Consider the following 57,671-nt stretch of genomic DNA (forward strand, 5'->3'; position numbering starts at 1 on the left):
CCCCATGGACATCGCCGGCCGCAAGCCGGACAAGGCCTGGCTCGACCGCGTCGTGGAGACCGTAGGCCTCGCGGGCCGCCTCAAGCACCGGCCGAACCAGCTCTCCGGCGGCCAGCAGCAGCGCGTCGCCGTGGCCCGCGCCCTCGCCGCCCGCCCCGAGATCATCTTCGGTGACGAGCCGACCGGAAACCTCGACTCGCGCGCCGGCGCCGAGGTGCTGGGCTTCCTGCGCCAGTCCGTGGACGAGCTGGGCCAGACCATCGTCATGGTCACCCACGACCCCGTGGCCGCCTCGTACGCCGACCGCGTGCTCTACCTGGCCGACGGCCGCATCGTGGACGAGATGTACAGCCCGACCGCCGACGCGGTCCTCGAGCGCATGAAGAACTTCGACGCCCGTGGACGGGTGTCGTGACCGTCCTCAAGACCTCGATGCGCAACTTCGTCGCGCACAAGGGCCGCATGGCGCTCTCCGCCGTCGCGGTCCTGCTGTCGGTGGCGTTCGTGTGCGGCACGCTCGTCTTCACCGACACCATGAACGCCACGTTCGACAAGCTCTTCGCGAACACCGCCTCCGATGTCTCCGTCGGTCCCAAGAAGGACGACGACGCCCAGGAGACCGGCAAGCCGCAGGCCCTGCCGGCCGCCCTGCGGGCGAAGCTGGCGAAGGTCGACGGCGTCGCCAAGGTCGAGCCGCACGTCACCAGCATGCAGCTGACCGTCGTGAAGGGTAAGAACAAGAGCCTCAGCCCCACCTCCGGCGCCCCCACCGTGGGCACCAACTGGGACGAGAGCCAGCAGAAGTCCGTCGAGATCACCAGCGGTCACGCCCCGCACGGCGCGGCCGAGGCCGTCCTCGACGCCGACACCGCCGCCAAGCACGGCGTGAAGACGGGCGACGAGCTCCGCGTCCTCGCCGTCCCCGGCGACTTCACCGTGCGCGTCGCCGGCATCGCCACCTTCAAGACCACCAACCCCGGCGCCGCCCTCCTCTACTTCGACACCGCGACCGCGCAGACGAAGCTGCTCGGCAGCGCGGACGCCTTCAGCAGCTACGGGCTGACCGCCGCGTCCGGCGTCAGCGACGAGCAGCTCAAGGAGCGCGTCACCGCCGTCCTCGGCTCCTCAGCCGGCGGCTCCGATGAGTACACAGTGCGCACCGCGGCCGAGTCCAAGGAGGAGAACAAGAAGAACGTCGGCTCCTTCCTCGACGTCATGAAGTACGCGCTGCTGGGCTTCGCCGGCATCGCCGTCCTCGTCGGCATCTTCCTCATCGTCAACACCTTCTCCATGCTGGTCGCCCAGCGCACCCGGGAGATCGGCCTCATGCGGGCCATCGGCTCCAGCCGCCGGCAGATCCTGCGCTCGGTGCTCGTGGAGGCCGTGCTGCTCGGCGTCGTCGGCTCGGTGCTCGGCATCGGCGGCGGCATCGCCCTCGCCGTGGGGCTGATGGAGCTCATGGGCTCCATGGGCATGAAGCTCGACATGGGCGAGCTCACCATCAAGGCCGCGACGCCGGTCGTGGGCCTGACCATCGGCGTGCTCGTCACCGTGCTCGCCGCCGTCCTGCCCGCCGTCAAGGCCACCCGCATCTCCCCGATGTCCGCCCTGCGCGACGCCGGCACCCCGGCGGACGGCAAGGCCGGCAAGGTGCGCGCCACGATCGGCGTGCTGCTCACCGCCCTGGGCGGGCTGGCCCTGGTCGCCGCGGCGAAGGCGGACGACGCCAAGGCGGGCTCCGGCATGCTGGGCCTCGGCGTCTTCCTGTCCCTCGTCGGCTTCATCGTCGTCGGACCGCTGCTGGCCGGCTTCGTCGTCCGCGTGATCAGCGCGGTCGTGCTGCGGGTCTTCGGGCCCGTCGGCCGCCTCGCCGAGCGCAACGCGCTGCGCAACCCGCGGCGCACCGGAGCCACCGCCTCCGCGCTGATGATCGGCCTCGCGCTGGTCGCCGCGCTGTCGGTGGTCGGCTCCTCGATGGTCGCCTCGGCCACGGACCAGCTCGACAAGTCGGTGGGCGCGGACTTCATCATCCAGAACGAGAACGGGCAGCCGCTCAGCCCCGCGCAGAGCAAGGCCGTCCGGTCGGCGGGTGACGTCGCGCACTTCACCCGGATCACGACCGTCAACGCCAAGCTCACCCTCCCCGACGGCAAGACCGTCAAGCAGGGCCTCAACGCCTCCGAGTCCACCTACGGCGAGGACCTGATCACAGAGACGGTGCAGGGCAAGTTCGCGGACGTCTGGGGCAAGGACGCCATGTCCGTGCCGGAGGGCTTCGCCAAGGACCATGGCATCAAGCTCGGGGACGAGCTGACCGTCGCGATGGCCGACGGCCGCACGGCCGGGCTCCGGGTGAAGGCCATCACCTCGGACGACACCAGCATCAACAAGGGCGGGATGTTCCTCGCCCTCGACACCGCCCGGCAGTACCTGCCCGCCGACAAGATGCCGCTGGACATGCTGGTGCTGGCCAAGGCCTCCGACGGCAGGACCAAGGAGGCCGCCGCCGCCCTCAAGGCGTCCGTCGAGCAGTACCCGCAGATCAAGGTCCGCGACCAGTCCGACTACAAGAAGCTCATCCAGGACCAGGTCGGCCAGCTCCTCAACATGATCTACGGCCTGCTCGCCCTCGCGATCATCGTCGCGGTCCTGGGCGTCGTGAACACCCTGGCCCTGTCGGTCGTCGAACGCACCCGGGAGATCGGCCTCCTGCGCGCCATCGGCCTCTCGCGCCGCCAGATGCGCCGCATGATCCGCCTGGAGTCGGTCGTCATCGCCCTCTTCGGCGCCCTGCTCGGCCTCGGCCTGGGCATGGCCTGGGGCACCACGTCCCAGAAGCTCCTGGCCCTCCAGGGCCTGGGCGTCCTGGACATCCCCTGGCCGACGATCACCGCGGTCTTCCTCGGCTCAGCGGTCGTGGGCCTCCTCGCGGCCCTGGTCCCGGCATTCCGGGCAGGCCGGATGAACGTCCTGAACGCGATCGCCACGGACTGACCTCCGGCCGGGGGAAAACCGGCCGGAAAAAACCAGCCCGGCCCGGACGTGCCACGGGGGTGCGCGTCCGGGCCGGGCTCCTTTGCGCCCGGCCCGGGGTGCGTAAAGGCCCGGCCTCCCGGAGAGGCGACGCTCTGCCGCCCGGTTGCCGTACGGTGATCGGGGCATCCTTGGGAGGACTCATGACCACGCAGCCGGTTCACGACGGTGGGGCGCTGATCCCCAGACCCGAGAAGACGTTCCCCGCGTTGCGGGCGGCGCTCGCGCAGGTCGCGCCGTCCCGGCTGGCGGAGATGGCGACGGAGCGGGACACGGTCTTCACGATGGCCACTCAGACCAACAGTCTCGGGCCGATCGCCATGTTCCAGCTCAAGTGGGCCACTGTGATCGAGGTCGAGCGGTTTCCTGAGGTCGCGCGGCGGCTGCACGCGGCCGAGCGCGCCGCGCAGTCCCTCGACAGGGACGATCCGGCGTGGCGGGCCGCGATGGACGGGATCCGGGAGATCATGGACACGGCCAGGGCGCAGGTAGCCGATGGGTGAATGGGGCTGGGAGTACGACCCCGACGCCCGGCACGTCATCGGCGAGACGCCGACCTCGCCTTCGTCGCACGGGTGGAAGAGCGTGCCGACGAGCTGGTCCGGGCAGCGGCGGCTCTCTATCTGGACGGTGCCTCTTACCGGGGCCGGTCACCCGGGGGGCAGGAGGAAATCCTCCCCGGAGGGATGTTCCAGTATCTGACCGTCGTGCGGCAGCAGTGCCTGTACATCGTCCAGGTCATCGCCTGGCCACTCTGACCGGCGCGGGCGGGGGCGTCCCCGGTCCCGGAACCGTCGGGCCGCGGTTGTCGGTGGTGCGTCGTAGGCTGGGCTCACCCGGCCCGTGGACACGTGTCGGGCCGTTCGCGTTGTCACCCCTTGTCACCCGGGACGGAAAAAGCCTCCATGAGCCTGCACGGTCTGCTCGACGCCGTCGTCAATGATCCGGCGCTCGCCGAAGCGGTGAAGGCCGCGGCCGACGGCAACCGCCCGCACGTCGATCTCGTCGGCCCGTCCGCCGCCCGGCCCTTCGCCGTCGCCGCGCTGGCGCGCGACGCGGGGCGCCCGGTGCTGGCCGTGACGGCCACCGGCCGTGAGGCCGAGGACCTGGCGGCGGCGCTGCGCTCGCTGCTGCCGCCGGACGGCGTCGTGGAGTTCCCGGCCTGGGAGACGCTGCCCCACGAGCGCCTCTCGCCCCGCTCGGACACCGTCGGCCGCCGCCTGGCCGTGCTGCGCCGGCTCGCGCACCCGCGCAAGGACGATCCGGCGGCGGGGCCGGTCAGCGTGGTCGTCGCGCCGATCCGGTCCGTGCTGCAACCGCAGGTGAAGGGGCTCGGCGACCTGGAGCCGGTCAGCCTGCGCTCGGGGCGGAGCGCCGACCTCGAAGCGACCGTGGAAGCGCTGGCGGCCGCCGCGTACTCCCGGGTCGAACTGGTGGAGAAGCGCGGCGAGTTCGCCGTCCGCGGCGGCATTCTGGACGTCTTCCCGCCGACCGAGGAGCACCCGCTCCGGGTCGAGTTCTGGGGCGACGACGTCGAGGAGATCCGCTACTTCAAGGTCGCCGACCAGCGTTCCCTGGAGGTCGCCGAGCACGGCCTGTGGGCGCCGCCCTGCCGTGAGCTGCTGCTGACGGAGGACGTGCGGGCCCGGGCGGCGGAGCTCGCGGAGGAGCACCCGGAGCTCGGCGAGCTCCTCTCCAAGATCGCCGAGGGCATCGCGGTCGAGGGCATGGAGTCCCTCGCTCCGGTCCTGGTGAACGAGATGGAACTGCTGCTGGACGTGCTGCCGGCGGGCGCGATGACGGTCGTGTGCGACCCGGAGCGCGTGCGGACCCGTGCCGCGGACCTCGTGGCCACCAGCCAGGAGTTCCTCCAGGCGTCGTGGGCGGCCACCGCCGGCGGCGGCGAGGCCCCCATCGACGTGAACGCGGCCTCCCTGTGGGGCATCGCGGACGTCCGCGACCGCGCTCGCGAGCTCGGCCAGATGTGGTGGTCGGTGAGCCCCTTCGCCGCCGACGAGGACCTGGGCGGCGACACCCTCAAGCTCGGCATGCACGCCCCGGAGACGTACCGCGGCGACACCGCCCGCGCCCTCGCCGACACCAAGGGCTGGCTGGCCGACGGCTGGCGCACCGTCTTCGTCACGGAGGGCCACGGCCCCGCGGCCCGCACCGTCGAGGTCCTCGGCGGCGAGGGCATCGCCGCCCGCCTCGACGCCGACATCGCCGAGCTCGCCCCCTCCGTCGTGCACGTCTCCTGCGGCAGCATCGACAACGGCTTCGTCGACCCCGGCCTGAAGATCGCCGTCCTCACCGAGACGGACCTGTCCGGGCAGAAGTCCGTCAGCAAGGACATGGGCCGGATGCCGGCCCGCCGCCGCAAGACCATCGACCCGCTCACGCTCCAGGCCGGCGACTACATCGTCCACGAGCAGCACGGCGTCGGCCGCTACATCGAAATGGTGCAGCGCACCGTCCAGGGCGCCACCCGCGAGTACCTGCTCGTGGAGTACGCGCCCGCCAAGCGCGGCCAGCCCGGCGACCGTCTCTACATCCCGACCGACCAGCTGGAGCAGGTCACCAAGTACGTCGGCGGCGAGGCCCCCACCCTGCACCGCCTGGGCGGCGCGGACTGGACGAAGACCAAGGCGCGCGCCAAGAAGGCCGTCAAGGAGATCGCCGCCGACCTGATCAAGCTGTACTCGGCGCGGATGGCCGCCCCCGGCCACTCCTTCGGCGCCGACACCCCCTGGCAGCGCGAGCTGGAGGACGCCTTCCCGTACGCGGAGACGCCCGACCAGCTCACGACCATCGCCGAGGTCAAGGAGGACATGGAGAAGTCCGTCCCCATGGACCGCCTGATCTGCGGCGACGTCGGCTACGGCAAGACCGAGATCGCGGTCCGCGCCGCGTTCAAGGCCGTGCAGGACGGCAAGCAGGTCGCGGTGCTGGTGCCCACGACCCTTCTCGTCCAGCAGCACTTCGGCACCTTCTCCGAGCGGTACTCCCAGTTCCCGGTCGTGACGAAGGCGCTGTCCCGCTTCCAGACCGACGCCGAGGCCAAGGCCGTGCTGGAGGGCCTGCGCGACGGCTCGGTCGACATCGTCATCGGCACGCACCGCCTGTTCTCGTCCGAGACGAAGTTCAAGGACCTGGGTCTCGTCATCGTCGACGAGGAGCAGCGCTTCGGCGTCGAGCACAAGGAGCAGCTGAAGAAGCTGCGGGCGAACGTCGACGTCCTGACGATGTCCGCCACCCCGATCCCGCGCACCCTGGAGATGGCGGTCACCGGCATCCGCGAGATGTCGACCATCACCACCCCGCCGGAGGAGCGGCACCCGGTGCTGACCTTCGTGGGCCCGTACGACCAGAAGCAGATCGGCGCCGCGATCCGCCGCGAGCTGCTGCGCGAGGGCCAGGTCTTCTACATCCACAACCGGGTGGAGTCCATCGACCGGGCGGCCGCGCGGCTGCGCGAGATCGTGCCGGAGGCGCGGATCCAGACCGCGCACGGGCAGATGGGCGAGAGCCGGCTGGAGCAGGTCGTCGTCGACTTCTGGGAGAAGAAGTTCGACGTCCTGGTGTCGACCACGATCGTCGAGTCCGGCATCGACATCTCCAACGCCAACACGCTGATCGTGGAGCGGGGCGACAACTTCGGGCTGTCGCAGCTGCACCAGCTGCGCGGGCGCGTGGGCCGTAGCCGCGAGCGCGGCTACGCCTACTTCCTCTACCCGCCGGAGAAGCCCCTGACCGAGACCGCCCACGAGCGGCTCGCCACCATCGCCCAGCACACGGAGATGGGCGCCGGCATGTACGTGGCCATGAAGGACCTGGAGATCCGCGGCGCGGGCAATCTGCTCGGCGGCGAGCAGTCCGGCCACATCGCCGGCGTCGGCTTCGACCTCTACATCCGCATGGTCGGCGAGGCCGTGGCGGACTACCGGGCGTCGGTCGAGGGCGGCGAGGAGCAGCCCGAGGCACCGCTCGAAGTCAAGATCGAACTGCCGGTGGACGCGCACGTCCCGCACGACTACGCGCCCGGCGAGCGCCTGCGCCTCCAGGCCTACCGCGCGATCGCCTCCGCGAACAGCGAGGAGGACATCCGCGCCGTCCGCGAGGAGCTCACCGACCGCTACGGCAAGCTGCCCGAGCCCGTGGAGAACCTGCTGCTCGTCGCGGGCCTGCGGATGCTGGCCCGGGCGTGCGGCGTCGCCGACATCACCCTCCAGGGCTCCAACGTCCGCTTCGGGCCCGTGGAATTGCGCGAGTCCCAGGAGCTGCGCCTCAAGCGGCTCTACCCGCGCACCGTCATGAAGCCGGCCACGCACCAGATCCTGGTGCCCCGCCCGGCGACGCGCCCGATCGGCGGCAAGCCGCTGGTCGGACGGGAACTGCTCGCGTGGACGGGCGAGTTCCTCACGACGATCCTGGGGTCGTAGGGCGCCGGCCCGGCCGACGGGCGCAGGGGGCGGGGGTCAGGAGGCCGCCGCCCCCGACCTCTTCAGCACCACATAGCCCCCCTCGCTGCCGAGGAGCGCGTACCGCGCCCCGGGGTGCATCCGTTCCCCGTCCGCGATCAGGTCCCCCGGGCCCTTGCCGTCCGCCATGCGCATGGCTATGTAGTCGGGGGTGATGCCGCGGGTGTCGCCGATCCAGAAGACCCGGCACCGGCCGGCGAGGCGGCTTATCGGGGCTATGTCGGCCTCGACGCTCGCCCCGTCGGGGATGCGGTCCAGGAGCCGCTCGGTCGCCCGGACGCTCTCGGGGACGCTGTACGTGCCGGACTCGGTCAGGGAGTACAGGGGCAGGGACGCGGTCAGGGCGAGGGACGCGGCGAGCACCGCGCCCGGCAGGTGGTGCGCGTACGAGCGCAGCAGCGGGCGGCGGCTGTCGCGGGCCCGGGCCAGGGCGTCGGTGAGCGCGATGAGGACGACGGGCATCAGGACGGCGTTGTAGTGCCAGTCCGTGCCCCAGTAGTGGTCGTCGTGGGAGGCGAACCGCCACGCGAGCGTCGGCACGGCGGCGATCAGAACCGGGGAGCGCAGGGCCAGCAGGCCGGTGGTGGGCAGCAGGATCCACAGCAGGGTGCGTATCGCGGTGTCGGCGGGGATGGTGGCGGGGGATCCGTCGCCCCCGCCGCCGTCGAGCTTGTTCCAGTAGTCGTAGGCGCCGCCGGTGTTGAAACCGGGGATGATCAGCCCGAACGTGATCGCGGCGGCCGCCAGGCCGAAGGCCACCAGCCCGGTGGCCAGCGGGGCCGCTCCCCGGGGGACGCCCTCGCCGCGGGACTTCGCGCCGCGCAGCCGGATCAGGATGATCGCGCCGATCGCGGCCGCCGTGATGCCCAGGTCCTCCTTCACCAGGACGAGGGGCACGGCCCACCAGACCGCGGCCCGCCAGCGCCCGCGCACCACCGCTTCGAGGGAGAACGCGAGCAGCGGCATCGCGAAGGCGATCTCGTGGAAGTCGAAGTCGACCGCGCGCTGGACGCCCCACGACAGGCCGTAGGCGATGCCGATGGCCAGTCCGCGCTTGCGGCCGAGCAGCCCGGCGGCGAGCCGGGCGACCGGTATCGCGGACAGGGCGAAGAGCGCGGCCTGGGCGACGAGCAGGGTGACCGGGGTGGGGAAGATCCGGTAGAGGGGGGCGAGCAGGGCGGTGACCGGGCTGAAGTGGTCGCCGAGGATGTTGGTGCCCGGGCCCTTGAGGTCGGCTATGGGCGCCTGGAGGTGGGCGTAGCCGCGGACGGCCTGCTCGAAGATACCCAGGTCCCAGGACATGGTGAGCATGCGGCGGTGCCGGCACAGGGACAGCGCGGTGTAGAGGACGAAGAGGGCTCCCGCGAGCCAGTACGGATCCCAGCGCGGGGCGCGCAGGGCCGCGGCGCGGGGCCGGGCGCCGGGTGCCGCCTCGGCCGCGGGCCCGCCCGGTGCCGGAACGGTGGCGGCGGCCGAGTCCATGGGGGAGTCCTTTGTCCGGGAACGGTGGGATGACTGAGCGACGGCTGAGCGACGCCCGAGCAACAGCTGAGGGATGACTGTCGGAAAAGATACGCGGAGCCTCGCCGGAGCCCGGCCTCCTTTCCGAGAGACGAGCGGTCTCCCGGCGCGGTTCGGCCGGAATGTGTCGTCCTTCTCTCAGGCCCCCGCCGTTCAGCCCGTCTTCTTCCAGTCGGAGCAGCCGGTGGTCTTGAAGTAGGCGTCGCCGGGGGCGATGGTCACGACGGCGTTGCCCGTGACGTTGTCGTTGGCGAGGATCGAGTCCGCGCTCTCGTGCAGGGCGTCCTTGGCCCGCTCCCAGTAGCAGCCGTCCTGCTTGTTGCCGGCCGACTTGTAGGTGCCGGGGGCTATGTCGGCCCCCACCTTGTACATGCCGTTGCCGGGCATCTCGGTCTTCGGGCTCCCGGCTGCTTCGCCCTCGGCCACGCGCTCCCAGCTCTTGCAGCCCTGCGTCTTGAAGATCTTGTCCCCGGCCTTGACCGTCACGTACGAGGCGCCGATCACGTTGTCGTTGGCGAGGATCGCGTCGGGGTCGCCGCTGGAGTCCTTGGCGCGCTCCCAGTAGCACCCGAGCTTGTTGCCGAGCGAGCGGTAGGTGCCGGGCTCGAGGTCCGAGCCGACCTGATAGGTGCCGCTTCCCTTCAGGGAGCCCTTCGCGGCCTTCTCCTTTCCTTCGCCGCCCCCCTGGCCCTTCTTCTCCGCCTGCCCCGCGGCGGAGGCCTTGCCGTCGCCGCTGTCGCCGCCACCGCTCAGGGCGCCGCCGATGCCCACGACCACGACGAGGGCGCCCGCGGCCGTGAGGAGCTTGTGCCGCGCGAACCAGTTCCGCTGCTTGGGCTGGGAGTGCTGAGACATGACTGACACCTTTCGGCGGGGAAATCTTCTCGAACCGACGAGTCAATGACAGCAGAGCCTGTGAACCGAGTCAACCACGTTCACGCGATGAGGTGAGTTCACGTCTGTGAAGGGGTGTGTGCGGGTCTCGCGGGTATGCTCGGCACCACAGCGACGAGGCGGGCCGGCTCCGTGCAGGCAGGGTCGGGTAGGAGAGGGGAAGCCGGATGCCGGACAGCGACAGCGCAGCGGAGGTGACCGCGGCCGGGATCGCCCGGCTGGCCGGAGTGGGCCGCGCGGCCGTCAGCAACTGGCGCAGGCGCCACCCCGACTTCCCGCAGCCGATAGGGGGCAGCGAGACCAGCCCCACGTTCGCCCTCGGCGACGTCGAGCAGTGGCTGCGCCACCAGGGCAAGCTCGCCGAGGTCCCGCTGCGCGAGCGGGTCTGGCAGCAGGTCGCCGGCCACCCCGCCGGAGCCGTGACCGCCCTGCGCTACGCGGGCTCCGTCCTCCTCCTCGTCCGGGACCGGCCCGCCGCCTGGCTGGAGCTGGCCGCCCTCGGTGACCTCAAGCTCTCCGAGCAGCTGCCCTCGGCCCTGGAGTCCGCGCTCGCCGCCCGCCTGGGGCGGCACCACCCCGTCGGCGTCCCCACCACCGCCGAGCTGGCCGTCTCCTCCGCCCTGCTGCGCGGCGCCGCCGAGCTCGCCTCCGGGCGCGGCGCCGCCCACGTCTACGAATTCCTCCTGGGCCGCCACCTCGACGCCAACCCCCGGCAGTACACCCTCACCCCGCCCGGCCCCGCCGAGCTCATGGCCGCCCTCGGCGAGGGAAGCCCCGCCGACCGCCACCGGCCGCGCACCGTCCTCGACCCCGCCTGCGGCACCGGCGGCCTCCTCCACGCCGCCGCGGCCGGCACGGGCGCCCCCGCGCCGGCGGTCCTCGGACAGGAGGCCGACCCCGGCCTCGCGGCGCTCACCGCCCTGCGCCTCGCCCTGCACAGCGACGCCCGGGTCCGGGTGCGCGCGGGCGACAGCCTCCGCGCCGACGCCTTCCCGGACACCGCCGCCGACACGGTGCTGTGCCACCCCCCGTTCAACGAGCGCAACTGGGGCCATGAGGAGCTCGCCTACGACCCGCGCTGGGAGTACGGCTTCCCCGCCCGCACCGAGTCCGAGCTCGCCTGGGTCCAGCACGCCCTCGCCCGGCTGCGCGACGGCGGCACCGCCGTCCTGCTGATGCCCCCCGCCGCGGCCTCCCGCCGCTCCGGCCGCCGCATCCGCGCCGACCTCCTGCGCCGCGGCGCCCTGCGCGCCGTGATCGCCCTGCCGGCGGGCGCCGCCCCGCCCTACAACATCCCGCTGCACGTGTGGGTGCTGCGCCGGCCCGGCGCCCAGGCCTCGCCCGTCCCGCACGTCCTCCTGGCCGAGACGGGCGACCTCGCCCCGGCCGGCCGCGACAAGCTGCCCTGGCAGGCCGTGCGCACCGAGGTCCTCGGCGCCTGGGAGGAGTTCGAGCGGCACGGCACCGTCGAGGAGAGGCCCGGCCGGTGCCGCTCCCTCCCCGTCATCGACCTGCTCGACGACGACGTCGACCTCGCCCCCGCCCGCCACCTGCCGCCGCCCGCCGCCGGCAGCGGCGCGGCCGAGCTCACCGACATCCACGACCGGCTCCTGGCCGCCCTGCGGCGCACCGGCGAGCTCACCCCCGCCCCGCCCGCCGCTCCCGGGGACCCGGCCCGCTGGCCCACCACCACCGTCGGCGAGCTCGCCCGGGCCGGGGCGCTGGTGCTGCGCGCGGGCGGCCCGGGGGCGGTGCCCGACCCGGGCGCCGCCGCCCCGCCGGTGCTCACCGACTACGACGTGAAGGGGGGCGGCGGCCCCACGGGCACGCTGCCCGAGGGGCAGGCCGAGGAGCCGGTCCTGGTGCGGGCCGGGGATGTCGTCGTCCCCGTCGTCGGCGATGTCACCGTGGCCCGCGTCATCGGCGAGGAGACGGCCGGCGCCGCCCTCGGCCGGGGCCTGTTCCTGCTGCGGCCCGACCCGGCCGCCCTCGACCCGTGGTTCCTCGCCGGCTTCCTGCGCGGCACCGCCAACCAGCGCCAGGCCAGCAGCTACGCCTCCACCGCCACCCGCCTCGACGTCCGCCGGCTCCAGGTGCCCCGCCTCCCGCTCGCCGACCAGCGGCGCTACGGCGGCCGCTTCCGCGGACTCGCGGAGTTCGAGGAGGCGCTGCGGCGGGCGGAGCGGCTGGGGGAGCGGCTGGTGCAGGGGATGTTCGACGGGCTGACGGACGGGAGCGTCCGGCCGGAAGGCATCCCGGGACGCATCCCGGACTAAATCCCGGAATGAGTGCTTCCGCGAGGTCCGCGTGGTTCGAGTGACCTGTCACACCGTCTGATGTGGGCAACCTGGGGTGAGTTGCCCGTGTCGGTATATAGGCTCAGGACACAAACGCGCACTCCAGGAGCGAGGAATGAACGGCCACGAACCGCCGCAGCCGCCACCCGGCAGAGCAAAGGTCATTGCTGTGCGGGTGGTCGTGGTGGCGATCACCGTGGGCACGATCCTCCTGCTGCCCTGGGTACCGGTCCTTCGTGTGGCGATCATGCAGGAGGAAGCTGGACTGGGCCCTGTTCTGGGGCGTCCTCGTCCTGTCCTTCCTCAACCTGTCCCGCATCAACGGCGCGGAATCGTGGACGGCGAACGCACAGGTGCAGGCGGGCGCCATCAGCCTCGTGGGCACCGGCATCTGGTCCATCTGGTACTACCTCCGCTACGACATCCGCCACCACCGGGAGCTGGAGACCCGCTACGCCGTCGCGCAGGCCCTCGCCGCGGAGCGGGAGGCCGCGGCGCACCGCCGGGCCGTCGCCCACAACGAGACGGCCCTCGCCGAGGCCGTCAAGGCTTCCCTCTTCGGCCCCGAGCCCGTGCCCGCCCCCGAGCCCGCTCCCGCGCCACCGGCCCCTCCCGCCCCTCCGGCCCCGCGGGTGAACGACCCGTTCACCGACACCCGCTCCTACGTCCGTATGCCGCGGCCGGCCCCCGGCCCGCCGGCCCACCCGGCGCCGGCGTCGTTCCACGCCCACCCGACACTGCCGCCGCCGGCACCGGCGCCGGCAGCGTTCCAGGCCCCGCCGCCCCCGCAGCGGGGCGGCCGGCACCGGAGGCCCGAAGGGCACCCCCCGCCCCAGCCCCACCCCCGGCGCATTCACGAAGTGCGGGCCGAGCTGGATGAGCTCAGTGATCTGCTCCGTAAGGAGCCCAAGGACGGGCCGCAGGGCGGCCGTAAGGAGCAGGAGTGGTGAACGGCCGCATCATCGCCGGGCGCTACGAGCTCGCCACCGTCATCGGCCAGGGCGGCATGGGCCAGGTCTGGACCGCCTACGACCGGCGCCTCGACCGGCGCGTGGCCGTGAAGCTGCTGCGCCCCGACCGCATGGCCGGCACCGACAGCGCCGCCGACGAGATGCGCCGCCGCTTCGTGCGCGAGTGCCGGGTGACCGCCCAGGTCGACCACCGCGGCCTCGTCACCGTCCACGACGCCGGCAGCGACGGCGACGACCTCTACCTCGTCATGCAGTACGTGGAGGGCGCCGACCTCGCCGACCACCTCGCCGAGCACGAGCCCTACCCCTGGCCCTGGGCCGTCTCGGTGGCGGCACAGCTGTGCTCGGTGCTCTCCGCGGTGCACGCCGTGCCGATCGTCCACCGCGACCTCAAGCCGCGGAACGTGATGGTCCGCCCCGACGGCTCCGTCATCGTCCTCGACCTCGGCGTCGCCTCCGTCATGGACGCCGACACCACACGCCTCACCCGCACCGGCTCCCCCATCGGCAGCCCCGCCTACATGGCCCCCGAGCAGGCCATGGGCGGCGCGGTCGGCCCGTACACCGACCTCTACGCCCTCGGCGTGCTCCTGCACGAACTGCTCAGCGGCAACGTGCCCTTCGCCGGGTCCACCGCGCTCGGCGTCCTGCACCGCCATCTCTACGAACCCCCCGTGCCGCTGCGGCAGCTGCGCCCCGAGCTGCCCCAGGCCCTCGAAGACCTCGTGCTGCGCCTGCTCGCGAAGGACCCGCTGCACCGGCTCGCCGACGCCCAGGAGGCGTACGAGGCGCTCGCGCCCCTCCTGCCGGCACCGGGCTCCGCCCCGGTGGGGCCCCTGGGGCCCATGAACCCCACGCGCTCCTTCCTGCTGCCGCACGCCCCCTGGCCCGAGCGCTCCGCCACCGTCCCCGGCGCCCGGCAGCAGGCCGAGGCCTTCGCCCCCGCACCGCCCGCGCCCAGCGGCCCCGATGTCGCCGAAGCCGTCGAGGAGGTCAAGCGCCTGCTCGACCAGGGCGGCATCACCCAGGCCGTCGACCTGCTCGGCTCGATCCTGCCCGCCGCCGCGGCCGAGCACGGCGAGCACTCCACCGTCGTCAGGACGCTGCGCAAGCAGTACGCGGCCACCCTCATGGACGACGGCCAGTACCGGCGCGCGCTGCCCGAGCTGCGCCGGCTCGCCGATGACTACGCCGCCGAGAGCACTCCGCGCGCGGCCCGCCAGCGGCTGCGCTGCCAGTACGACGCCGCGCAGTGCCTGGAGCAGCTCGGCGAGGCGGTGGCCGCGCTCGATGAATACCGCGCGCTCCTCCCGCACTTCGAGAGCCACCCCGACGACCCGGCCACCCCGCTCGACATCCGCCGCCGCATAGGCCACCTGCTGCTCTCCCTCGGAGACCGGCAGGCCGCCCACGACACCCTCGTCACGCTCCTGCGCGACGCCGAGCTGCTGCACGGGCCGCACCACCCGCTCCCCGCGGAGATCCGGCACACGTTGCAGTGGCTGGGGCAAGTCAGGGCCTGAGCCCCCGGCCGGGGCCCCGGGCGTCCGCAGCCCGGGCCCGGGCCTTCCGCGGCGTCACCCGCACATCCCCGCGCCCCGCGAATCGTTGGTCGAATCGGTGGCCCGGGCCACCCGGACTCCCTACCATCGATCAACGCAGGTCGATCACCGTCGCACGACCGCCGCCGGGAGGCTTCATGATCCGCCGAAGGACCGCGCTCTCCGTCACCGCCGCCGCGCTGCTCGCCGCGGCCCCCCTCCTCACCGCCTGCGGGCAGACCGCCCATCCGGGGGCCGCGGCCGTCGTGGGCGACGACAAGATCACCGTCTCCCAGCTCCAGAGCCAGGTCGCGGACGTCCGCGACGCGCAGCGCTCCTCCCCGCAGGGGGACCAGCTCACGGCGAACAGCGCCCGCCTCGGCCAGGACACCCTGGTCCGCCTCATCCAGTACCGGATCGTGGAGCAGGCCGGCAAGGACAACGGCATCGAGGTCACGCGGCGCGAGTTGCAGCGGCAGCGGGCCGACGTCGAGGCGGCCAACGGAGGGGCGGCGGCGGTGCGCGCCCGGTTCCTCGCGCTCGGCATCGCGCCCGACCAGATCGACCGGGCCCTGTCCGTGGACCTCGTCCGCGCCAAGCTGGACGGCAAGTTCGGCACGGCCCGCACGAACGAGATCCTGATGCACACCTCCGACTCCCTCCACGTCGACGTGAACCCGCGCTACGGCGTGTGGGACGGCAAGCGCGGCACCGCCCAGACCGCGCTGGAGCCGTGGCTGCGCTCGGCCGCGGCCGCCGCCGCGGCCGAACGCCCGGCGTAAGCCGCCCGCCGCCCGGTCGCCTAGGCTCGGCGGTGTGAACGACTCCGCCGACTCCGCACCTGGCCGCATCGTCCTGCTCACCACCAGCCACCGGGTCGCCCCGGGGCTGCTGTCCTGGCCCGCGTGGCAGGCGCTCCGCGCCGCCGACCGGGTGCTGTGCGCCGACGCCGGCCACCCGCAGCTGCCGTATCTGCGGGAGGCCGGCATCGAGGTCGAGCACGGCTCGGCCACGGCCCGCGAGCTGGTCGACTTCTGCGCGAGCGGGCGGCGCAGCGCCGTCGTCCTCACCTCCGCCGAGGGCGAGTCCGCCCTCACCGACGGGCTCGCCCGGCTCGCCGGCTCCGGCCGCGAGACGATGCCCGCGCTGGAGCTGCTGCCCGGTTCGTACGACCTGCCCGGCGCGCGCCTGCTCGACCTGGTGCAGGTCATGGACCGGATCCGGGCCGCCTGCCCGTGGAGCGGGATCCGTACGCACGAGGACCTCGCGAAGTACGCGCTGGAGGAGACGTACGAGCTCCTCGAAGCGATCGAGACGGGGGACCGGGAGGCGCTGCGGGAGGAGCTGGGCGATGTCCTGCTCCAGGTCGTCTTCCACGCGCGGATCGCGCAGGACGACCCCGACGAGGCGTTCTCCGTCGACGACGTCGCCGGCGCGATCGTCGACAAGCTCATCCACCGGCACCCGCACGTCTTCGGCGAGGAGTCCGCGCAGACGCCGGAGGACGTGCGGGAGCACTGGATGCGGACGAAGGCGGAGGAGAAGGGGCGCGAGTCGGTGACCGAAGGCGTCCCGCTCGGCCAGCCGGCGCTCGCCCTCACGGCGAAGCTGGCCTCCCGGGTGCGGTCGCAGGGCCTCGACGTCGCCGTCCCCGCGGGCGAGGGCGTCGGCTACGAGCTGCTGGCGCTGGCCGTACGGGCCGAGGCGTCGGGCGTCGAACCGGAGACGGCGCTGCGGGCGGCGGCCCGCACGTACCGCGACGCGATTCGCTCCGCGGAGGGTATGTAGGGGTACGTACGGCCGCGGCGGGATCGGCACCGCCGGGTGCCGCCGCCGCGGCTGGGCGCCGTTGCGGCGGGATTTCCTGCCTGCGGCAAGGCGCGTGCGCGGGGTGCGCCCGTCCGGCGGTGCCCAGCGGCCCGCGGCCGGTCCGGCACCGCCGGATTCCGTCGTCGCGGCTCGGCGACCTTGCGGCGGGAGCCGCGTGCGGGGCGCCCGGGCATGGGTGGGCGCCCCGGGGCGTTGTTACGCCGTCTTCGCGGCCGCCGCCGTCAGCTTTTCCGCCGCCTTGGTCAGGGCCTTGGCGAACGCGGCCTTGCCGCGGTCGCCGTGGTCGCTGTAGTTGTTCAGGACCGTCGTGATCGCGCCGTGGCTGCGGACCGTACCGAGGTCGAAGTCCATCTGCATGTCGCCGGTGACGACGGTCACCGCGTAGGAGACGGACTCGTCGCCGTACTTCTGCTGCTGCCCGGCGGCCTTCTTCACCTTCACCGTGGCCTTCTTGCCGCTGTCCTTGGCGTCGAAGGACGCGCACTTCTCGACCGCCGTCCGCAGCCCCGCCATGGCCTTCTCGGCCGCCGCGCGCTCGTAGCCGCTGACGTCCTGGGCGACGGTCGTCTGGTCGCCCTTCTTGGTGAAGACCACCTGCGCGTTCGCCTTGTGGTCCTCCTCCAGCCGGCCCGTGTTGAGAACGGCCACGATCGGCGCGCACTCGGTCCTGGAGCCGTTGACGATCTGCTCGTCCCCGCCGCCCTGCGACTTGTCCAGGCCCGTGTTCGGCTCCAGCTGCCAGCCGGCCGGCAGGTCCGTCACGGCGACGAGCGCCTTCTGGGCCTGGTCGGCGGTGATGGAGGCGGGAACGGTGGGCGCGCCCTTGTCCTTCTTGCCGCCGGAGCCCGAGCCCGCAGCCGGGCCGGAAGCGGAATCAGAGCCGCCGTCGCAGGCGGCGAGCAGCAGCGACGAGGCGGCGACCAGGGCGGCGAGGGCGACCCGGCGGGGGCGAACGTGCACAGGGGTTCCTTTGGGTGAGAGCAGGGAGTGTTCAAAAAGACCAAAATTCGAACGCAAGTATGCACATGTCATGGCCGGCCTCCTGCTCGGGCACCCGTTCGGCCTACGGACCGTCTTGTCCGGGCGGCGGGCGGGTACCCGCATGTCATGCGCATCCAGTACGTACACCTCGCCGACCTCGCCGCCCCGCACTGGGCCGGCGGGATCATCCAGTTCGTCGTCGGCCTCTTCGTCGTCGCCCTGCTGATCATGGCCGTGGTCAAGGGCTTCCGGAAGCGCGACGAGGAACCGCCCCCGCCCTCCCAGCCCCAGCGCAGGCAGGGCGCCTGGCAGACCCGGCAGGAGCACGACACCGGGCCCACCTCGCCCGACCACGGGCCGGGGCACAACGACGACGAGGAGAACAAGGTCGGCTACGTCACCGAGCACCGCGAGGCGGACGAACTGCACCCCGAGGCGAACGGGGAGCGCGTGCTGCCGCACGAGATCCACAACCCCGGCAGCCACCCCGAGGAGCTCTCCGAGGAGAGGAAGAAGTGGAACCCGGGCGGCAGCGGCGGCTTCGGCAGCGGCGGCCCCGGCCACCACTAGGCTCCGCCGCGGCCACCACCAGGCCCCCGCCCCGGCCGCCGCTCAGCCCCGCCGCCGCTCCCCTAGTAGCGTCGAGGGGTGCACGACTCGAACGACACGAACACCCCGCCCGCCCCCTCCCTCTTCACCTGGGAGTTCGCCTCCGACCCCTACCCGGCGTACGCCTGGCTGCGCGAGCACGCCCCCGTGCACCGCACCGCCCTGCCCAGCGGCGTGGAGGCCTGGCTGGTCACCCGGTACGCCGACGCCCGCCAGGCGCTCGCCGACCAGCGGCTGTCGAAGAACCCCGTGCACCACTCCGAGTCGGCCCACGGCAAGGGCAAGGTCGGCATCCCGGGCGAGCGCAGCGCCAACCTCATGACGCACCTGCTCAACATCGACCCCCCGGATCACACCCGGCTGCGCCGCCTGGTCTCCAAGGCGTTCACCCCGCGCCGCGTCGCCGAGTTCACCCCCCGGGTGCAGGAGCTGACCGACCAGCTCATCGACGGGTTCGCGGCCAAGGGGGAAGCGGACCTCATTCACGAGTTCGCGTTCCCGCTCCCCATCTACGCCATCTGCGACATGCTCGGCGTCCCGCCCGAGGACCAGGACGACTTCCGGGACTGGGCCGGAATGATGATCCGCCACGGCGGCGGCCCCCGCGGCGGCGTGGCCCGTTCCGTCAAGAAGATGCGGACGTACCTCGCGGAACTGATCCACCGGAAGCGGGAGGATCTCGGCGAAGACCTGATTTCAGGACTCATCAGGGCGAGTGACCACGGCGAGCACCTCACCGAGAACGAGGCCGCGGCGATGGCCTTCATCCTGCTCTTCGCCGGTTTCGAAACAACTGTGAACCTGATTGGTAACGGAACCTACGCGCTCCTGCGCCATCCCGCGCAGCGCGAGCGCCTCCAGCGCGCCCTCGCCGAGGGGGACGAGAGCCTGCTCGCCACCGGCATCGAGGAACTGCTGCGCTACGACGGCCCGGTGGAGCTCGCGACCTGGCGGTTCGCCACCCAGGACCTGACGATCGGCGGGCAGCGCATCGCCGAGGGCGACCCCGTCCTCGTCGTCCTCGCGGCCGCCGACCGCGACCCCGAGCGGTTCGCCGAACCCGACACCCTCGACCTCTCCCGCAGCGACAACCAGCACCTCGGCTACGGCCACGGCATCCACTACTGCCTCGGCGCGCCCCTCGCGCGCCTGGAGGGCCGGACCGCCCTCGCGACGCTCCTGCGGCGCCTCCCTGACCTGCGGCTGAACGCCGAACCGGAGGACCTGCGGTGGCGCGGCGGGCTCATCATGCGCGGCCTGCGCACCCTGCCGGTGGCGTTCACACCGGAGGGCACGCCAGAGGGCACACCGGAGGGCAATCCGGGCGGCGGTCCGGGCGGCATTCCGGCGGGCAATCCGGGCACAACCACCCGGGAGCAACCGTACGCCTGAGCACCCGTCATCCGGCGTGACCTCGGCGTGACCTCCGCTACACCGGCTTGTGACTGGCGTGGGCCGTCGCTATCTTCAACGACCATTCCGACGCCGCACCGGACGTCGTACCGAATGCCGCACGAGAGGCCCCTGCCCATGAGACCTGGAACCGGCCGACATCGCCGCCCCCGTCAGATACCCGCCATCGTGGTCGCCGCGGGGGTGACCGCCTCCGGAATCGCCCTGCCGCTGCTCGCGGCCACGGGCGCGAACGCCGCCGACGCCGGCACCTGGGACCGCGTGGCCCAGTGCGAGAGCGGAGGCCTGTGGAGCGCCGACTCCGGCAACGGGAGCTACGGGGGACTGCAGCTGACCCAGGACCTCTGGGACCGCAACGGCGGCCGGGAGTACGCCCCCCGGCCCGACCTCGCCAGCCGTGCGCAGCAGATCGCCGTCGCCGAGCACATCCTCGAAACCAGGGGCAATGCCACCTGGTCGAGCTGCGCCGCGCGCTCGGGCCTCACCTCGGGAGGCACCAAGGCCGACGTCAATCCGGGCGGCACGCACGCCCCCGCGAGCGACTCGACGCCATCGCACGACCCGGAGCGCACCACTTCGCCCTCTGCGCCGTCGGAGCCGGACGGGCACTCCAAGCCCTCGGAGCCGTCGGCGTCCCCCTCGCAGTCCGGGAAGCCCTCGACGGAGCCTTCCGCTCAGCCGTCGGCCGGCATGCCCTCGCCGGACAAGTCGTCCGGCGGCCCGTCCGGCAAGCCCTCCGGCAGCGCGTCCCCCGACGGCTCGTCGTCCAAGCCGGGCGACACGAAGCCGGGCGACGGCAAGGCCGGTGACGGCAAGCCGGGTGACGACGCGTCCGGCGAGCCGGGCGAGGGCCGGCACCGCAAGCCCTCGACGTCCCCCGCGGGCGACGATCCGACCTCGATCCCCACGTCCCCCGAGTCTCCCGCGGCGCCGTCCCAGGGCGCGCCGGACGGTTCCGGTTCCGCAGGGGGGCAGGCGTCCGACGGCGTCGAAGGCGGTTCGGGCAAGCACCGTGCCGACCCGTCACGTTCGGACGACACTCGATCGTCGCGCGGCGGCGGCGAAGGCCGTACCGGCAGTCCCACGGCCACCGACTACACCGTGCGCCCCGGTGACAACTTGTCAGTCATTGCCGAACAGCATGCGGTCAACGGTGGTTGGCAGTCGCTCTACCACCGCAATGAGAAAGTGGTCGGAACCGATCCCGACCTGATCCTTCCTGGTCAGAAGCTTGAGATGGGTAAATAGACCGGCAGTTCGCGGCGAATGTCCGTTCCAGTCGAAAGTGAGACATGGGTCTCTTTGCCAGTTGGCGGAATGTCATCTTCCCTAACTCGGCAAACGGCCTCCTACCTGCGGAAACGTGATGTTCCCCTGGGTAACCAGGGGCGACTGTGGCTGGAAAGAGGGGTTTGAACCCTTGCCTCGACTGTGTTTACCGTCGTGACCGCTCGCCACCGCGAGCACCACGGTCGTCACGCCGAATCCTGCCGACGGCCGCTGGAGTCGTCGCGCAAGCGCCGTAGGCAGGAGCGGGGGAACCAAGGTAGGCGCCGGAAACGGCTCCTCGGCCTCAAGCAGGGCCGCGGGACCGGGACCGGCTAGGGGTGAAGCCGAGTGTGCTCGCACAGCGCGCACAGGAGGCCGGGCGAACTCACAGCCCGAACCCGACAGCTCACCTCGTAGGCGTCGGTGAGGAAACGACTCATGTCCAAGGGCAAGCACCGTCGTCCGTCCAAGGCCGTCCGTATCGTCACGCTCGCCGGCGTCGCCGGCGCCGCTGTGGCCGCCCCGCTGATGGTCGCCACCTCCGCCAACGCCGCTTCCGTCTCCACGTGGGACAAGGTCGCCGAGTGCGAGTCCGGCGGCAACTGGTCCACCAACACCGGCAACGGCTACTTCGGCGGTCTGCAGTTCTCGCAGTCGTCCTGGAACGCCGCCGGCGGCCAGCGGTACGCCGACCGCGCCGACCACGCCTCCAAGAGCGCCCAGATCGCCGTGGCCGAGAAGCTGCTCGCCCTCCAGGGCCCGGGTGCCTGGACCTGCGCCGGCGCCGGCAACCTGACGTCCGGCGGCGCGAAGGCGGACGTCGACCCGGGCTCCGGCTCCTCGGGCAAGTCCGCCCGCTCCGGCGGCTCCGTCTCGGGCAAGTCCCACGCGGACCGCAGCGAGCGCCAGGCCGCGCCGAAGAAGGCCGCGCCCAAGCGCACCGCCCCGCAGACCGCCGAGCGCGACGAGGCCCCGGCCCCGAAGCCGGCCCCGAGCCACTCCGCTCCGCAGTCCTACAAGGTCGGTGACGGCGAGTACGAGGTCAAGGAGGGCGACACCCTCTCCAAGATCGCCGACGCCAAGAACGTCAAGGGCGGCTGGCAGAAGCTGTACGACCGCAACAAGGACATCGTCCAGGACGCGGACGTGATCTTCGTCGGCCAGAAGCTGCACCTCAGCTGACCGAGCTGACAGGGGCGGCCCACGCGAGTGGGCCGCCCCTCTTTGGCTTTTCCGGGCAAATTCCTCATCCGTGCGGCATTCTCGTCATTTGTGCTGCTGTGATGATTTTTCTGACTTTTCGGATTCTTCGGCCCGGAAACACCATCCAACGGCGAGGTGAGCCTCCGGCGCCCGTTAGGCTCGTGCAGCAGAACCTCAGACACACACGAAGGAGACCCTCGTGCCGTCCATCGACGTCGTCGTAGCTCGCGAGATCCTCGACTCGCGAGGCAACCCCACGGTCGAGGTCGAGGTCGGCCTCGACGACGGCTCCACGGGCCGTGCCGCCGTGCCGTCCGGCGCCTCCACCGGCGCCTTCGAAGCCATCGAGCTCCGCGACGGTGACAAGAACCGTTACATGGGCAAGGGCGTCGAGAAGGCCGTCCTGGCCGTCATCGAGCAGATCGGCCCGGAGCTCGTCGGCTACGACGCCACCGAGCAGCGCCTGATCGACCAGGCCATGTTCGACCTGGACGCCACCGACAACAAGGGCTCGCTCGGCGCCAACGCCATCCTGGGCGTCTCCCTCGCCGTCGCGCACGCCGCCTCCGAGGCCTCCGACCTGCCGCTCTTCCGCTACCTCGGCGGCCCGAACGCGCACCTGCTGCCCGTTCCGATGATGAACATCCTGAACGGCGGCTCGCACGCCGACTCCAACGTGGACATCCAGGAGTTCATGATCGCGCCGATCGGCGCGGAGTCCTTCTCCGAGGCCCTGCGCTGGGGCACCGAGGTCTACCACACCCTCAAGTCGGTGCTGAAGACCAAGGGCCTGTCCACCGGCCTGGGCGACGAGGGCGGCTTCGCCCCCAACCTCGGCTCCAACCGCGAGGCCCTCGACCTCATCCTCGAGGCCATCAAGCAGGCCGGCTACACCCCCGGCCAGGACATCGCGCTCGCGCTCGACGTCGCCGCCTCCGAGTTCTACAAGGACGGCGCCTACACCTTCGAGGGCAAGTCCCGCACCGCCGCCGAGATGACCGAGTACTACGCGGAGCTCGTCGCCGCGTACCCGCTGGTCTCCATCGAGGACCCGCTGTTCGAGGACGACTGGGACGGCTGGAAGACCCTCACCGACAAGCTCGGCGACAAGGTGCAGATCGTCGGCGACGACCTGTTCGTCACCAACCCGGAGCGCCTCGGCCGCGGCATCGAGGAGGGCGCCGCCAACGCCCTGCTGGTCAAGGTCAACCAGATCGGCTCGCTGACCGAGACCCTCGACGCCGTCGAGCTGGCCCAGCGCAACGGCTTCAAGTGCATGATGTCGCACCGCTCCGGTGAGACCGAGGACGTCACCATCGCCGACCTGGCCGTCGCCACCAACTGCGGCCAGATCAAGACCGGTGCCCCGGCCCGCTCCGAGCGCGTCGCCAAGTACAACCAGCTCCTGCGCATCGAGGAGATCCTGGACGACGCCGCGGTCTACGCCGGCCGCAGCGCCTTCCCGCGCTTCAAGGGCTGACACCCCGGGGGCTGAACACCTCAGGGGCTCGAAGCTCCGGGGCTGACACGGCCTCAGAACCGCAGCCTCACCACGTCCCCGGCCACGGTCCCGTACCGTGGCCGGGGACGTACGTTCGTAGCGGGACTGCGGGCGACCAGGACCTCGGGGAGGCGAAGTGGCGGCGGACCGTTCCACCGCGACCAGGCTCAGGGCGCTCGGCTCGGTGCTCGTCCAGGGCCCCACGGCCCGCGTCTACCGCGCCCGGGGCCCGCGCCGCAGCCGGCTGACCGGCCGCGCGGCGCTGCTGGCGCTCGTCGTCTGCTCGCTGGTCGTCGCCCTCGCCTACCCCATGCGCCAGTGGGTCACCCAGCGTTCCGACATCGCTGACCAGCGCCGCCAGTCCGAGCGCGCCCGCGAGCAGGTGCAGCGGCTGGAGGACGAGAAGGCGCGGCTGGAGGACCCGGCGTACGTCGAGCAGCAGGCGCGCGAGCACCTGCACTACCTGCGCCCCGGTGAGACGGGCTTCAGCGTGGTCGACGGCAGCGGCACCGCCCGCCGCCCCCGGGACCAGGGCGCCGCCGACCGCCCCTGGTACAGCAATCTGTGGGACGGTGTGGACGCCGCGGACACCCCGCGCTGACGCCCCCGGCACCGCCCCCGCACGCGAACGCCGCCCCTTTATACGTACGAGCGCCGGCACCACCGAGCGAAGACGACCCTCAGCGAAGACGACCCAGCGAAGACGACACGAGCGAGCACATGGACACCCCTCCGCCCCAGACCGAGCCCACCGAGCCCACCGCCGCCGACATCGAGGCGTTCAAGGAGCAGCTCGGCCGCCCGCCGCGCGGGCTGCGCGCGATCGCCCACCGCTGCCCCTGCGGTCAGCCGGACGTGGTCGAGACCGCCCCCCGGCTGCCGGACGGCACGCCGTTCCCGACGACGTACTACCTGACCTGCCCGCGCGCCGCCTCCGCGATCGGCACGCTGGAGGGCTCGGGCCTGATGAAGGAGATGCAGGACCGGCTGGCGACCGACCCGGAGCTCGCCGCCGCCTACCGCGCCGCGCACGAGGACTACCTCCGCCGCCGCGACGCGATCGAGGTCCTGGAGGGCTTCCCGAGCGCGGGCGGCATGCCCGACCGCGTCAAGTGCCTGCACGTGCTGGTGGGTCACTCGCTGGTGGCGGGCCCGGGTGTGAACCCGTTCGGCGACGAGGCGCTGGCGCTGCTGCCCGAGTGGTGGGCCAAGGGCCCGTGCGTGACCCCGTGCGCCGCCCCGGACGGCGGTGACGAGAAGTGACCCGCGTCGCCGCCATCGACTGCGGTACGAACTCGATCCGCCTGCTCGTCGCCGATCTCGACGCCGCGACCGGCGCGTTCACCGAGCTCGACCGCCGGATGACGATCGTCCGCCTGGGCCAGGGCGTGGACCGCACGGGCCGGCTGGCGGACGAGGCCCTGGAGCGGACGTTCGCGGCCTGCCGGGAGTTCGCAGAGGTCATCCGCGATCTGAAGGCCGAGCGGGTGCGCTTCGTCGCCACCTCCGCCTCGCGCGACGCCGAGAACCGCGAGGACTTCGTGCGCGGCGTGGTGGGCATCCTGGGCGTGGAGCCCGAGGTGATCAGCGGTGACCAGGAGGCCGAGTTCTCCTTCACCGGCGCCACCAAGGAGCTGGCCGGCCGGGCGGACCTGGCGAAGCCGTTCCTCGTCGTGGACATCGGCGGCGGCTCCACGGAGTTCGTCGTCGGCGAGGAGCATGTCCGGGCCGCCCGCAGCGTCGACGTCGGCTGCGTGCGCATGACGGAGCGCCACCTCGTCGCGGACGGCGTCGTCGTGGACCCGCCGACGCCGGAGCGCATCGCCGCGATACGCGAGGACGTCGAGGCCGCCCTCGACCTGGCCGAGGAGGCCGTGCCGCTCGCCGAGGCCCGTACGCTCGTCGGCCTGGCCGGCTCGGTGACCACGGTCGCGGCGATCGCGCTGGGCCTGACCGACTACGACTGGACGCGCATCCACCACGCGCGGATCTCCCTGGAGCAGGTCCGGGAGATCACCGGGCGGCTGCTCGCCGCGACGCACGAGGAGCGCGCGGCGATCCCCGTGATGCACCCGGGCCGGGTCGACGTGATCTGTGCCGGTGCGCTCGTGCTGCAAGCAATCATGGAGCGCGTGGGCGCCCGTGAGGTCGTCGTCAGCGAACACGACATTCTGGACGGAATCGCCTGGTCCATCGCCTGAGAAGGCACCCCGCGAGGGCCCCTCCGGGGGCCTCCGGGAAAAAGTTCGTGAAATCCTTCACATGAAAAAAGGGAGCGTTGGCGGCGCGAAGGGTCCCGTTGGGCCCTTCCGGGGCCTCCAGGGGTCCCCGCGGCGGATTGCCGTCCGGTTTCGGGCGGCTTAAAGAGATGTTTATGTGAGGGCCGCCGCGGCAGTGGTCTAGTCAACCTGACGCCCACAAGGCCAGTTCAACGGGGGTTCCCAACGCATCCGGAGCCGTAGTGGTTCCCTTACGGCCGTATGGCATGGGTCACGGCGGCGGCGGAGTGTAGCAGATACCCTCAGGCCCCTTGTGAAGGGGCTCACGAGCACCCCCACCAAGAGTGCTGGATACTCGAATCATGAGCACCACGGAGCGTCCACGGATCCTCGTAGTAGGCGGTGGGTACGTCGGCCTGTACGCGGCGCGCCGCATCCTCAAGAAGATGCGGTACGGCGAGGCGACCGTCACGGTCGTCGACCCGCGTTCGTACATGACCTACCAGCCCTTCCTGCCCGAAGCAGCTGCCGGCAGCATCTCCCCCCGCCACGTCGTGGTGCCGCTGCGACGCGTGCTCCCCAAGGCGGAGGTCCTCACCGGCCGCGTCACCACCATCGACCAGGACCGCAAGGTCGCCACCGTCGCGCCGCTCGTCGGCGAGGCGTACGAGCTGCCCTTCGACTACCTGATCGTCACGCTCGGCGCCGTCTCCCGCACCTTCCCGATCCCCGGCCTCGCCGAGAACGGCATCGGCATGAAGGGCGTCGAGGAGGCCATCGGCCTGCGCAACCACGTCCTGGAGCAGCTCGACAAGGCTGACTCCACGACCGACGAGGAGATCCGCCGCAAGGCGCTGACCTTCGTCTTCATCGGCGGCGGCTTCGCGGGTGCGGAGACCATCGGCGAGGTCGAGGACATGGCGCGCGACGCCGCCAAGTACTACCCGAACGTCAAGCGCGAGGACATGCGGTTCGTCCTCGTCGACGCCGCCGACAAGATCCTCCCCGAGGTCGGCCCCAAGCTCGGCGCGTACGGCAAGGCGCACCTGGAGAGCCGCGGCATCGAGATCCACCTCTCGACGTCGATGGACTCCTGCATCGACGGCCACGTCGTGCTGAAGAACGGCCTCGAGGTCGACTCCAACACGATCGTGTGGACCGCGGGCGTCAAGCCCAACCCGGCGCTGGCCCGCTTCGGCCTGCCGCTCGGCCCGCGCGGCCACGTCGACACCCTGCCGACCCTCCAGGTCAACGGCACCGACTACATCTGGGCCGCGGGCGACAACGCCCAGGTGCCGGACCTCGTCGGCCGCGCCGCGGGCAACGAGAACGCCTGGTGCCCGCCGAACGCCCAGCACGCGCTGCGCCAGGCCAAGGTCCTCGGCGACAACGTCATCTCGGCGATGCGCGGCTTCGGCGCCGCCCAGACCGAGTACAAGCACGCCAACAAGGGTGCGGTGGCGGGCCTCGGCCTCCACAAGGGCGTGGCGATGATCGTCATGGGCAAGATGAAGATCAAGCTCAAGGGCCGCCTCGCCTGGTACATGCACCGCGGCTACCACGGTCTGGCCATGCCGACCTGGAACCGGAAGATCCGCGTCTTCGCGGACTGGACCCTCGGCATGTTCCTCAAGCGCGAGGTCGTCTCCCTGCGCGCCATGGAGAACCCCCGCGAGGAGTTCTACGAGGCCGCGAAGCCGGCCCCCCGCCCGCAGGCCGACTCCGTTCCCTCGGAGAAGGCGAAGGCCTCCTAACGGCGGTCGCGGCTCGGCCGCGGTCAATCAGTCGGCAACGGCGTCCACCAATCCGTGGGGTGGACGCCGTTGTCGTATGTCCGGCCACCGACAGTTGATCTAATCTGACTGAACGGGACTACGGTGCCGACTCTTGGTGTTTAGGTGTCAGTTGAACGTTTCTCCTGACCTTGCATCATGGAGGTGTGTGCGACATGGCCGACGCCGCTCGACGGCTCACCGCGCTCGCGGAAGAGGTTCTGGGAGCCCCGCTCCCGCTCCGGATCCGCGCCTGGGACCGCAGCGAGTACGGCCCCCCGGGCACCCCCGCCGCCCCCGTGCTGGTCATCCGGCGCCGCCGCGCCCTGCGCCGGCTGCTGTGGAAGCCGGGCGAGCTGGGCCTCGCCCGCGCGTGGGTCGCGGGCGACATCGACGTCGAAGGCGACCTCTACGAGGCGCTCGACCTGCTGGCCGGCTCCCTGTGGGAGCGCGGCGAGGACACCCCCCGCTCCGGCCTCGCCGCCCTCCTGGCGGCCGTGCGCGACCCGCGCCTGCGCGCCGCGGGCGGCGAGCTGGTGAAGCTGGCCGGCCCCGGGCTGCCGCCCCGCCCGCCCCGCGAGGAGGCCCGCAGGACGAGCGGCCCGCTGCACACCCTGCGCCGCGACAAGCAGTCCATCAGCCACCACTACGACGTCGGCAACACCTTCTACGAGCGGGTCCTGGGCCCCTCGATGGTGTACTCCTGCGCGTACTGGGAGAGTCCGCAGTCCACCCTTGAGGAGGCGCAGCGCGCCAAGCTGGACCTCGTCTGCCGCAAGCTCGACCTCCGGCCCGGGCAGCGGCTCCTCGACGTCGGCTGCGGCTGGGGCTCGATGGTGCTGCACGCCGCCCGCGAGTACGGGGTGAGCGCCGTCGGCATCACCCTCTCCCAGGAGCAGGCCGCCTACGCCCGCAAGCGCATCGCCGAGGCCGGCCTGGCGGACCGCATCGAGATCCGGGTCCAGGACTACCGCGAGATCTCCGACGGCCCCTTCGACGCGATCTCCTCGATCGGCATGGCCGAGCACGTCGGCTCCGCCCGCTATGCCGAGTACGCCGCCGACGTCCACGCCCTCCTCAAGCCGGGCGGCCGGCTGCTCAACCACCAGATCGCCCGCCGCCCCCTGAAGGACGAGGAGGCCTACGAGGTCGACGAGTTCATCGACCGCTACGTCTTCCCCGACGGCGAGCTCGCCCCCGTCGGCCGCACCGTGGCCCAGCTGGAGGAGGCCGGGTTCGAGGTGCGCGACGTGGAGTCGCTGCGCGAGCACTACGCCCTGACGCTCCGCCAGTGGGTCGCCAACCTCCAGAAGCACTGGGCGGAGGCCGTGGACCTCACCTCGGCGGGCCGCGCCCGCGTCTGGCGGCTCTACATGGCCGCGTCGGCCCTGTCCTTCGAGCGGAACAGGATCGGCGTCAACCAGGTGCTGGCCGTCCGCACGCCCGGGACGGGCGCGGCGGGGATGCCGCTGCGGGCGCGGGACTGGCGCTAGAGGCGGAACCGGACGCGAAAGGGGCCCCGCGGCGTGCTGCCGTGGGGCCCCTGTTCCGTCCGTGCGTGCCGGCTACTCCGCCTTGATGGCGGACAGCATGTTCAGCTTGGCCGCCCGGCGGGCCGGCCACAGCGCGGCCAGCACGCCGACCAGCGCGGCGAGCAGCAGGAAGATGCCCATCCGGCCCCACGGGAGCACGAGCTCGTAGGTGTTGAGGGCCTTGCTGATGAGGTCACCGGCCGCCCAGCCGAAGAAGACGCCCAGACCCACGCCCATCACACCGCCGAAGAGCGAGATGACCAGCGACTCCAGACGGACCATCCGCTTGATGCCCTTGCGGTCCAGGCCGATGGCGCGCAGCATGCCGATCTCCTGCTGACGCTCGAAGACGGACATCGCCAGGGTGTTGACGACACCGAGGACGGCGACGATCACGGCCATGGCCAGCAGGCCGTAGAGCATGTTCAGCAGCAGGTTGATGCCCTTGGCGATGCCGTTGGAGATGTCCTGCTTGGTCTGGATCTGGATGGCGGGGTTGTCGCCGAGGGCCTTGCGCAGCGAGTCCTTGGTGGCCTCGCTCGCGCCGGACTTGGTCTTGACCATCACCTGCTTGTCGTCGACCAGGCTCTGGTGCGGGGCCAGGGTCTTGGTGTCGACCCACACGCCGCGCATCAGGTCGTTGCCCTTGTAGATGCCGGAGACGGTCAGGCGGCCCTTCTTGCCGTCCTCGAAGGTGACGTCGAGGGACGAGCCGAGCTTCCAGTGGTTGCTGCGGGAGGTGGCGTCGTCGATGACGACCTTGTCGCCGGAGAGCCCGGCGATACCGCCCGCCGTGAACTCCAGGCGCGTCAGCTCGCCGATGGCCGCGCCGTTGACGCCGGTGAGGCTCTGGTGCTCGCCGCCGATGCGGGCCGGGGAGGTGCGCAGGGGGCTGGTGGCGGTGACGTCCGGGTGCCCGGCGAGCTTCTTCTCCACATCGGTGGACAGCGAGGTCATGCTGGCCATGGAGACGACGTAGTCGGCCTTCAGCGAGCCGGTGGCCATCTCGTCGATGGCCTGCTGGACGCTGCCGGCGATCACGGTCAGGCCGGTGATCAGGGTGAGGCCGATCATCAGCGCGGAGGCGGTGGCGGCGGTGCGGCGCGGGTTGCGCACCGCGTTCTGCCGGGCGAGCTTGCCGGAGATCCCGAAGAGGCGCATGACCGGTGCCGCGGCGGCGATCACCGGGCGGGACAGCAGCGGGGTCAGGACGAAGACGCCGATCATGACGACGGCCGCGCCCAGACCCAGCATGGTGGAGCTGCTCGCCGTCAGCACGACGGCCGCGCCGAGGGCGGTGAGGGCGCCGCCGATGCTGTTGCGGACCACCAGGGACTTGGTGGTGGCCACGGCGTGCACGCTGTTCATCGCGGCGACCGGCGGGATCTTGGCGGCGCGGCGGCCGGGCAGCCAGGCGGCCAGCATGGTGACGACGATGCCGACGCCCAGGGCGGTCAGGATCGTGCTGGGAGCGATCACCAGCGGGCCGTCGGGGATGCTGGAGCCCGTGCTGCCGATCAGCGAGCGCAGTCCGGCGCCGATGCCGATGCCCGCGACGAGACCGGCCACGCCGGCGACGGCGCCGACGACGAACGCCTCGATGAGCACGGAGCGGGTGACCTGGCGGCGGCTCGCGCCGACCGCGCGCATCAGCGCCAGCTCCTTGGTGCGCTGGGCGACCAGCATGGTGAAGGTGTTGGCGATGATGAAGATGCCGACGAAGAGCGAGATGCCCGCGAAGACCAGCAGGCTGGTGCGCATGCCGTCCATGCTCTGGGCGATGATCCTGGCCTCGTCGTCGGCCAGCTCCTTGCCGGTGACCGACTCGGCGTCCTTCGGCAGGACCTTGTCGATGCCGGACTTCAGCGCGGCCTGCGAGGTGCCGGCGGCGGCCTTCACGTCGATCTGGCTGAACTCACCGGGCTTGCCGTAGAGCTTCTGCGCGGTGGGGGTGTCGAAGAGGGCGAGGCTGCCGCCCGCGGAGACGTTGCCGTCCTCGGTGCTGAAGATGCCGGTGACGCGCTGGCTGAGGACCGGGCCGTCGACGGAGATCCGGACGGTGTCGCCGACCTTGTAGCCGGCGCGGTCGGCGGTCTTCGCGTCGAGCGCGATCTCGCCGGCGCCGTGCGGCGCGCGGCCTGACTTCATCGGATAGCGGGCGTCCTTGCCGCCGGGGCCCGGGTAGTAGTTGGCGCCCGAGGAGGAGAAGCCCTCGCCTATGAGCTTGCCGTGTTTGTCGGCGATGGCGGCGAAGCCGCCCACGGAGCCGGTCGCCGAGGCGGCGCCGGGCACCGCGGCGACCTTGTCGAGCAGGCCCTGGGTGAGCTTGGGGGCCGCACCGGGGTTGCCCTCGTCACCGCCGCGGTGGTGGGGCTGGACGGCCACGTCGACGTGGTCGTAGCCCTTCTGGGAGCTCTTCTGGTAGGCGTCGGAGATGGTCGAGGTGAAGACCAGGGTGCCGGAGACGAAGGCCACGCCGAGCATCACGGCGAGTACGGTCATCAGCAGCCGGGCCTTGTGCGCGAGGACGTTGCGCAAGGCGGTACGGAACATGGTCTGTGTGTCCTGGGGGAGGGGGCCCGTGCCGGGCCGTCGTCGGGAGGCTGGGGAGCGGCGGAGCCGTCTCTCAGCTCGTGCGGCCCTTGGCGTCGAAGCGCTTCATGCGGTCGAGGACCGCGTCCGCGGTGGGCTCGCGCATCTCGTCGACGATGCGGCCGTCGGCGAGGAAGACCACGCGGTCCGCGTAGGAGGCGGCCACGGGGTCGTGGGTGACCATGACGACGGTCTGGCCGAGCTCGCGCACCGAATTGCGCAGGAAGCCCAGGACCTCCGCGCCGGAGCGCGAGTCCAGGTTTCCGGTGGGCTCGTCCGCGAACATGATCTCGGGCTTGCCGGCCAGGGCGCGGGCGACCGCCACGCGCTGCTGCTGGCCGCCGGAGAGCTGGTTGGGGCGGTGCTTGAGGCGCCCGGAGAGGCCGACGGTGTCGACGACCATGTCCAGCCACTGCCGGTCGGGCTTCCGGCCGGCGATGTCCATCGGCAGGGTGATGTTCTCCAGGGCGGTCAGCGTCGGCAGGAGGTTGAACGCCTGGAAGATGAAGCCGATCTTGTCGCGCCGCAGCCGCGTGAGCTTCTTGTCGTTCAGCGTGGTCAGCTCGGTGTCGCCGATCGTGGCCGAGCCGCCGGAGACGGAGTCCAGGCCGGCCATGCAGTGCATCAGCGTGGACTTGCCGGAGCCCGAGGGGCCCATGATCGCGGTGAACTCGGACTGGCGGAACTCGACGGAGACCGCGTCCAGCGCGACGACCCGCGTCTCGCCCTGTCCGTAGACCTTGGAGAGGCCCGTGGCGCGGGCTGCCACTGCCGTGGGGCGGGCGGCGGTCTGGACGCCGTAGGGGGAGGTGGTCACGGTGGCGGGCTCCTGTCGGGACGACGGTTTCGGCGGACCACTCCATCGTCGGCGCCGAACGGCCGCCCCGGATCAGACCCAGCTCCCGTTCCCGGGGCAGACCTCGGTCGGACCCGGGCCGCCGCCCCTCCTCCTTGGGTATGACACCGCGGGCGCGGCGGGGGCGGGCCGTGCGGGGCGGCGCGGGCGGCCGGGCACCCGGTCGGAAGGCGGCGAGATTGCGACAATTCCCTACCCCGCCCGGGCCTCCCCGGTGAACGGGGGGTATCGGCCCGTGGCATGTGCCTTTGGCGTCGTTCCTGCACTGATGCACCCTCAGTTGCCAATAAAATAAGACAACCTCGGGTCATCGTTCCGCTGTTTGGGGGGCGCTCCCCGGCTAGGCTCGTCCTGCTCTCCTCTTACCAGGGTGGCTCGCGCGCCTTTCCTGCCTGTACGCCTGTACACCCGAGAGCGCTGCCCGGATGGTGGAATGCAGACACGGCGAGCTTAAACCTCGCTGGCCCTTCGGGCCGTGCCGGTTCAAGTCCGGCTCCGGGCACTCAGCTGCTCGGTGTCCCCCACTCTCCGTAGGGAACCGAGTGCCACCCGTTTGCGTTCTCCCCGTAGGGCGGGGGAGAGCGCCGGAAAAGATCCTTCCCAAGCACGAGCGCATTCTTTTGCCTACCTATTACCCTTGGTCGCAAGGCCGCGCAGGGTGGCCACGGATGGAGTGAGGATGAGGAGCAGCAACCCGGTCTTCTCGCGGCGGTTCCGCGGCAACAACGGCTACGCGGGCTTCAACGCGGCGCCGCAGGCCGGGACCGCGGCCCAGGGCGGGAACCCCTACGCGCAGCCCGCCAACCCGTACGCCACCGATCCCCGTCAAGGAGCTGCCCAGGGCGGCCCGGATCTCCAGCAGGGGTATCCGCAGGCCCCGGCCACCACGGGCCGCATGACCATGGACGACGTCGTCATGCGCACCGGCATGACGCTCGGCACGGTCATCCTGGCCGCCGTCGCCGGCTGGGCGCTGAACGTCCCGGTCGGCATCGGCTACGGCGCGGCCCTCGTGGCCATGCTGCTGGGCCTGGCCCAGTCCATGTTCCTGCGCAAGCCGGTCCCCGCCGTGATCCTGGCGTACGCCGCGTTCGAGGGCCTCTTCCTCGGCGTGGTCAGCAAGGCCTTCAACCACTACGCCCAGGGCGCCCCGGTCCAGGCCGTGCTCGGCACGATGCTCGTCTCGGTCGGCGTGCTCGTCGCGTACAAGACCCGCCTGATCCGCGTCGACCGCCGCTTCGTGCGCTTCGTGACGGCCGCCGTGATCGGCTTCGTCCTGCTGATGATGGCGAACCTGCTGTTCGCCGTGATCGGCGGCGGTGACGGCCTCGGCCTGCGCACCGGCTGGCTGGGCGTCCTCGTCGGCATCGCCGGCGTGCTGATCGGCGCGGCGGTCCTCGCGCTCGACTTCAAGCAGGTCGAGGACGGCATCCAGTACGGGGCGCCGCGCGAGGAGTCGTGGTTCGCGGCCTTCGGCCTCACCGTCTCGCTGGTGTGGATCTACATCCAGATGCTCCAGCTGATCGGCGTCCTCAACGAGGACTAGTCCTCGGACCGCTGATCTGTGAGGAAGTGTGACGAAGGGCCCGGGAAGAGATTCCCGGGCCCTTCGTCGTACGCGTTGTCGTCCGTGCTCGTACGTGTGCGCCGTGGGGAGTTTCCGGTTCCGGGGGGCGCTGCCGGTTACAGCAGCTTCCGAGCAGCCCGTCGGAGGTCGTACTCGTGGACGATCGCCTTGGCGTGGCCATATGCGAGGTCGTGCTCTCCGCGCAGCCAGCTGACCTTCTCCTCGAAGCGGAAGAGGGAAGGGCCTTCTTCGACCGTGCGCAGCCAGTCGGCGACTTCACGGCCGGTGCAGTGGGGGATTCGGGAGAGCAGGTTCCGGTGGGTCTCGTCGGAGAAGACGTGGGACATCGGCGCCTCCGGACGCGTCGAATGATGGTCCTTCATGTCACCGTGCCCGAGTGTGCAGACGTTGGCAACACTCCGGCAACGGCGCATAGGCTCGCGCTGTGGATGATGTGACGTCTCTTCTGGCCGCCGTGGACGCTTTCGCCGACCGGCTGCGGGCCCTGCCGCAGTCCCGCCTGAGCAGGGGGGCGGCCGCGGAAGCGCTGTCCCTGGCCCGGGAACTGGCGGCACGGACGCAGCGGATCGAGGAACCCGGGGCCGCGGCGCCCAGGGAAATGCCCGAGGCCGGAATGTTCGCGGTCGCCGACCAAGTGGCGGTGGCGGGTCACGATTTGGCCGAAGCGCTGGCGTCAGCGTCTGGAGACGCTGACGCCGCCGGCCGGGCGGCGGAGGCGGTGGCGTTGATCGAGGCGGCAGCGAAACGGTGCGGTTTGTAGGGGCACGTACGAGTTCGGGTAGGTTCGGCACCGCCGGGATTCGCCGTTGTGGCTGAGCTCCGCGGCGGCGGATTCAAGGATGCGGGGGCATCCTTGACCGATCCCAGCGGTAGCGGTGCCGGGCCGGTGTCAGGCCGTTGCTCAGCCCCTACAGCGAAGCGATGACGCGGTCCGCGAGGACGTAGATCTTCTCCGGGCCGCAGCCGAAGGTCAGGGCGTACGCGCCGGAGACGCCGGAGCCGCCCAGCAGGACCGGTTCCTCGCCGGCGCGCAGGGCGTCCGCGAGGCGCTCCGCGGTCTCGCGGTGCCCGGGGGTCATGCAGACGGTCGTGCCGTCGGCGAAGACGTAGACGTCGAGCGTGCCGAGCGGGCCGGGCCGCACCTCGGCCAGCGGGACGCGGGCCTGCGCGAGCTCGGTGAGCCGCTCCACGGTGGACTCGTGGTCGCCGGTGCGCGGCGGCACGGGCGAGAAGTCGGGGTGCGAGGGGTGGCGGCGGCGCGCGGCGGCCAGCTCGGGGGAGTCCGCGGCCTCGGCCTCGGCCGCGGCGGCCTCCGAGTACTCGGCGAACTCCGCGAGCGCGGCGAGCTCCGTCAGCTCCGTGAGCCCGGCCGGTTCGGCCGTCGGCTCCAGGCCCGCGAAGTCGGCCTGGCGGGGGAGGTAGAGGCCGCCGTACGGGCCCTCGGCGAGGTCGTCGCCGAGGCCGGGCAGCCCGCCCAGCAGGGAGGGGGAGTCCCCGGCGCCGCCGAGGTCGCGGGCCTCCTGGGCGGCCCAGAACGCGCGGGCCTCGGCGAGCTCCCGCTCGCGCTCCTCGGCGAGGGCGTCGGCGACCGCCGCCCGTATTTCCGCGAGCTCCGCACCGGGGGCGGGGCGCGCGGCGGGCACGGTGGCCTGCGGGGTGCGTTCGGCGGCGGCCCTGGCCTCCGCGAGGTCGGCGCGCAGGTCGGTGATCTGCCGGCGCAGGCCGCGAGTGGCGTGCAGGGCGGCGGCGCCCGCGGCCGTCGCGGTGGCCGCGGCGAGCAGCAGGGCAAGGGACATGGCGCTCACTGACGTACTCCCGGTTGCTATGGATCCCCCAGATTCCTACCTCAGCTTGAGGCCCGCTTTCTGGTGACCCCAGTGCAAAACGTCATGAAGCGGGCGGGACTTCCGTCCCGGACGTTGTCCCTTCAACATCTCTGACCTGCGGAAACGAATCGCCCCCGGGACGTTGGTCACATCCTGGGGGCGATTCGGTCACGGTTGCGCAAGGGGCCCGGGAAGCCGTTCCGGCTCAGCCGGGCTCAGCCCGGTTCGACTCGGCTCAGCTCAGCCGCTCGTACTTTCTGTCGCGCTTCGCTTCGTTTCCGCTGCGGGCAGGTCCCGCCCTCGTTCCTCGGGCGAGCCCTACCCTCCGCTGCATCTCAGCTCAGCCGCTCGATGACCATCGCCATGCCCTGGCCGCCGCCCACGCACATGGTCTCCAGGCCGAACTGCTTGTCGTGCCACTGGAGCGAGTTGATGAGCGTGCCGGTGATGCGGGCGCCCGTCATGCCGAAGGGGTGGCCGACGGCGATGGCGCCGCCGTTGACGTTGAGGCGGTCGATGTCGATGCCCAGGGCCTGGTAGGCCGGGATGACCTGGGCGGCGAACGCCTCGTTGATCTCGACCAGGTCGATGTCGCCGATGCTCATGCCGGCCCGCGCCAGCGCCTGCTTGCTGGCCTCGACCGGGCCGAAGCCCATGATCTCGGGGGAGAGGGCGGAGACGCCGGTGGAGACGATCCGGGCCAGCGGGGTCAGGCCCAGCTCGCGCGCCTTCGTGTCCGACATGATCACCAGGGCGGCGGCACCGTCGTTGAGCGGGCAGCAGTTGCCCGGGGTGACCAGGCCGTCCGCGCGGAACGAGGGCTTCAGGCCCGCCACGCCCTCCATGGTCACGCCCGCGCGCGGGCCGTCGTCCTTGCTGACGACCGTGCCGTCCGGGGTGGTGACCGGCGTGATCTCGCGCTCCCAGAAGCCGGCCTTGATGGCCTCCTCGGCGAGGTTCTGCGAGCGGACGCCGAACTCGTCCATCTCCTCGCGCGAGATGCCCTTCAGGCGGGCCAGGTTCTCGGCGGTCTGGCCCATCGCGATGTACGCGTCGGGCACGAGGCCGTCCTCGCGCGGGTCGTGCCACTCTCCCCCAGCTACCGCTGGGGGGACCCCCATGCCCTGCTCGGCGCGCGCGGCGGTGCGGGCCTCGGCGTCGGCGAAGAACGGGTTGTGGCTGCCGGGCATGCCGTCCGAGGAGCCGTTGACGGTCCGGGAGACCGTCTCCACGCCCGCGGAGATGAAGACGTCGCCCTCGCCGGCCTTGATGGCGTGCATCGCCATCCGGGACGTCTGGAGGGAGGAGGAGCAGTAGCGGGTGATCGTGCAGCCCGGCAGGTGGTCCATGCCCATCTGCACGGCCACGATCCGGCCGAGGTTGTGGCCCTGCTCGCCGCCGGGCAGGCCGCAGCCGAGCATCAGGTCGTCGATGTCGCGCGGGTCGAGCCCGGGCACCTTGTCGAGCGCGGCCTTGATGATCGTCGCGGTCAGGTCGTCGGCGCGCATCTCCTTCAGCGAGCCCTTGAAGGCGCGACCGATGGGGGAGCGGGCGGTTGAGACGATCACGGCTTCGGGCATCACGGCTCCAGGGCGTGAGAAAAGCAGGACTGGGTGGAAGTTACCCGCCCGTAGGCTTCGGGTCACGGCCTGGTCACTGTGACCCCTCGCACTCTTGCCCTTGCGGGCTGTACGGGGCCGCTCGGGCGCGGGCGGCCCTGCCCGTCAGGTCTGTCCGGTTCAAGGGTGCCTCGCGCCTCGCGCCCTTGTATCCGCCGCGACGGCGATCGGCCACGATGCCGGGTCCCGGCGGTGCCGGACCGGCCCGAGCCCGTACGGCACCGCCGGAATCCACCGTGGTGGCCGATCGCCGTCGCGGCGGAATGAAGGGGCGCGGTGGCCCCTTCACCGGCTCGGGCTGCCCGCGCCCTACGGCGCCCCCCGCCCCATCCGCGACCAGACGTGGTGCGGCACCGGCTCCGTGTGGGCCGGGAGGCGGCGCCGCTTGCGGTGCTTGAGGAGGGCCCAGCGGCCCCGCGCCGCGGTGACCTCCGTACCCGCTTCCGCGGCGGCCTCCGCCGCCGCGCGGGCCACCGGCAGGATGCCCTCGCGCCGGGCCGCGTCCGGCCGCTCCTCGTCCGGCCAGAGCCCCAGCGCCGCGCACAGCGTCGGCAGGACGGCCATCGCGGCCGTCGCGTACCCCTCCGCGGAGGGGTGGAAGTTGTCCGGGCCGAACAGCTCCCGCGGGTTCGCCGCGAACTCCGGGCCGAGCAGGTCGCCCAGCGACACCGTGCGCCCGCCGGCCTCGATCACCGCTATCGTCTGCGCCGCGGCGAGCTGCCGGCTCAGCCGCCGGGCCACCCACCGCAGCGGCTGGTAGACGGGCTCGATCGTGCCGAGGTCGGGGCACGTGCCCGCCACGACCTCGCAGCCCGCCTCCCGCAGCCGCCGCACCGCGTCCGACAGCAGCCGTACGGAGCGGGCCGCCGGCATCCCGTGCGTGACGTCGTTCGCGCCGATCATGATCACGGCGACGTCGGGCGGCCGGTCCACGTCGTCGAGCAGCAGCGTGACCTGCCGGTCCAGATCGTGCGAGCGCGCGCCGGACAGGGCGACGTTCCGCAGCTCCACGGGCCGCTCGGCGACCGCCGCGAGCCCGGAGGCGAGCAGCGCCCCCGGCGTCTGGCGGGGCCGGTGCACGCCCTGGCCGGCGGCCGTGGAGTCGCCGAGCAGGCCGAGCAGCAGCGGCTCGCGCCCGAGCCGGTGCACGAACGCCGAGCCGTAGCGGCCGTCCGCGTGGGGCGGGGTGCCGCCCGCGCCGCCGACCACGCGCCTGGCCAGCCGCATCTCGGTGAGCAGGACACCCGCCGCCGTGGCCCCGAGCAGGCCGATCCCGCCGCCTCCGTAGGCCGCGGCCGAGGCGATCCTCCGGGCGACCCTCGCCCTCGACGTGGTGATGGGTGACATGGGCCGGACCTCCTCCGCAGCGCCGGTCACCGGGCTTCGCAGCACGGCCTCCGGGCCGCGTACGCGGTTTTACAAACACTTCATAAAAACACCGCACCCTTGCGAGGGCACGCTATGAGCAGGTTGCCCCGAGCGCCCGCTTCTGCAACGCGCCGTTGGAGCGGCCGGATGCGTTCTAGGCTGGCCGTATGGGTACGCGAGACCGCTAGTGCCCCCGACCGCGGAGATCACCGTGCAGTATCACGATTCGATGATTGAGCTCGTTGGCAACACCCCGCTCGTGAAGCTCAACAGCGTGACCGAAGGCATCAAGGCCACCGTTCTTGCCAAGGTCGAGTACTTCAACCCGGGCGGCTCCGTGAAGGACCGGATCGCCGTGCGCATGATCGAGGCCGCGGAGAAGTCCGGTGAGCTCAAGCCGGGCGGCACCATCGTGGAGCCGACCTCCGGCAACACCGGTGTCGGTCTTGCGATCGTGGCCCAGCAGAAGGGTTACAAGTGCATCTTCGTCTGCCCGGACAAGGTCTCCACTGACAAGATCAACGTGCTGCGGGCGTACGGCGCCGAGGTCGTCGTCTGCCCGACCGCGGTCGACCCGGAGCACCCGGACTCGTACTACAACGTCTCCGACCGCCTCGTGCGCGAGACGCCCAACGCCTGGAAGCCCGACCAGTACAGCAACCCCAACAACCCCCTTTCGCACTACTACTCCACCGGCCCCGAGCTCTGGGAGCAGACGGAGGGGAAGATCACCCACTTCGTGGCGGGCGTCGGCACCGGCGGCACCATCAGCGGCACCGGGCGCTACCTGAAGGAGGTCAGCGACGGCCGCGTCAAGGTCATCGGCTCCGACCCGGAGGGCTCGGTCTACAGCGGCGGCTCCGGCCGTCCGTACCTGATCGAGGGCGTCGGTGAGGACTTCTGGCCCAGCGCCTACGACGGCACCGTCACGGACGAGATCATCGCGGTCTCCGACAAGGACGCCTTCCAGATGACGCGCCGCCTCGCCAAGGAGGAGGGCCTGCTGGTCGGCGGCTCCTGCGGCATGGCGGTCGTCAGCGCCCTGCGCGCCGCCGAGAACCTCGGCCCGGACGACGTCGTGGTCGTCCTGCTGCCGGACAGCGGCCGCGGCTACCTGAGCAAGATCTTCAACGACGAGTGGATGGCGGACTACGGCTTCCTGGAGGAGGCCGGCGACGCCGCCCGCGTGGGCGACGTGCTGCGCCGCAAGGACGGCGGCCTGCCCCACCTGGTGCACATGCACCCGGAGGAGACGGTCGGCGAGGCCATCGAGGTGCTCCGCGAGTACGGCGTCTCGCAGATGCCCATCGTCAAGCCGGGCGCGGGGCACCCCGATGTGATGGCCGCCGAGGTCATCGGCTCGGTCGTGGAGCGCGAGCTGCTGGACGCCCTCTTCACCCAGCGCGCCTCCCTGTCCGACCCGCTGGAGAAGCACATGTGCGCGCCGCTGCCGGTGGTCGGCTCCGGCGAGCCCGTCGCGGACCTGATGGCCGTGCTGGGCGAGGCGGACGCGGCGATCGTGATCGTCGAGGGCAAGCCCACCGGCGTGGTGAGCCGTCAGGACCTGCTGGCCTTCCTCGCGGAGAGCTCCGGCAAGGCCAACGGCACCAAGTAGCGCGGCCGGGGGCGCGGCCTCCGGCCCGCCCCCGTACGGCCGTGTGAACGGTACGCGGACGGACGGACCGTCAAAGGTACGTATGCGTCACGCGCCCGCAGCACCGCCTTAACAACGGTCCTGCATAGTGGAGGTGCCGGCAGGGGCCAGCCCCGGGCCGGCACCGAAGCGGCGGCAGGACTTCCGGAGCGGCTCCCGGACTCCTCGGCCGTCCGGACGCGGCTCACCGGCCCTGACCCGGCCCGTGTCCTCGTGGGGGACCGCCGTCGTCCCGACTCCGGCTCCGGCCGGGGTGCGGCGGTCCTCCGCGCACTTCCCTTCCGGGGCTCCTCCTGAGGTTCCTTCCGGGATTTTCCCCGGCGCTCACTCCCAGGCGGAGCCGTCGTCCCGCTTCTGCGGCTTCTCCCGCGCACGCTGCCAGGGGAACACCCCCGCCGCGTTCACGGCGTTGACGCCCACGATCCCCGCCCAGCTCACGAGCAGCCCGGGCAGGTGCGCGTTCACCACGGCGATCGCGGACAGCGGGACGGCCAGCACCAGGGACACCGCGGCGAAGCCGAAGCGCTCGCCGAAGCTCCCCGTGCCGCCGGGACCGCCGGGGCGCGGCAGCCCCCCGCGGGCGACGGCCATCTGTGTCTCCGCCGCCTGCCGGCGCACCCGCCGCTCGATCTCGGCGTCCAGTTTCCGGTCGACCTTCTCCAGGAAGGCGTCGACCAGCTCGGCCTCGTACTCCGGACCCAGTTCCTTCCGGGTTCCCAGAGTCGCGGCGAGATCCTTCTTCAGCTCATGGTCGCGGGCCATCATGCTCAGGACGATACGGTCGGCAAGGCCCCGCGTCGCTGGGGCCAGCACCCGTATCCGCCGTAGGGGCAGCCCCGCCGCCGTGCCGGGGCGCCGCTGGAAGGAGCAGTCCGTGCCCGGACCGACCGAAGCTCTGCTCACCCGCCTCGACCCCGGGGCGGGCGGGGACCGGCCCGACGCCCTGGCCGTCGCCGGGCGGGCCTGTTCCCGCGAGCAACTGCTGGGCGCCGCCGCCGCGGTGGCGCACCGCATCGCGGGCGCCCCCGCCGTCGCCGTCCACGCCGACGCCTCCCTGGAGACCGTGGCGGCCGTCGTCGGCGGGCTGCTCGCCGGAGTGCCGGTGGTGCCGCTGCCGCCGGACGCGGGCCCCGCCGAGCGCGGCCACATCCTGCGCGACTCCGGCGCCGCCCTGGTGCTCGGCGGCGACGACGGCCTGCCGGTCGGCATAGACGAGCGGGGCGACTTGTCCGGCGCCGAGCCCGCCCCTGACAGCACCGCCCTGATCCTCTACACGTCCGGCACGACCGGCGCCCCCAAGGGCGCGCTGATCCCGCGCAGCGCGGTCGCCGCGGGCCTCGACGGGCTCGCCGAGGCCTGGCAGTGGACCGCCGAGGACACCCTCGTGCACGGCCTGCCGCTGTTCCACGTCCACGGCCTCGTCCTGGGCGTCCTGGGGGCGCTGCGCACCGGCTGCCGGCTCGTGCACACCGGGCGGCCGACGCCGGAGGCGTACGCGGCGGCCGGCGGCAGCCTGTACTTCGGGGTGCCGACGGTGTGGTCCCGGGTGGTGCGCGAGCCGTCCGCGGCCCGGGAGCTGGCCGGCGCCCGGCTGCTGGTGTCGGGCAGCGCGGCCCTGCCCGCGCCCGTCTTCCGCGACCTGGAGGCCCTCACCGGGCAGCGGCCCGTCGAGCGCTACGGCATGACCGAGACGCTGATCACCGTCTCCGCGCGGGCCGGCGGCGAGCGCCGGCCGGGCGCCGTGGGCACCCCGCTGCCGGGCGTTCGCACGCGCCTCGTGGCGGCCGAGGGCGGCATCGGCGAGCTGGAGGTCTCCGGGCCGACGCTCTTCAGCGGCTACCTCGGCCGCCCGGAGGCCACGGAGGCCGCGCACACGGCCGACGGCTGGTTCCGTACGGGCGACATCGCCGCGATCGAGGAGGACGGCACGCACCGCATCGTGGGCCGGGCCTCCACCGACCTGATCAAGTCCGGCGGCTACCGGGTCGGGGCGGGCGAGGTGGAGAACGCCCTCCTCGACCACCCGGCCGTCCGCGAGGCCGCCGTCGTCGGCGTCCCGCACGACGACCTCGGCCAGGAGATCGTGGCCTACGTGGTGGCCGACGGCGCGACCGAGAAACAGCTGATCGACTTCGTGGCGGGGCACCTGTCCGTACACAAGCGGCCGCGCCGGGTCCGCTTCCTTGAGGCCCTGCCGCGCAACGCCATGGGCAAGCCGCAGAAGAAGCTCCTGCCTCCCCTGTAACGGCGAATGTAACGGCGAACGGGCTTCAGCAGGCGGCGCCGCCCTGCATAATTCCATGCAGGGCGGCGCTGAGTGAATGACCACTGCCGCAGCGACCGTCGACGACCATGGAGGGCCCGATGAGCGACACCGGCGGCGAACCGGAAGCCACCGCACGGCTGCAAAAGCTCTTCGAAGGGCACCGGCTGACGCCCACCCAGCGCCGCATCGCCCACTGCATGGTGCGCCGCGCCGCCGACGCGCCCTTCCTCTCCAGCGTCGAGCTCGCCGAGCTCGCCGGCGTCAGCCAGCCCTCCGTCACCCGCTTCGCGGTCGCCCTCGGCTTCGACGGCTACCCGGCGCTCCGCCGGCACCTGCGCGACGTCGTCCCCGCGGCGGACGCGCCGGCCGAGGGCGACAGCGCGTACAACGAGTACCAGCAGGCCGTCCAGGTCGAGATCGACAACCTCCGCCACCTCTCCTCGGTCCTCGCCGACCCCGCCCCCGTCACCCGCGCGGGCCGGCTCCTCGCCACGTCCCGGCCGCTGCTCGTGCTCGGCCTGCGCGCCGCCGGTGCCCAGGCCGCCGGCTTCGCCTACTTCGCCCGCAAGGTCCACCCCGACGTCCGCCTCCTGGACGAGGGCGGCACGCTCCTCGCCGACCGCATAGACGCCGCCGTACGGGCCGGGGCGAGCACCCTCCTGTGCTTCGCCCTGCCCCGCCACCCGCGCGAGGTCGTCGAGGCCCTGGAGTACGCGCAGGGGCAGGGCCTGACCGTCGTCACGGTCGCCGACTCCACCTTCGCCCCGGTGGCCCGGCACAGCGACCTCCTGCTCCCCGCCGCCGTCGGCACGGGCCTGGCCTTCGACACGGCCTGCGCGCCGATGCTGCTGGGGCGCATGCTGCTGGAGGCCATGTGCGACGCCCTGCCGGACGCGCAGGCGCGCCTGGAGGAGTTCGACGCGAAGGCGGCCGCGCGGGGCCTGTTCGTGGAGTAGGGCGGACTCAGGAGTCCGGGGCGCCCCGGAAGCGCATCTCCGGGAAGCGCGGTGACGGGCCGTCCAGCAACTGCCCGTCCTCGTGCTTGAGGAAGCGGTCGAAGAACGCCACCACGTACGCGCGCGTGGCCGCCACCGCCCGCTCCGGGCGGACCGTCCCGATGTCCTGCCGGAGGACTTCCTCCGGCAGCGCTCCCTGCCGCGCGAGCGCGGGCAGCAGCGATACGGCGTCGGTGTACGTGCCGTGCTCCGCGCCCGCCATCGTCAGCTCGGCCTGCCGGCCGCGCGAATGCTGCCGGAAGGACGCCCACGACGCCCGGTTGTCCGCCGCGCCCGGCCCGTCGGAGCCCAGCAGGAGGAACGGCCGGTCCACGCCCTCGCGCGCGACGGTGCTCAGCCTGCTGCCCGTGCTGTCAGGCAGGGGGAAGTCCATCTGCCCGTCCATGTTGATCCCCGCTTTGAGGCGCCGGTCGTCGTGCAGGGCCTGCGCCGCCGTGAAGCCGCCCGCGGACTGCCCGGCCATGCCCACGCGCCGCAGGTCCACGGCGTCCCCCAGGCCGCGCGGCAGGCTCCGCCGCCACCGCGCCGAGCCGAGGGTGTCGAGGACGAACCGGGTGTCGTCCACCCGCGCCTTCACCGCCTTGCGGAGCGTGGCGTCGACCTCGGGCGCGGGCGCGCCGGCGAGCGAGGGCAGCACCGACTCGGCCGGCTTCCCGCCGGCCAGGCGCACCTCGGAGGAGTCGTAGGTGTGGTCGATGGTGACGACGACGTAGCCGCGGGAGGCCAGCTCCTCCACCAGGCCGGTGTTCCAGGTGCGCGGGTCGCCCAGGCCGGCGGAGTAGAGCACGACCGGCAGGGCGCGGCTGCCATGCGCCGCGGGAGCGGCCACGCGTGCGTGCGTGCGCGTGGCCGCCCAGTCGGCGGCGCCCGGGCGCACGCGGTAGTTGAAGCTGCCCGCGCCCCGGGCGGAGCCGAAGTGGGCGGCGGAGGCGGCGTCCATGTGGGGCGCGGTGCGGGGGCCGGTCTCCCGGTCCGCCGGATAGAAGAGGCTGATCGCGACCCGGCGGTCGCCCTGCTCCGGCTTCCAGGGGTCCTTGCGGGCAGTGTCCACGAGGAGGCGGGTGACCGTGCCGACGGCGTACGGGCCGGTGGGCGCGGGAAGCGCGGCGCGGGCGCTCGCGGCGTCCGTGGCCGCGGGTGCGGCCGGGCCGCCCGCCGCGCGGGCGTCCGGCGCCGGTGCGAGCGCGCTCAGCACCCCGGTCAGGGCCAGTGCCCCCGCGGCGGCCACGGCGCGCCGCCTGAGCCTGCCGTCCCCTCGCTGCTGAACCCGCATCTCCGGCCTCCCCCGCTCGTCTTTTCCCGACGGGTCGACCATAGGGACCACACAAGTGCGCACACGTCATACGGAGGAGCCAAGTCCGGGCTGATACCGGGGTATGACCCCTGTGGGGTACACCCTGCGGGATTCTCAGCTCGCACTCAGATTCGTTGGCTAGCCTGCCGCGTGAGAGCCGGGATCGAGGGGATTTCAGAGGGAAAGGCGGGATTCGACGTGGGGCGCGGTTCGTATGCGCTGGCGCGGGTGGCGGTGATCGTCAGGGCGCCCGCGGGCTGGCTGTGCTGGGCGGGACTGCTGAGCGCGGGGATCGGCGTCCTGGTGCCCGGGTTCACCGGGCGGCGGATCGGCGTGCTCGCCGGGGCGGCGCTGTTCCTGATCGTCGCCGGTGCGGTCTTCGCGGCCCGCCGCAAGCGGTACGCGGCGCTGGCGCGCGGCGCGTCGCGGGCGGGCCGGTCGGTGTTCCTCCAGGACCGCGCCGTGACCCTGCGGAACTGGCGGCGCGCCCGCCGCTGGTGGCTGCTCCTCGCCTTCCTCGCCGCCGCGGGCTCGTCCTTCGCGGTGCCGGCCGCGGCCGGCATGGCCCTCGTCGGCGCGGGCGCGGGCCTGTGGGCGAAGGCCCTGTGGCTGGGCGGCCTGGAGCGCCGCGCGGGGTCGCTGTTGTGGGTCCGTACGGAGTGGGCGCAGGCGTCCCCCGCGGCCGAGCCCGTACGGGGCTACATGTCCACCGGGCTCGCCGCGGGCGATGCCGCGCCCGGCGGCGGCAGGCGCCGCACGGGCCGGGTGCCGGCCGGGACGGCGGTCAGCGCGGCCCGCCAGTAGCGCGGGCTCGATCGCCCCCGGGGCGGTCCGGTCGGCCGAGCCGCCGCTGAAGCGGTCCGGTCAGCCGAGCGCGCTGAGGTCCGCCGCGTGGGCGCCGCCGCTCTCGGCGACCAGTTCGCTGAGGGTCTGCGGGGCCCGTACGGTCGCGAAGCGCACGCCGTCACTCTCCTCTTCTGCGCGCGCGTATCCGTAAACCCCGGGACGGGGCAGAGAGTTGTACGCGTAGTGGTTCGAGAAGTAGTACGCGCCGGTGTCGAGGAGCGCCACGTGGTCGCCCGCCTCCAGCAGCGGCAGCGGCCTGCCCATCGCGACGACGTCGCCCGCGAAGCAGCACGGGCCCGCGACGTCCTGCTCCACCGGCGGCCCGGTCTTGGGCCGTCCCAGCGCGTCGAAGGCCGCCACCCGCAGCGGCCAGGACGCGGGCGCGAACACCGTGCGGGTGGCCACCTGCGCGCCCGCGTGCGTCACGGCGATCCGCCGCCCGCCCGCGGTCTTCGTGTACTCCACGCGCGCCAGCACCAGGCCGCTCTTCGCCAGCAGGGCGCGGCCGAACTCCGTCACCAGCCCGTAGCGCCCGTCGAACAGGCCCGGGGCGGCGTCCGCGAGCAGGCGGGCGTAGGCGCGGAACGTCGGGGTCACGTCGTCCGACGCGAAGTTCACGGGCAGCCCGCCGCCGATGTCCAGCGTGGTCACCTGCCGGCGCCCCACCGCGTCGTTGACCTCCTCAGCCAGCTCGTACGCGGCCCGCACGCCCGCCGCCATCAGCTCCAGGGGGCAGCCCTGGGAGCCCACGTGGGCGTGCAGCCGGGTGAGCCAGGGGCGCTCGGCGAAGGCGCGCACGAGCCAGGCGCGCGCCCCGTCGTCCCGCAGCGCCACCCCGAACTTGGACGTGTCCGTGGCGGTGCTCAGCGCGTCGATGCTCCCGCCGCCCACCTGGGGGTTGACGCGGACGCCGAGCGGGGAGCGGGGCGGCTCGGCGGCCTCCCGCAGCAGCCCGTCCAGGCGGGCGAGCTCCTCGCGGCTGTCGGAGTTGACCGCGACGCCCAGGGCGAGGGCCTCGCGCAGCTCCGCGGTGGTCTTCACGGGGGAGTCCAGCACGATCCGCGCGGGGTCCACCCGCGCCGCCCGCGCCAGGGCGAGCTCCCCGGGGCTCGCCACCTCGGCGCCCAGCCCCTCCTCGGCCAGCAGGCGCAGCACCGGCACCAGGGAGGCGGCCTTCACGGCGAACGCGTGCAGGGTCGCCTCGCGGGCCGCCCCGGCCTCCTCGAAGGCCTCCCGCAGCGCCGCCGCGGCCGTACGGATCCCCTGCACGTCGAGCAGCCCGGCCACGGGCGCCCACGCGGGCAGCAGCCCCTGCCGCACCGCGGCCCGCACCACGGTGCCGAGGCGTACGGCACTGGACGACATGGAGCTAACTCCACCACACGGAGCCGTGAAAATGGCATGCGCTGCGGGCGGTTTCCGCACACGATGGCCCTACGGGGCGGGACGGGGTGCGAGCCGGACCGGCCCGCGATGCGGGCGGCCGCCGGCGCGCCCGCGCCGCACGACGCCTTCGACCGGCTCATCGGTGCCGGTCGATGGGCGTGCGGACGCACGCCGCGGCGCCCTCGGCGTCGGTGAGCGGCCCTTGAGCGGCCCGGTTCAGGCTTCCCGTACGCCCGCGCGCCAGACCGCCGAGACCAGCGGCACGCCCGGGCGGTACGCGAGGTGGACGTGCGACGGGGCGTCGAGGAGGGTGAGGTCGGCCCGGGCGCCCGGGGCGATGCGGCCCACGTCCGTACGGCGCAGGGCCGCCGCGCCGCCCGCCGTCGCGGACCGGACGGCCTCGTCCGGCGTCATCCCCATGTCCCGCACGGCCAGGGCGATGCAGAACGGCATGGAGCTGGTGAACGACGAGCCCGGGTTGCAGTCGGTGGACAGTGCGACCGTCACCCCCGCGTCCAGCAGGCGGCGCGCGTCCGGCCACTGGGCGCGCGTCGAGAACTCCGCGCCGGGCAGCAGCGTCGCGACGGTCGTGCCGCTCGCCAGGGCGTCCACGTCCGCGTCGGTCAGGTGCGTGCAGTGGTCGGCGGAGGCCGCGCCGAGCTCGACGGCCAGCTGGACGCCGGGCCCGTAGGACAGCTGGTTGGCGTGCACGCGCGGGGTCAGGCCCCGGGCGGCACCGGCCTTGAGGATCGTCCGGGCCTGGTCGCCGTCGAACGCGCCCTGCTCGCAGAAGACGTCGACCCAGCGGGCGTGCGGGGCGCAGGCGTCGAGCATCGGCCCGGTGACCAGGTCCACGTACGCGGCCGGGTCGTCGGCGTAGTCGGGGGAGACGATGTGGGCGCCGAGGTAGGTGACCTCGTCGGTGTGGGCCGCGGCGATGCGCAGCGCGCGGGCCTCGTCCTCGACGGTGAGGCCGTAGCCGGACTTGGTCTCCAGGACCGTGGTGCCCTGGCGCAGGGCCTCGCGGACGTAGCGGCGCACGTTGGCGTCCAGCGCCTCGTCGGTCGCGGCGCGCGTGGCGGCGACGGTGGTGCGGATGCCGCCGGCGCTGTAGCTGCGGCCGGACATGCGGGCGTTGAACTCGGCGGTCCGGTCGCCCGCGAAGACCAGGTGGGAGTGGGAGTCGACGAAGCCGGGCAGGCCCGCCCGGCCCTCGGCGTCGACGCGATTGTCAGTGGCGGGTGCTTTGCTGGACGTGCCGACCCAGACGACGCGGTCGCCGTCGATGACGACCGCCGCGTCCTGGACCGTGCCGAGGGGGCCTTCGCCGAGGGAGAGGTCGTTCGTGACGAGACTGCTGATGTTGGTGATGACCGTCGTCGCCATGGGCGTGCGGCACTCCTTCGCTGTGTTCGGTGGTGGGGCGGGGACGCGCCCCGGTCGCGTGCGGCTCCCCGGACTCGTACGCTGCCTCAGCTTCGTACGACTCCTCAGCCTCGTACGGCCGCGATCGCTTCCGCCAGCGCCGCCGGCACGTGGGCCACGAGCTGGTGCGTCCCGTCCCGCACGATGTGGCGGCCGCCGACCACGGTGTCCCGCACGTCCGCGCCGTTCGCCGCGAATACGGCCGTCTCGGCCGCGAGGGCGGGCGGCGAGCCCGCAGTGCGCACGGAGTCCAGCGCGACGGCCGTGAAGTCCGCGAGCGCGCCCGGCCCGATGCGGCCCCCCTCGTCCCAGCCGAGGGCGGCGTGGCCGTCGGCGGAGGCGGCTCGCAGCAGCTGGACGGCCGTCCAGTGGCCGCGGGTGCGGGAGTGCAGCCGCTCGTCCATCTCCATCGCGCGCGCCTCTTCGAGCAGGTCGATGACGGCGTGGCTGTCGCTGCCGAGGGAGAGCGGGGAGCCCGCCTCCTGGAGCGCCCGGGCCGGGCCGATGCCGTCGGCCAGGTCCCGCTCGGTGGTCGGGCACATGCACACGCCCGTGCCCGAGTGGCCCAGCAGCCGGATGTCGCCCGGGGTGAGGTGCGTGGCGTGGACGGCCGTGGTGCGCGGGCCGAGCACGCCGTGGTGCGAGAGGAGGGCCGTGGGCGTGAAGCCGTGCGCCTCGACGCAGGCGTCGTTCTCCGCGGTCTGCTCGGACAGGTGCACGTGCAGCGGCGCCTCGCGCTCCTGCGCCCACGCGGCCACGGTGCCCAGCTGCTCCGCGGGCACCGCCCGTACGGAGTGGATGGCCGCGCCGATCCGCGTGTTGTCGTCGCCCTTGAGGGCGGAGACGCGCTCGGCCCAGCGCTCGGCGGTGCCGTCGCTGAAGCGCCGCTGGTGCTTGTCGGGCTCGGCGCCGAAGCCGGAGGAGAGGTAGCAGGTGTCGAGGAGGGTGATGCGGATGCCGGCCTCGGCGGCGGCCGCGATCAGGGCCTCGCCCATGGCGTTGGGGTTGTCGTAGCGGGCGCCGCCGGCGAGGTGGTGCACGTAGTGGAACTCACCGACGGAGGTGATGCCGGCGAGCGCCATCTCGGCGTAGGCCGCGCGGGCGAGCGCGAAGTAGTTGTCGGGAGTGAGGTGGTCGGCGACGCGGTACATGACCTCGCGCCAGGTCCAGAACGTGCCCTCGCCCGCCTGGGTGGCCCCGCGCAGGGCGCGGTGGAAGGCGTGGCTGTGGGCGTTCGCGAACCCGGGCAGCGTGATTCCCCGGAGGGCCACCGCGCCCGGGGGCGGGGCCGTCACGCCCGGCCGGACGGCCGCGATGCGGCCGTCCGCGCCGGTCTCGATGACCACGCCCGGCTCGACGCCGGTGTCGAGAAGGGCGTGCTCCGCCCAGTAGGTCTGTGCCGTCAGCGACACGCCAGGCCCTCCAGTACGTCGGCGAGTGCGGTCACCCCGGCCAGGCAGTCGTCCTCGGAGGCCGTTTCGGCGGGTGAGTGCGAGACGCCTGTGGGGTTGCGTACGAACAGCATGGCGGTGGGGACGGCTCCGGAGAGGATTCCGGCGTCGTGTCCCGCGCCCGTACCGAGGACGGGGACGGCGGTGCCGCCGTCCTTGCCCAGGATGCGGCCGAGCTCGTCGCGCAGGGCGTGCTCGAACTCGATGACGGGCGTGAACGACTCCCGCGTGATGCGGACGTCGATGCCGTCGCGCTCGCCGCGCTCCACGGCCGCCTTCTCGATCTCGGCGACCACGAGGTCGAGAGTTCCCTGGTCGGCGGCGCGCGAGTCCAGCCAGCCGCGCACGAGGGAGGGGATCGCGTTGACGCCGTTCGGCTCGACGCTGACCTTCCCGAAGGTCGCCAGGGCGCCGGCCAGCCGCGCCTTCTTGCGGGCGGCGAGGACGGTGTTGGCGTACGTCAGCATCGGGTCCCGGCGGTCCTCGATGCGGGTCGTGCCGGCGTGGTTGGCCTCGCCGTGGAAGTCGAACCGCCAGCGGCCGTGCGGCCAGATGGCGGAGGCGATGCCGACGGCGTCGTCGGTGTCGGCGAGGGCCCGGCCCTGCTCGACGTGCAGCTCGACGAAGGCGCCGATGCGGGCGAGGCGCTCGGGATCCGGGCCGATCGCCTCCGGGTCGTAGCCGGCGCGCTCCATGGCCTGCGCGAGGGAGATCCCCTCGGCGTCCCGGAGCGCGTGCGCCTTGTCGAGGCCGAGCTGGCCTGCGGTCAGGCGCGAGCCCACGCAGGCCAGGCCGAAGCGGGCGCCCTCCTCGTCGCCGAAGTTGACGATCGCGAGGGGGCGGGACGGCCGCACGCCGCGGGCGCGGAGCTCGTCGAGCGCGGCGAACGACGAGACGACGCCGAGCGGGCCGTCGAACGCGCCGCCGTCCGGGACGGAGTCCAGGTGCGAGCCGGTGACGACGGCGTCCCCGGCGGCGGGGTCGCCGAGCCAGGCCCACTGGTTGCCGTTGCGGTCGACCTCGTAGGCGAGCCCGCGGGTCTCCGCCTGGGCGCGGAACCAGGCGCGGCAGTCGGCGTCGGCGGGGGTCCAGGCGAGGCGGCGGTATCCGCCGCTGTCCTTGTCCCGCCCGATGGCGCCGAGGTCGCGCCACATCTCATGGAAGCCGGCCCCGCCGCCCGCGGGGTCGGGGCTGCTCACTCGCCCTCCCGCATGGGAACCCGCACGCCCCGCTCGGACGCGACCGACTCCGCGATGTCGTAGCCCGCGTCGACGTGGCGGATGACGCCCATGCCCGGGTCGTTCGTCAGGACGCGCCGGATCTTCTCGCCGGCCAGCGCCGTGCCGTCGGCCACCGTCACCTGGCCCGCGTGGATGGAGCGGCCCATTCCGACGCCGCCGCCGTGGTGGATGGAGACCCACGACGCGCCCGAGGCGACGTTGACCATGGCGTTGAGGAGCGGCCAGTCGGCGATCGCGTCGGAGCCGTCGAGCATGGCCTCCGTCTCACGGTACGGAGAGGCCACGGACCCGCAGTCGAGGTGGTCGCGGCCGATGGCCAGCGGCGCGGCGAGCGTGCCGTCGGCGACCATCTCGTTGAAGCGCTCGCCGGCCTTGTCGCGCTCGCCGTAGCCGAGCCAGCAGATGCGGGCGGGCAGGCCCTGGAAGTGCACCCGCTCGCCGGCCATCTTGAGCCAGCGGGCGAGGGACTCGTTCTCCGGGAAGAGTTCGAGCATCGCCTTGTCGGTCTTGTGGATGTCGGCCGGGTCGCCGGAGAGGGCCGCCCAGCGGAAGGGGCCCTTGCCCTCGCAGAAGAGCGGGCGGATGTAGGCGGGCACGAAGCCGGGGAAGTCGAAGGCGCGGGTGTAGCCCGCGAGCTGCGCCTCGCCGCGGATGGAGTTGCCGTAGTCGAAGACCTCGGCGCCCGCGTCCTGGAAGCCGACCATGGCCTCGACGTGCCGGGCCATGGACTCGCGCGCCCGGGTGGTGAAGTCGGCGGGCTTCTCGGCCGCGTACGTGGCCATCTCGTCGAAGGAGACGCCGACGGGCAGGTAGGAGAGCGGGTCGTGGGCGGACGTCTGGTCCGTCACGATGTCGATGGGCGCGTTCATCGCGAGCAGCTGCGGGACGAGCTCGGCGGCGTTGCCGAGGACGCCGATGGACAGCGGGCGGCGGGCGTCGCGCGCCTCGACGGCGAGCTGGAGCGCGTGGTCGAGGGAGTCGGCCTTCACGTCCAGGTAGCGGTGCTCGATGCGGCGCTCGATGGCGCGCGGGTCGCAGTCGATGCAGAGGGCGACGCCGTCGTTCATCGTGACGGCGAGCGGCTGGGCGCCGCCCATGCCGCCGAGGCCGGCGGTCAGGGTGATCGTCCCGGCGAGCGTGCCGCCGAACTTCTTCGCGGCGACGGCGGCGAAGGTCTCGTACGTGCCCTGGAGGATGCCCTGCGTGCCGATGTAGATCCACGAGCCGGCGGTCATCTGGCCGTACATGGTGAGGCCGAGGTGCTCCAGGCGGCGGAACTCCTCCCAGTTGGCCCAGTCGCCGACGAGGTTGGAGTTGGCGAGGAGGACGCGCGGCGCCCACTCGTGGGTCTGCATGACGCCGACCGGGCGGCCGGACTGGACGAGCATCGTCTCGTCCTGCTTGAGCGTCCGGAGGGTGCGGACCATGGCGTCGAACGAGCGCCAGTCGCGGGCGGCCTTGCCCGTGCCGCCGTAGACGACGAGCTTGTCGGGGTGCTCGGCCACCTCGGGGTCGAGGTTGTTCTGGAGCATGCGCAGAGCGGCTTCCTGCTGCCACCCCAGCGTGCTCAGCTGGTTGCCTCGCGGCGCTCGTACGGGTCGCGGTCCGGACATGGGGCCCTGCCTCCCTGGCGGCTGCTCTCGCTGCTCTGCCCTGCTCTGAATAGAACACTGCACATCTTGGGTGGCTGAATAGCTCTAGTCAACGGGTGTCGGGCGAAACCGGTGGGTCGGGGGTCACATCGGGGGTCACGTCAGGGGGCACATCCCCGGGCTCGTCCGGCGGCCCCGCGAGGTCTCCGAGCCGTATGGGCTGGGCCAGCGGCCGCCGGTCCGTCGCGTACGGATCGGCGACGGGGGAGCCCAGGAACGCCGCCGCGAGCTCCGCCGTGCTGCGCCCGCACATCCGCCCCTGGCACGCGCCCAGCCCGGCGCGGCACGCGAGCTTGAGCGCCCGCATCCCGTCCGCGCCGCGCGCCACGACGGCGTCCCGCAGCTCCCCGTACGACACCTCCTCGCACCGGCACACCAGCGTGTCCTCGCGCAGCCAGCCGCGCCAGCCGCCCGGTACGGGGTGCGCCCGCGCGAGCGCCTGCCCGAACCGCTGCCCGGAGCGGACGCGTGCGGCGGCGGACGCGACGCGGGCGGGAGGCGGGGGCGCGAGGCCCGTCCCGGCGCCCTCCGCGGCCCGGTCCGCCGCCCCGCCCGCCGCCGCCCCGCCCGCCGTCGCCCACGCGTGCTCCGCCAGGTCCGCCACCGCCGCCAGGCCCGCCAGCTCGCCCTCCGCCGCGGCGGCCTGCGCGCCCGCGATCCCGGTGAGCTCACCCGCCGCGTACACGCCCGGCACGGTCGTCGCCTGCCGCCCGTCGACGACCACGCGCCCGTCCCGTACGGCGCACCCCGCCGCCAGGGGCAGCTCCAGCTGCGGCGTGAACCCGTAGCCGACGCACACCGCGTCCACGGGTGCCAGCCGCTGCTCGCTGCCCGGGACCGGGTGCCACCCCGCGTCCAGGCGGGCCACGGTGACGGCCTCGACGTGGTCCCGGCCGTGCGCCGCGACGACCGCGTGCCGGGTGCGGTACGGGACGCGCCCGCGGGCCAGCCCGGCGGCGTACGAGGCGAGCTCCGCGAGCCTGCCGGGGCCGCCGTCGCGCAGGACGGCGGCGGGGCTGCGCAGCCAGCGTGCCGGGTTCCCCGCCTCGTACACGCCCAGGACGTGCGCCCCGACGTCCAGCAGGGACAGCGCGGCCGGCAGCAGGAACGGGCCGGTCCCCGACACCACCGCCCGGGCGCCGACGGCCGTCCGCTGCCCCTCGGCCAGCGTCCGCGCCGCGCCCGCCGTGACCACGCCCGGCAGCTCCCAGCCGGGGAACGGCAGCACGCGGTCGAAGGCGCCGGTGCACAGGACGAGCGCGTCGGCCGTGAGGGTGCGGGGCGGCCGGCCGCGGTCGTCCGCGGGGCCCTGTTGCAGGTGGACGAGGTGCCGGCCGGGCGCCGGGCCGGGCTCCAGCGCCCAGACGGTGGCGCGGGCCACGTGCTCGATACGGGGCTGGGAGGCGATGGCCAGTTCCAGCGGGTGGGTGGCGGAAGCGATCACTCCGTCGGTGACGGCCGCGGGCTGCCGCTCGTACCGGCCGCCGACGCGCGCCTCGCTGTCGACGAGCACCACGCGCGCGCCGCACCGGGCGGCGCTCAGCGCGGCCCGCGAGCCGGCGGGGCCGGCGCCGACGACGACCACGAGGGGAGGGGAAGATATGGGGGGAGGGCCGCTCATGCGACCTCGTCCGCCTCGTCCGCCTCGTCCGCGGCCGGCCGTACGATCCCGGTCTCCGTGCCGCCCGTGGGCAGGCGGGCGCCGCGCAGGGTCTCCACCCGGTCGCCGTCGCGCAGTTCGCGCAGGCAGGCCCGGACGTCCGGGAGGCCGTTGACGACGAGCAGGCAGTCGTAGCAGACGCCGATGCCGCAGAAGACGCCGCGCGGGCGGCCGCCGAGGCGGGTCGTGCGCCAGGAGCGGCGGCCCGTCGCCAGGAGCAGGGCCGCCACGGTCTGGCCGGGCAGGGCGCGGTGCCGCTCGCCGTCGACGTACACCGTCATCAGTGCCATCCGTTCTCCTTCCGGATGCCGGGGGTGTCAGAGGGAATGCCGGAAGGGCCGCGCGGGCCCGAAGCGGTGGGCCCGGAACGGCTCCGGGTCCACGTGCGGCGGCTCGCCCGCCCAGAGCTCGGCCAGCAGCTCGCCGGTGGCGGGAGCCAGGCCGATACCGGCGCCCTCGTGGCCGGTCGCGTGCCACAGGCCGGGGCGGCGCGGGTCCTCGCCGACGACCGGCAGGTGATCGGGGGTGTACGGGCGGAAGCCGCCGTACGCGCGCATGACGGGCACGCCGCCGAGCACGGGGAAGAGGCGCGCCGCGCCGCGGGCCAGCGCGCGCAGCACGTCGGCGCGCAGCGTCGCGTCGAAGCCGGCGCGGCGGCGGCTGGAGCCGATGAGGACCGTCCCGGCCTGCGTCGCCTCCACCACGGTCGCCACGTGCAGCGCCGCGTCCGTGCTGCCGGCGGCGCGCACGTAGCCCGCGTCGTACACCGTGTGCCGCACCGTGCCGTGCGGGAGCGGCGCCGTGACGAGGACGGTGCCGCGGCGGGGCACGACGGGCAGGGGCGCCCCGGCGGCCGCGGCGAACTGCCCGGCCCACGGGCCGCAGGCGTTGACGACCGCGCCGCACGGGACGCGGCCCTCCGACGTGCGCACGCCCACGATCCGCCGCCCGTCGCGGCCGGTCTCCACGCCCGTCACCTCCACGCCGGTACGGATCCGGCCGCCCCGGGCGCGTACGGCCGCCAGCAGCGAGGTCGTTGCCAGCACGGGCTGGAGCTGGGCGTCCTCCGGGTAGTGCACGGCGGCGCGGACGCGGCGCGTGAGGTGCGGCTCGAACGCGGCCGCCTCGCCCGGGGCGAGCTCCCGCGCGTCCACGCCCGCGGCGCGCTGCGCCGCGGCGAACGCGCGCAGGGCGGCGCCGGACGCGTCGTCCATAGCGACCGCGAGCCCGCCCTTCGCCTCGTACTCGCACTCCGCCCGCCCCGGACCGAGCTCCTCGCGGAGCGCGGCGAGCAGGCGCGGCCAGCGGCGCAGGGACGCCTGGGCGAGGGCCAGCGCGGGGCCCGGGGCCCGGCCGGAAACGAGGAGGTTGCCCTCGCCGCACGCGGTCGTCCCGGCGGCCAGGGGGCCTCTGTCGAGCACAAGTACTTGCGCACCGCGCCGCGTCAGCGACTCGGCGCACGCCGCGCCGACGATGCCGCTGCCCACCACGACGACGTCCGCGCCGCCGTCCTCTTCCCGCTCTTTCCGCAGAACGCGCACGCCCGTCGCACCGCCGTTCCCCCAGAGGCCGCCGCGACGCTATTCGCCCCGCGGCGGGCGGGTCAACACCTCCGGCGCGGTACGGGCGCCCCATGTTCGTGCAGTGCGCCTCCCCTTGTCAGGGCCGCCGCTGCCGCTCGGCGTTGACCGCGGCGACGCGGGCCCGCAGCCGCGCCATCACGGTGACGGGCTCGACGTCCTCAAGAGCCGTAACCCACTCCCGCCCCCCGCCGAACGCTCGCAGGTACACCCACGATGTGGTCACCTCCATCACCTCACCGACCCGGTCCCGGCGCTTGTCCAGCACCATCGAGCCCACTTCCAGCTTGTCCACGTCCATGTCGCCAGGGTCTTGCTGTTCATCGGGACGAGGGAACCTCCACCAAATCCCATTCAGGGACGTCCCTAGGCGAGTAGAACGTCCCTGGCGGTAACCGAGCTTCGGGAGTGGGTGACAGACATGCGGAACGAGCGGTTACGCATTGCTGTGGCCGCAGGAGGGTGGACCCATGCGTCCCTTGCGGCACAGGCAGGTGTGGACGCCAAGACGGTTGAGCGCTGGTTGAACCTCGGCCGCACACCACGCCGCGTCACGGCGTTTGCGGTTGCTGAGCTGCTGGGCGAGGACGTCTTCGTACTGTGGCCGGAACTGCGGCAACCGAAGGCGACGCGGTCCGTGAGCCCCGAACTCGTAGCACTCTATGAACGCCGAGCAGACGTGCCCGTGTCGCTTTTCGCCGACCTCATGGCACAAGCCCGGCAACGCATCGATGTCCTGGTCTACGCCGGGCTCTTTCTGCACGAGGGCTACCCGCGTCTGCGGGAACTGCTCCGCGAGCGGGCCGGGGAAGGGTGTGCCATCCGTATCGCAGTTGGTGACCCGGACAGCCTCAACGTCCGGCAACGGGGCAGTGAAGAGAAGTTCGGGCACGGCATCGAGTCGCGGTGCCGGCTGGCGCTCATGCACTACTCGCTGCTCAACCAGCTCGCTGGAGTCGAACTGCGCACACACGGGACGACGCTCTACAACAGCCTCTACCGTGCTGATGACCAGTTCCTGGTGAATGCCCACGTCTGGGGCGCCAATGCCTATGGCGCACCGGTGTGGCACCTTCGACGCAACGGGGATGGGGGCATGTTCGACATGTATGCGGAGAGCTTCGACGCCGTCTGGGCAACGGCTGTCCCTGTGCAGGGAGGCTGACGAATGACCCGGACCGAGTTCTACGACGACCCGGCCGCGCCGGAGCCCAACAGTCTCGTCGTGGCCGCGTCGGCCGTCGTGACGGACGAAGCCGGGCGGATCCTGATGCAGCGCCGGGCCGA

48 protein-coding genes, 1 tRNA gene and 1 riboswitch (2 of these 50 cut by a window edge) are annotated in these 57,671 nt (G+C 73.0%); of the genes, 29 read left to right on the forward strand and 20 right to left on the reverse strand.

The features are described from left to right. The 5 genes from D7231_RS19635 to mfd all read left to right on the forward strand — a co-directional run. A protein-coding gene (locus tag D7231_RS19635) for an ABC transporter ATP-binding protein (protein WP_120756760.1) crosses the window boundary here: on the forward strand, window positions 1-415 show its 3' portion. 374 nt of this gene lie to the left of the window's left edge; only the last 415 of its 789 coding nucleotides appear in the window; the start codon falls outside the window, past its left edge; it ends in the stop codon at window positions 413-415. Continuing rightward, window positions 412-2,994 carry an ABC transporter permease gene (locus D7231_RS19640; protein WP_120756761.1) on the forward strand — a complete coding sequence of 861 codons (2,583 nt, stop codon included), beginning with the start codon at window positions 412-414 and terminating at the stop codon, window positions 2,992-2,994. The genes D7231_RS19635 and D7231_RS19640 overlap by 4 nt, the downstream gene beginning before the upstream one ends. A 182-nt stretch (window positions 2,995-3,176) precedes the next feature. Next, window positions 3,177-3,536, forward strand: coding sequence for a hypothetical protein (locus D7231_RS19645; protein ID WP_120756762.1), 360 nt, complete (start codon window positions 3,177-3,179; stop codon window positions 3,534-3,536). A 72-nt stretch (window positions 3,537-3,608) separates the two neighbouring features. After that, entirely contained in the window at window positions 3,609-3,791 is a 183-nt protein-coding gene (locus tag D7231_RS19650) for a hypothetical protein (protein ID WP_241999799.1), read from the forward strand. 147 nt (window positions 3,792-3,938) lie between these two features. Beyond that, a complete protein-coding gene (gene mfd / locus D7231_RS19655) occupies window positions 3,939-7,472 on the forward strand; it encodes a transcription-repair coupling factor (RefSeq protein ID WP_120756763.1) in 3,534 nt (1,177 codons plus the stop codon). 36 nt (window positions 7,473-7,508) lie between these two features. Here mfd and D7231_RS19660 read toward each other — a convergent pair whose 3' ends face one another. Further along, the gene (locus D7231_RS19660; RefSeq protein ID WP_120756764.1) at window positions 7,509-8,993 is read right to left on the reverse strand and encodes a DUF2079 domain-containing protein; all 1,485 of its coding nucleotides are present in this window, start codon (window positions 8,991-8,993) and stop codon (window positions 7,509-7,511) included. Between the two features lie 192 nt (window positions 8,994-9,185). Further along, window positions 9,186-9,887: an Rv1352/Rv1906c domain-containing protein gene (locus D7231_RS19665; protein ID WP_120756765.1), complete on the reverse strand. Its 702-nt coding sequence runs from the start codon at window positions 9,885-9,887 to the stop codon at window positions 9,186-9,188. A gap of 206 nt (window positions 9,888-10,093) precedes the next feature. On the opposite strand from D7231_RS19665, the gene D7231_RS19670 reads away from it, so the two are divergent. The 5 genes from D7231_RS19670 (at window position 10,094) to D7231_RS19690 (ending at window position 16,523) form a co-directional block, all read left to right on the forward strand. Beyond that, window positions 10,094-12,202, forward strand: a complete 2,109-nt coding sequence (locus D7231_RS19670) for an N-6 DNA methylase (protein ID WP_120756766.1) — start codon at window positions 10,094-10,096, stop codon at window positions 12,200-12,202. A gap of 257 nt (window positions 12,203-12,459) precedes the next feature. Continuing rightward, window positions 12,460-13,173, forward strand: a complete 714-nt coding sequence (locus tag D7231_RS19675) for a hypothetical protein (protein WP_120756767.1) — start codon at window positions 12,460-12,462, stop codon at window positions 13,171-13,173. After that, the gene (locus D7231_RS19680; RefSeq protein WP_194959931.1) at window positions 13,170-14,717 is read left to right on the forward strand and encodes a serine/threonine-protein kinase; all 1,548 of its coding nucleotides are present in this window, start codon (window positions 13,170-13,172) and stop codon (window positions 14,715-14,717) included. Before D7231_RS19675 ends, D7231_RS19680 begins: the two co-directional genes overlap by 4 nt. A 176-nt stretch (window positions 14,718-14,893) precedes the next feature. Continuing rightward, window positions 14,894-15,517: a SurA N-terminal domain-containing protein gene (locus D7231_RS19685; protein ID WP_120756768.1), complete on the forward strand. Its 624-nt coding sequence runs from the start codon at window positions 14,894-14,896 to the stop codon at window positions 15,515-15,517. Between the two features lie 34 nt (window positions 15,518-15,551). Then, window positions 15,552-16,523, forward strand: a complete 972-nt coding sequence (locus D7231_RS19690; RefSeq protein WP_120756769.1) for a nucleoside triphosphate pyrophosphohydrolase — start codon at window positions 15,552-15,554, stop codon at window positions 16,521-16,523. A 237-nt stretch (window positions 16,524-16,760) separates the two neighbouring features. Here the strand turns inward: D7231_RS19690 and D7231_RS19695 are convergent, their stop codons facing one another. Beyond that, window positions 16,761-17,525 carry a hypothetical protein gene (locus tag D7231_RS19695; RefSeq protein WP_120756770.1) on the reverse strand — a complete coding sequence of 255 codons (765 nt, stop codon included), beginning with the start codon at window positions 17,523-17,525 and terminating at the stop codon, window positions 16,761-16,763. Window positions 17,526-17,672: 147 nt separating this feature from the next. On the opposite strand from D7231_RS19695, the gene D7231_RS19700 reads away from it, so the two are divergent. The 10 genes from D7231_RS19700 (at window position 17,673) to D7231_RS19745 (ending at window position 29,025) form a co-directional block, all read left to right on the forward strand. After that, a complete protein-coding gene (locus D7231_RS19700; RefSeq protein WP_120756771.1) occupies window positions 17,673-18,116 on the forward strand; it encodes a DUF6479 family protein in 444 nt (147 codons plus the stop codon). Window positions 18,117-18,194: 78 nt separating this feature from the next. After that, complete coding sequence (locus tag D7231_RS19705; RefSeq protein ID WP_241999800.1) at window positions 18,195-19,547, forward strand: cytochrome P450 family protein; 1,353 nt, start codon at window positions 18,195-18,197, stop codon at window positions 19,545-19,547. A 138-nt stretch (window positions 19,548-19,685) separates the two neighbouring features. Beyond that, a complete protein-coding gene (locus D7231_RS19710) occupies window positions 19,686-20,816 on the forward strand; it encodes a LysM peptidoglycan-binding domain-containing protein (RefSeq protein WP_120756834.1) in 1,131 nt (376 codons plus the stop codon). Window positions 20,817-21,076: 260 nt separating this feature from the next. Further along, window positions 21,077-21,272: riboswitch (cyclic di-AMP (ydaO/yuaA leader) on the forward strand. Between the two features lie 3 nt (window positions 21,273-21,275). Further along, complete coding sequence (locus D7231_RS19715; RefSeq protein ID WP_120756772.1) at window positions 21,276-22,019, forward strand: LysM peptidoglycan-binding domain-containing protein; 744 nt, start codon at window positions 21,276-21,278, stop codon at window positions 22,017-22,019. A gap of 220 nt (window positions 22,020-22,239) precedes the next feature. Next, window positions 22,240-23,520, forward strand: coding sequence for a phosphopyruvate hydratase (eno, locus tag D7231_RS19720; RefSeq protein ID WP_120756773.1), 1,281 nt, complete (start codon window positions 22,240-22,242; stop codon window positions 23,518-23,520). A gap of 157 nt (window positions 23,521-23,677) precedes the next feature. Next, entirely contained in the window at window positions 23,678-24,142 is a 465-nt protein-coding gene (locus tag D7231_RS19725) for an FtsB family cell division protein (RefSeq protein WP_120756774.1), read from the forward strand. 119 nt (window positions 24,143-24,261) lie between these two features. Then, window positions 24,262-24,804, forward strand: a complete 543-nt coding sequence (locus D7231_RS19730; RefSeq protein ID WP_120756775.1) for a DUF501 domain-containing protein — start codon at window positions 24,262-24,264, stop codon at window positions 24,802-24,804. Further along, entirely contained in the window at window positions 24,801-25,742 is a 942-nt protein-coding gene (locus D7231_RS19735) for a Ppx/GppA phosphatase family protein (RefSeq protein WP_120756776.1), read from the forward strand. The genes D7231_RS19730 and D7231_RS19735 overlap by 4 nt, the downstream gene beginning before the upstream one ends. Window positions 25,743-26,122: 380 nt before the next feature. Next, window positions 26,123-27,514, forward strand: coding sequence for an NAD(P)/FAD-dependent oxidoreductase (locus tag D7231_RS19740; RefSeq protein ID WP_120756777.1), 1,392 nt, complete (start codon window positions 26,123-26,125; stop codon window positions 27,512-27,514). A gap of 194 nt (window positions 27,515-27,708) precedes the next feature. Further along, window positions 27,709-29,025: an SAM-dependent methyltransferase gene (locus tag D7231_RS19745; protein WP_120756778.1), complete on the forward strand. Its 1,317-nt coding sequence runs from the start codon at window positions 27,709-27,711 to the stop codon at window positions 29,023-29,025. Window positions 29,026-29,097: 72 nt separating this feature from the next. Here the strand turns inward: D7231_RS19745 and D7231_RS19750 are convergent, their stop codons facing one another. Together D7231_RS19750 and D7231_RS19755 are read right to left on the reverse strand one after the other, a co-directional pair. Next, a complete protein-coding gene (locus D7231_RS19750; protein WP_120756779.1) occupies window positions 29,098-31,617 on the reverse strand; it encodes an ABC transporter permease in 2,520 nt (839 codons plus the stop codon). A 73-nt stretch (window positions 31,618-31,690) separates the two neighbouring features. Continuing rightward, window positions 31,691-32,473, reverse strand: coding sequence for an ABC transporter ATP-binding protein (locus D7231_RS19755; protein WP_120756780.1), 783 nt, complete (start codon window positions 32,471-32,473; stop codon window positions 31,691-31,693). A 458-nt stretch (window positions 32,474-32,931) separates the two neighbouring features. Between D7231_RS19755 and D7231_RS19760 the strand changes: the two genes are divergently transcribed. Next, window positions 32,932-33,014, forward strand: a tRNA-Leu gene (locus tag D7231_RS19760). A 177-nt stretch (window positions 33,015-33,191) separates the two neighbouring features. Further along, window positions 33,192-34,058 carry a Bax inhibitor-1/YccA family protein gene (locus D7231_RS19765; RefSeq protein ID WP_120756781.1) on the forward strand — a complete coding sequence of 289 codons (867 nt, stop codon included), beginning with the start codon at window positions 33,192-33,194 and terminating at the stop codon, window positions 34,056-34,058. 137 nt (window positions 34,059-34,195) lie between these two features. Here the strand turns inward: D7231_RS19765 and D7231_RS19770 are convergent, their stop codons facing one another. Beyond that, entirely contained in the window at window positions 34,196-34,426 is a 231-nt protein-coding gene (locus tag D7231_RS19770; RefSeq protein ID WP_030365184.1) for a DUF4287 domain-containing protein, read from the reverse strand. A 98-nt stretch (window positions 34,427-34,524) separates the two neighbouring features. Between D7231_RS19770 and D7231_RS19775 the strand changes: the two genes are divergently transcribed. Next, entirely contained in the window at window positions 34,525-34,860 is a 336-nt protein-coding gene (locus D7231_RS19775) for a hypothetical protein (RefSeq protein ID WP_194959925.1), read from the forward strand. Window positions 34,861-35,008: 148 nt separating this feature from the next. On the opposite strand, the gene D7231_RS19780 is transcribed toward D7231_RS19775, so the two are convergent. The 3 genes from D7231_RS19780 to D7231_RS19790 all read right to left on the reverse strand — a co-directional run bounded on the left by D7231_RS19780 (window position 35,009) and on the right by D7231_RS19790 (window position 38,892). After that, a complete protein-coding gene (locus tag D7231_RS19780) occupies window positions 35,009-35,896 on the reverse strand; it encodes a hypothetical protein (RefSeq protein WP_194960080.1) in 888 nt (295 codons plus the stop codon). A gap of 365 nt (window positions 35,897-36,261) precedes the next feature. Further along, window positions 36,262-37,506 (reverse strand): acetyl-CoA C-acetyltransferase, encoded by a 1,245-nt coding sequence (locus D7231_RS19785; protein WP_120756784.1) that lies wholly within the window; start codon window positions 37,504-37,506, stop codon window positions 36,262-36,264. Window positions 37,507-37,854: 348 nt separating this feature from the next. After that, a complete protein-coding gene (locus D7231_RS19790) occupies window positions 37,855-38,892 on the reverse strand; it encodes an SGNH/GDSL hydrolase family protein (RefSeq protein WP_120756785.1) in 1,038 nt (345 codons plus the stop codon). Window positions 38,893-39,124: 232 nt separating this feature from the next. On the opposite strand from D7231_RS19790, the gene D7231_RS19795 reads away from it, so the two are divergent. Then, window positions 39,125-40,528: a cystathionine beta-synthase gene (locus tag D7231_RS19795; RefSeq protein ID WP_120756835.1), complete on the forward strand. Its 1,404-nt coding sequence runs from the start codon at window positions 39,125-39,127 to the stop codon at window positions 40,526-40,528. 363 nt (window positions 40,529-40,891) lie between these two features. On the opposite strand, the gene D7231_RS19800 is transcribed toward D7231_RS19795, so the two are convergent. Further along, window positions 40,892-41,332, reverse strand: coding sequence for a hypothetical protein (locus tag D7231_RS19800; RefSeq protein ID WP_120756786.1), 441 nt, complete (start codon window positions 41,330-41,332; stop codon window positions 40,892-40,894). Between the two features lie 130 nt (window positions 41,333-41,462). Here D7231_RS19800 and D7231_RS19805 point away from each other — a divergent pair, with 130 nt between their 5' ends. Together D7231_RS19805 and D7231_RS19810 are read left to right on the forward strand one after the other, a co-directional pair. After that, entirely contained in the window at window positions 41,463-42,812 is a 1,350-nt protein-coding gene (locus tag D7231_RS19805) for an acyl-CoA synthetase (RefSeq protein WP_241999808.1), read from the forward strand. 119 nt (window positions 42,813-42,931) lie between these two features. After that, complete coding sequence (locus D7231_RS19810) at window positions 42,932-43,789, forward strand: MurR/RpiR family transcriptional regulator (protein WP_120756788.1); 858 nt, start codon at window positions 42,932-42,934, stop codon at window positions 43,787-43,789. 7 nt (window positions 43,790-43,796) lie between these two features. Here D7231_RS19810 and D7231_RS19815 read toward each other — a convergent pair whose 3' ends face one another. After that, entirely contained in the window at window positions 43,797-45,122 is a 1,326-nt protein-coding gene (locus D7231_RS19815) for an alpha/beta hydrolase family protein (protein WP_120756789.1), read from the reverse strand. A gap of 219 nt (window positions 45,123-45,341) precedes the next feature. On the opposite strand from D7231_RS19815, the gene D7231_RS19820 reads away from it, so the two are divergent. Beyond that, on the forward strand, window positions 45,342-45,947 hold the full coding sequence (locus D7231_RS19820; protein ID WP_120756790.1) for a hypothetical protein: 606 nt from the start codon (window positions 45,342-45,344) through the stop codon (window positions 45,945-45,947). Window positions 45,948-46,007: 60 nt separating this feature from the next. On the opposite strand, the gene D7231_RS19825 is transcribed toward D7231_RS19820, so the two are convergent. The 9 genes from D7231_RS19825 to D7231_RS19865 all read right to left on the reverse strand — a co-directional run bounded on the left by D7231_RS19825 (window position 46,008) and on the right by D7231_RS19865 (window position 56,685). Then, window positions 46,008-47,354: a type III PLP-dependent enzyme domain-containing protein gene (locus D7231_RS19825; protein WP_120756791.1), complete on the reverse strand. Its 1,347-nt coding sequence runs from the start codon at window positions 47,352-47,354 to the stop codon at window positions 46,008-46,010. Window positions 47,355-47,591: 237 nt separating this feature from the next. After that, window positions 47,592-48,761 (reverse strand): imidazolonepropionase, encoded by a 1,170-nt coding sequence (gene hutI / locus D7231_RS19830; RefSeq protein ID WP_120756792.1) that lies wholly within the window; start codon window positions 48,759-48,761, stop codon window positions 47,592-47,594. A gap of 104 nt (window positions 48,762-48,865) precedes the next feature. Continuing rightward, on the reverse strand, window positions 48,866-50,206 hold the full coding sequence (locus D7231_RS19835; protein ID WP_120756837.1) for a formimidoylglutamate deiminase: 1,341 nt from the start codon (window positions 50,204-50,206) through the stop codon (window positions 48,866-48,868). Further along, on the reverse strand, window positions 50,203-51,405 hold the full coding sequence (locus D7231_RS19840; RefSeq protein ID WP_120756836.1) for an allantoate amidohydrolase: 1,203 nt from the start codon (window positions 51,403-51,405) through the stop codon (window positions 50,203-50,205). Before D7231_RS19840 ends, D7231_RS19835 begins: the two co-directional genes overlap by 4 nt. A 41-nt stretch (window positions 51,406-51,446) precedes the next feature. Continuing rightward, window positions 51,447-53,105 carry a urocanate hydratase gene (gene hutU / locus D7231_RS19845; RefSeq protein ID WP_120756793.1) on the reverse strand — a complete coding sequence of 553 codons (1,659 nt, stop codon included), beginning with the start codon at window positions 53,103-53,105 and terminating at the stop codon, window positions 51,447-51,449. Window positions 53,106-53,193: 88 nt separating this feature from the next. Beyond that, a complete protein-coding gene (locus D7231_RS19850; RefSeq protein WP_241999801.1) occupies window positions 53,194-54,729 on the reverse strand; it encodes an NAD(P)/FAD-dependent oxidoreductase in 1,536 nt (511 codons plus the stop codon). Between the two features lie 32 nt (window positions 54,730-54,761). Next, a complete protein-coding gene (locus tag D7231_RS19855) occupies window positions 54,762-55,094 on the reverse strand; it encodes a (2Fe-2S)-binding protein (protein WP_199739412.1) in 333 nt (110 codons plus the stop codon). A gap of 27 nt (window positions 55,095-55,121) precedes the next feature. Beyond that, window positions 55,122-56,345, reverse strand: coding sequence for an NAD(P)/FAD-dependent oxidoreductase (locus D7231_RS19860; RefSeq protein ID WP_241999802.1), 1,224 nt, complete (start codon window positions 56,343-56,345; stop codon window positions 55,122-55,124). Window positions 56,346-56,463: 118 nt separating this feature from the next. Further along, the gene (locus D7231_RS19865; RefSeq protein WP_120756795.1) at window positions 56,464-56,685 is read right to left on the reverse strand and encodes a hypothetical protein; all 222 of its coding nucleotides are present in this window, start codon (window positions 56,683-56,685) and stop codon (window positions 56,464-56,466) included. A 120-nt stretch (window positions 56,686-56,805) separates the two neighbouring features. On the opposite strand from D7231_RS19865, the gene D7231_RS19870 reads away from it, so the two are divergent. Together D7231_RS19870 and D7231_RS19875 are read left to right on the forward strand one after the other, a co-directional pair. Continuing rightward, on the forward strand, window positions 56,806-57,549 hold the full coding sequence (locus D7231_RS19870) for a helix-turn-helix domain-containing protein (RefSeq protein WP_120756796.1): 744 nt from the start codon (window positions 56,806-56,808) through the stop codon (window positions 57,547-57,549). A gap of 3 nt (window positions 57,550-57,552) precedes the next feature. Further along, a protein-coding gene (locus D7231_RS19875; protein ID WP_120756797.1) for an NUDIX domain-containing protein crosses the window boundary here: on the forward strand, window positions 57,553-57,671 show its 5' end (the start). 352 nt of this gene lie beyond the right edge of the window; 119 of the gene's 471 nt are visible here — the first part of the coding sequence; the start codon lies at window positions 57,553-57,555; the stop codon falls past the right edge of the window.

This window comes from Streptomyces klenkii, assembly GCF_003626645.1.
Lineage (GTDB): Bacteria > Actinomycetota > Actinomycetes > Streptomycetales > Streptomycetaceae > Streptomyces > Streptomyces klenkii.

Coding starts and splice junctions, on each gene's coding strand:
- D7231_RS19645 (WP_120756762.1), top strand. CDS start 3,177: ATGACCACGCAGCCGGTTCACGACGGTGGGGCGCTGATCCCCAGACCC.
- mfd (WP_120756763.1), top strand. CDS start 3,939: ATGAGCCTGCACGGTCTGCTCGACGCCGTCGTCAATGATCCGGCGCTC.
- D7231_RS19660 (WP_120756764.1), bottom strand. CDS start 8,993: ATGGACTCGGCCGCCGCCACCGTTCCGGCACCGGGCGGGCCCGCGGCC.
- D7231_RS19665 (WP_120756765.1), bottom strand. CDS start 9,887: ATGTCTCAGCACTCCCAGCCCAAGCAGCGGAACTGGTTCGCGCGGCAC.
- D7231_RS19670 (WP_120756766.1), top strand. CDS start 10,094: ATGCCGGACAGCGACAGCGCAGCGGAGGTGACCGCGGCCGGGATCGCC.
- D7231_RS19685 (WP_120756768.1), top strand. CDS start 14,894: ATGATCCGCCGAAGGACCGCGCTCTCCGTCACCGCCGCCGCGCTGCTC.
- D7231_RS19700 (WP_120756771.1), top strand. CDS start 17,673: ATGCGCATCCAGTACGTACACCTCGCCGACCTCGCCGCCCCGCACTGG.
- D7231_RS19710 (WP_120756834.1), top strand. CDS start 19,686: ATGAGACCTGGAACCGGCCGACATCGCCGCCCCCGTCAGATACCCGCC.
- D7231_RS19715 (WP_120756772.1), top strand. CDS start 21,276: ATGTCCAAGGGCAAGCACCGTCGTCCGTCCAAGGCCGTCCGTATCGTC.
- D7231_RS19730 (WP_120756775.1), top strand. CDS start 24,262: ATGGACACCCCTCCGCCCCAGACCGAGCCCACCGAGCCCACCGCCGCC.
- D7231_RS19740 (WP_120756777.1), top strand. CDS start 26,123: ATGAGCACCACGGAGCGTCCACGGATCCTCGTAGTAGGCGGTGGGTAC.
- D7231_RS19745 (WP_120756778.1), top strand. CDS start 27,709: ATGGCCGACGCCGCTCGACGGCTCACCGCGCTCGCGGAAGAGGTTCTG.
- D7231_RS19750 (WP_120756779.1), bottom strand. CDS start 31,617: ATGTTCCGTACCGCCTTGCGCAACGTCCTCGCGCACAAGGCCCGGCTG.
- D7231_RS19765 (WP_120756781.1), top strand. CDS start 33,192: ATGAGGAGCAGCAACCCGGTCTTCTCGCGGCGGTTCCGCGGCAACAAC.
- D7231_RS19770 (WP_030365184.1), bottom strand. CDS start 34,426: ATGTCCCACGTCTTCTCCGACGAGACCCACCGGAACCTGCTCTCCCGA.
- D7231_RS19780 (WP_194960080.1), bottom strand. CDS start 35,896: ATGTCCCTTGCCCTGCTGCTCGCCGCGGCCACCGCGACGGCCGCGGGC.
- D7231_RS19785 (WP_120756784.1), bottom strand. CDS start 37,506: ATGCCCGAAGCCGTGATCGTCTCAACCGCCCGCTCCCCCATCGGTCGC.
- D7231_RS19790 (WP_120756785.1), bottom strand. CDS start 38,892: ATGTCACCCATCACCACGTCGAGGGCGAGGGTCGCCCGGAGGATCGCC.
- D7231_RS19800 (WP_120756786.1), bottom strand. CDS start 41,332: ATGATGGCCCGCGACCATGAGCTGAAGAAGGATCTCGCCGCGACTCTG.
- D7231_RS19810 (WP_120756788.1), top strand. CDS start 42,932: ATGAGCGACACCGGCGGCGAACCGGAAGCCACCGCACGGCTGCAAAAG.
- D7231_RS19815 (WP_120756789.1), bottom strand. CDS start 45,122: ATGCGGGTTCAGCAGCGAGGGGACGGCAGGCTCAGGCGGCGCGCCGTG.
- D7231_RS19825 (WP_120756791.1), bottom strand. CDS start 47,354: ATGTCGTCCAGTGCCGTACGCCTCGGCACCGTGGTGCGGGCCGCGGTG.
- hutI (WP_120756792.1), bottom strand. CDS start 48,761: ATGGCGACGACGGTCATCACCAACATCAGCAGTCTCGTCACGAACGAC.
- D7231_RS19840 (WP_120756836.1), bottom strand. CDS start 51,405: ATGTGGCGCGACCTCGGCGCCATCGGGCGGGACAAGGACAGCGGCGGA.
- hutU (WP_120756793.1), bottom strand. CDS start 53,105: ATGTCCGGACCGCGACCCGTACGAGCGCCGCGAGGCAACCAGCTGAGC.
- D7231_RS19855 (WP_199739412.1), bottom strand. CDS start 55,094: ATGGCACTGATGACGGTGTACGTCGACGGCGAGCGGCACCGCGCCCTG.
- D7231_RS19865 (WP_120756795.1), bottom strand. CDS start 56,685: ATGGACGTGGACAAGCTGGAAGTGGGCTCGATGGTGCTGGACAAGCGC.
- D7231_RS19870 (WP_120756796.1), top strand. CDS start 56,806: ATGCGGAACGAGCGGTTACGCATTGCTGTGGCCGCAGGAGGGTGGACC.